The sequence below is a fragment of the Aquabacterium sp. genome, assembly GCF_036279675.1.
GTDB lineage: Bacteria > Pseudomonadota > Gammaproteobacteria > Burkholderiales > Burkholderiaceae_C > Aquabacterium.
In genome coordinates, this window is sequence record NZ_DASUIS010000058.1 from 1 (window position 1) to 44,168 (window position 44,168).

At 64.0% G+C, this 44,168-nt stretch carries 41 protein-coding genes and 1 pseudogene; 22 read left to right on the forward strand and 20 right to left on the reverse strand.

Going from position 1 to position 44,168, the window contains the following annotated elements; all coding sequences use genetic code 11:
- Both obgE and proB read left to right on the forward strand, forming a co-directional pair.
- A pseudogene (gene obgE, locus VFW93_RS06975) lies at nucleotides 1–208 on the forward strand (GTPase ObgE); the annotation flags it as partial.
- Nucleotides 201–1,319, forward strand: coding sequence for a glutamate 5-kinase (gene proB, locus VFW93_RS06980; RefSeq protein ID WP_329693268.1), 1,119 nt, complete (start codon nucleotides 201–203; stop codon nucleotides 1,317–1,319). The pseudogene obgE and the gene proB, both read left to right, overlap by 8 nt.
- Nucleotides 1,320–1,363: 44 nt before the next feature.
- Here proB and VFW93_RS06985 read toward each other — a convergent pair whose 3' ends face one another.
- Nucleotides 1,364–2,008 carry a PEP-CTERM sorting domain-containing protein gene (locus VFW93_RS06985; RefSeq protein WP_329693269.1) on the reverse strand — a complete coding sequence of 215 codons (645 nt, stop codon included), beginning with the start codon at nucleotides 2,006–2,008 and terminating at the stop codon, nucleotides 1,364–1,366.
- A gap of 356 nt (nucleotides 2,009–2,364) precedes the next feature.
- On the opposite strand from VFW93_RS06985, the gene VFW93_RS06990 reads away from it, so the two are divergent.
- A complete protein-coding gene (locus VFW93_RS06990; protein ID WP_329693270.1) occupies nucleotides 2,365–3,426 on the forward strand; it encodes a putative solute-binding protein in 1,062 nt (353 codons plus the stop codon).
- A 77-nt stretch (nucleotides 3,427–3,503) separates the two neighbouring features.
- Here VFW93_RS06990 and VFW93_RS06995 read toward each other — a convergent pair whose 3' ends face one another.
- Nucleotides 3,504–4,121: an RNA pyrophosphohydrolase gene (locus VFW93_RS06995; RefSeq protein WP_329693271.1), complete on the reverse strand. Its 618-nt coding sequence runs from the start codon at nucleotides 4,119–4,121 to the stop codon at nucleotides 3,504–3,506.
- A 104-nt stretch (nucleotides 4,122–4,225) separates the two neighbouring features.
- On the opposite strand from VFW93_RS06995, the gene VFW93_RS07000 reads away from it, so the two are divergent.
- Together VFW93_RS07000 and VFW93_RS07005 are read left to right on the forward strand one after the other, a co-directional pair.
- Nucleotides 4,226–5,974, forward strand: a complete 1,749-nt coding sequence (locus VFW93_RS07000; RefSeq protein WP_329693272.1) for a proline--tRNA ligase — start codon at nucleotides 4,226–4,228, stop codon at nucleotides 5,972–5,974.
- Nucleotides 5,975–6,009: 35 nt separating this feature from the next.
- Nucleotides 6,010–6,687, forward strand: coding sequence for a lytic transglycosylase domain-containing protein (locus VFW93_RS07005; protein ID WP_329693303.1), 678 nt, complete (start codon nucleotides 6,010–6,012; stop codon nucleotides 6,685–6,687).
- Between the two features lie 36 nt (nucleotides 6,688–6,723).
- Here VFW93_RS07005 and VFW93_RS07010 read toward each other — a convergent pair whose 3' ends face one another.
- From VFW93_RS07010 to hemA, 6 genes are all read right to left on the reverse strand, one after another.
- The gene (locus VFW93_RS07010) at nucleotides 6,724–7,311 is read right to left on the reverse strand and encodes a UbiX family flavin prenyltransferase (protein ID WP_290676622.1); all 588 of its coding nucleotides are present in this window, start codon (nucleotides 7,309–7,311) and stop codon (nucleotides 6,724–6,726) included.
- A 7-nt stretch (nucleotides 7,312–7,318) separates the two neighbouring features.
- Nucleotides 7,319–7,633, reverse strand: coding sequence for a Grx4 family monothiol glutaredoxin (gene grxD / locus VFW93_RS07015; RefSeq protein WP_329693273.1), 315 nt, complete (start codon nucleotides 7,631–7,633; stop codon nucleotides 7,319–7,321).
- Between the two features lie 66 nt (nucleotides 7,634–7,699).
- Nucleotides 7,700–8,464, reverse strand: a complete 765-nt coding sequence (locus VFW93_RS07020; RefSeq protein ID WP_329693274.1) for a hypothetical protein — start codon at nucleotides 8,462–8,464, stop codon at nucleotides 7,700–7,702.
- Between the two features lie 147 nt (nucleotides 8,465–8,611).
- Nucleotides 8,612–9,448 carry a peptide chain release factor N(5)-glutamine methyltransferase gene (gene prmC, locus VFW93_RS07025; RefSeq protein WP_329693304.1) on the reverse strand — a complete coding sequence of 279 codons (837 nt, stop codon included), beginning with the start codon at nucleotides 9,446–9,448 and terminating at the stop codon, nucleotides 8,612–8,614.
- Nucleotides 9,449–9,470: 22 nt separating this feature from the next.
- Nucleotides 9,471–10,571 carry a peptide chain release factor 1 gene (prfA, locus tag VFW93_RS07030; protein ID WP_329693305.1) on the reverse strand — a complete coding sequence of 367 codons (1,101 nt, stop codon included), beginning with the start codon at nucleotides 10,569–10,571 and terminating at the stop codon, nucleotides 9,471–9,473.
- An 8-nt stretch (nucleotides 10,572–10,579) separates the two neighbouring features.
- A complete protein-coding gene (gene hemA / locus VFW93_RS07035; protein ID WP_329693275.1) occupies nucleotides 10,580–11,944 on the reverse strand; it encodes a glutamyl-tRNA reductase in 1,365 nt (454 codons plus the stop codon).
- Between the two features lie 154 nt (nucleotides 11,945–12,098).
- Here hemA and VFW93_RS07040 point away from each other — a divergent pair, with 154 nt between their 5' ends.
- Genes VFW93_RS07040 through bioD form a run of 5 tightly spaced genes read left to right on the forward strand, consistent with a single transcriptional unit; the run spans nucleotide 12,099 to nucleotide 15,634 of the window.
- Entirely contained in the window at nucleotides 12,099–12,368 is a 270-nt protein-coding gene (locus VFW93_RS07040) for a hypothetical protein (RefSeq protein WP_329693276.1), read from the forward strand.
- 17 nt (nucleotides 12,369–12,385) lie between these two features.
- Nucleotides 12,386–13,048: a 7-carboxy-7-deazaguanine synthase gene (queE, locus tag VFW93_RS07045; RefSeq protein ID WP_329693277.1), complete on the forward strand. Its 663-nt coding sequence runs from the start codon at nucleotides 12,386–12,388 to the stop codon at nucleotides 13,046–13,048.
- Nucleotides 13,049–13,095: 47 nt separating this feature from the next.
- Entirely contained in the window at nucleotides 13,096–13,467 is a 372-nt protein-coding gene (locus VFW93_RS07050; protein WP_329693278.1) for a 6-carboxytetrahydropterin synthase, read from the forward strand.
- Nucleotides 13,468–13,503: 36 nt separating this feature from the next.
- Complete coding sequence (gene bioA / locus VFW93_RS07055) at nucleotides 13,504–14,919, forward strand: adenosylmethionine--8-amino-7-oxononanoate transaminase (RefSeq protein ID WP_329693279.1); 1,416 nt, start codon at nucleotides 13,504–13,506, stop codon at nucleotides 14,917–14,919.
- Nucleotides 14,920–14,935: 16 nt separating this feature from the next.
- Nucleotides 14,936–15,634 carry a dethiobiotin synthase gene (gene bioD, locus VFW93_RS07060; protein WP_329693280.1) on the forward strand — a complete coding sequence of 233 codons (699 nt, stop codon included), beginning with the start codon at nucleotides 14,936–14,938 and terminating at the stop codon, nucleotides 15,632–15,634.
- A gap of 33 nt (nucleotides 15,635–15,667) precedes the next feature.
- Here the strand turns inward: bioD and VFW93_RS07065 are convergent, their stop codons facing one another.
- Together VFW93_RS07065 and VFW93_RS07070 are read right to left on the reverse strand one after the other, a co-directional pair.
- On the reverse strand, nucleotides 15,668–16,135 hold the full coding sequence (locus tag VFW93_RS07065) for an OsmC family protein (RefSeq protein ID WP_329693281.1): 468 nt from the start codon (nucleotides 16,133–16,135) through the stop codon (nucleotides 15,668–15,670).
- A 39-nt stretch (nucleotides 16,136–16,174) separates the two neighbouring features.
- Nucleotides 16,175–16,870, reverse strand: coding sequence for a pyridoxamine 5'-phosphate oxidase family protein (locus VFW93_RS07070; protein ID WP_329693282.1), 696 nt, complete (start codon nucleotides 16,868–16,870; stop codon nucleotides 16,175–16,177).
- A 107-nt stretch (nucleotides 16,871–16,977) separates the two neighbouring features.
- On the opposite strand from VFW93_RS07070, the gene VFW93_RS07075 reads away from it, so the two are divergent.
- On the forward strand, nucleotides 16,978–18,468 hold the full coding sequence (locus VFW93_RS07075; RefSeq protein WP_329693283.1) for a PLP-dependent aminotransferase family protein: 1,491 nt from the start codon (nucleotides 16,978–16,980) through the stop codon (nucleotides 18,466–18,468).
- Here VFW93_RS07075 and VFW93_RS07080 read toward each other — a convergent pair.
- Nucleotides 18,459–19,715 (reverse strand): sugar ABC transporter substrate-binding protein, encoded by a 1,257-nt coding sequence (locus VFW93_RS07080; RefSeq protein WP_329693306.1) that lies wholly within the window; start codon nucleotides 19,713–19,715, stop codon nucleotides 18,459–18,461. The genes VFW93_RS07075 and VFW93_RS07080 overlap by 10 nt on opposite strands.
- 204 nt (nucleotides 19,716–19,919) lie before the next feature.
- Between VFW93_RS07080 and VFW93_RS07085 the strand changes: the two genes are divergently transcribed.
- Nucleotides 19,920–22,346 (forward strand): ATP-binding protein, encoded by a 2,427-nt coding sequence (locus VFW93_RS07085; RefSeq protein ID WP_329693284.1) that lies wholly within the window; start codon nucleotides 19,920–19,922, stop codon nucleotides 22,344–22,346.
- Here VFW93_RS07085 and VFW93_RS07090 read toward each other — a convergent pair whose 3' ends face one another.
- On the reverse strand, nucleotides 22,347–23,993 hold the full coding sequence (locus VFW93_RS07090) for a GMC oxidoreductase (protein WP_329693285.1): 1,647 nt from the start codon (nucleotides 23,991–23,993) through the stop codon (nucleotides 22,347–22,349).
- 235 nt (nucleotides 23,994–24,228) lie between these two features.
- On the opposite strand from VFW93_RS07090, the gene VFW93_RS07095 reads away from it, so the two are divergent.
- A complete protein-coding gene (locus VFW93_RS07095) occupies nucleotides 24,229–25,275 on the forward strand; it encodes a nitronate monooxygenase (RefSeq protein ID WP_329693286.1) in 1,047 nt (348 codons plus the stop codon).
- A gap of 7 nt (nucleotides 25,276–25,282) precedes the next feature.
- Here VFW93_RS07095 and VFW93_RS07100 read toward each other — a convergent pair whose 3' ends face one another.
- Both VFW93_RS07100 and VFW93_RS07105 read right to left on the reverse strand, forming a co-directional pair.
- A complete protein-coding gene (locus VFW93_RS07100; RefSeq protein WP_349256605.1) occupies nucleotides 25,283–25,939 on the reverse strand; it encodes a Bax inhibitor-1/YccA family protein in 657 nt (218 codons plus the stop codon).
- 79 nt (nucleotides 25,940–26,018) lie between these two features.
- Entirely contained in the window at nucleotides 26,019–26,423 is a 405-nt protein-coding gene (locus VFW93_RS07105; RefSeq protein WP_329693288.1) for a hypothetical protein, read from the reverse strand.
- Between the two features lie 101 nt (nucleotides 26,424–26,524).
- On the opposite strand from VFW93_RS07105, the gene nhaR reads away from it, so the two are divergent.
- Complete coding sequence (gene nhaR, locus VFW93_RS07110; protein WP_329693289.1) at nucleotides 26,525–27,430, forward strand: transcriptional activator NhaR; 906 nt, start codon at nucleotides 26,525–26,527, stop codon at nucleotides 27,428–27,430.
- A gap of 19 nt (nucleotides 27,431–27,449) precedes the next feature.
- On the opposite strand, the gene VFW93_RS07115 is transcribed toward nhaR, so the two are convergent.
- Together VFW93_RS07115 and VFW93_RS07120 are read right to left on the reverse strand one after the other, a co-directional pair.
- Nucleotides 27,450–29,192 (reverse strand): hypothetical protein, encoded by a 1,743-nt coding sequence (locus VFW93_RS07115; RefSeq protein WP_329693290.1) that lies wholly within the window; start codon nucleotides 29,190–29,192, stop codon nucleotides 27,450–27,452.
- A 167-nt stretch (nucleotides 29,193–29,359) separates the two neighbouring features.
- Nucleotides 29,360–30,778, reverse strand: coding sequence for a PLP-dependent aminotransferase family protein (locus VFW93_RS07120; RefSeq protein WP_329693291.1), 1,419 nt, complete (start codon nucleotides 30,776–30,778; stop codon nucleotides 29,360–29,362).
- Nucleotides 30,779–30,903: 125 nt separating this feature from the next.
- On the opposite strand from VFW93_RS07120, the gene VFW93_RS07125 reads away from it, so the two are divergent.
- From VFW93_RS07125 to bioF, 3 genes are read left to right on the forward strand one after another with little or no spacing between them, the layout of a single operon-like run.
- Nucleotides 30,904–31,896: a DMT family transporter gene (locus VFW93_RS07125; RefSeq protein ID WP_329693292.1), complete on the forward strand. Its 993-nt coding sequence runs from the start codon at nucleotides 30,904–30,906 to the stop codon at nucleotides 31,894–31,896.
- The gene (locus VFW93_RS07130; protein WP_329693293.1) at nucleotides 31,893–33,113 is read left to right on the forward strand and encodes a PLP-dependent aminotransferase family protein; all 1,221 of its coding nucleotides are present in this window, start codon (nucleotides 31,893–31,895) and stop codon (nucleotides 33,111–33,113) included. Before VFW93_RS07125 ends, VFW93_RS07130 begins: the two co-directional genes overlap by 4 nt.
- A 9-nt stretch (nucleotides 33,114–33,122) precedes the next feature.
- Entirely contained in the window at nucleotides 33,123–34,355 is a 1,233-nt protein-coding gene (bioF, locus tag VFW93_RS07135) for an 8-amino-7-oxononanoate synthase (RefSeq protein WP_329693294.1), read from the forward strand.
- Here bioF and VFW93_RS07140 read toward each other — a convergent pair.
- The 3 genes from VFW93_RS07140 to VFW93_RS07150 all read right to left on the reverse strand — a co-directional run bounded on the left by VFW93_RS07140 (nucleotide 34,340) and on the right by VFW93_RS07150 (nucleotide 37,513).
- Nucleotides 34,340–35,458 carry an HD-GYP domain-containing protein gene (locus VFW93_RS07140; RefSeq protein WP_329693295.1) on the reverse strand — a complete coding sequence of 373 codons (1,119 nt, stop codon included), beginning with the start codon at nucleotides 35,456–35,458 and terminating at the stop codon, nucleotides 34,340–34,342. The two genes, bioF and VFW93_RS07140, sit on opposite strands and share 16 nt — an antisense overlap.
- A 134-nt stretch (nucleotides 35,459–35,592) precedes the next feature.
- On the reverse strand, nucleotides 35,593–37,008 hold the full coding sequence (gene miaB, locus VFW93_RS07145; RefSeq protein ID WP_329693296.1) for a tRNA (N6-isopentenyl adenosine(37)-C2)-methylthiotransferase MiaB: 1,416 nt from the start codon (nucleotides 37,006–37,008) through the stop codon (nucleotides 35,593–35,595).
- 34 nt (nucleotides 37,009–37,042) lie between these two features.
- Nucleotides 37,043–37,513, reverse strand: a complete 471-nt coding sequence (locus VFW93_RS07150) for a hypothetical protein (protein ID WP_329693297.1) — start codon at nucleotides 37,511–37,513, stop codon at nucleotides 37,043–37,045.
- Between the two features lie 118 nt (nucleotides 37,514–37,631).
- Between VFW93_RS07150 and VFW93_RS07155 the strand changes: the two genes are divergently transcribed.
- The 5 genes from VFW93_RS07155 to VFW93_RS07175 are packed head-to-tail and all read left to right on the forward strand — an operon-like array spanning nucleotide 37,632 to nucleotide 43,795.
- Entirely contained in the window at nucleotides 37,632–38,663 is a 1,032-nt protein-coding gene (locus tag VFW93_RS07155) for an SPFH domain-containing protein (RefSeq protein ID WP_329693298.1), read from the forward strand.
- Nucleotides 38,664–38,679: 16 nt separating this feature from the next.
- Nucleotides 38,680–40,269 (forward strand): DUF4178 domain-containing protein, encoded by a 1,590-nt coding sequence (locus VFW93_RS07160; protein WP_329693299.1) that lies wholly within the window; start codon nucleotides 38,680–38,682, stop codon nucleotides 40,267–40,269.
- Between the two features lie 19 nt (nucleotides 40,270–40,288).
- A complete protein-coding gene (locus tag VFW93_RS07165) occupies nucleotides 40,289–40,510 on the forward strand; it encodes a DUF350 domain-containing protein (RefSeq protein WP_329693307.1) in 222 nt (73 codons plus the stop codon).
- On the forward strand, nucleotides 40,503–42,077 hold the full coding sequence (locus VFW93_RS07170; protein ID WP_329693300.1) for a polyamine aminopropyltransferase: 1,575 nt from the start codon (nucleotides 40,503–40,505) through the stop codon (nucleotides 42,075–42,077). The genes VFW93_RS07165 and VFW93_RS07170 overlap by 8 nt, the downstream gene beginning before the upstream one ends.
- Nucleotides 42,074–43,795: an FAD-dependent oxidoreductase gene (locus VFW93_RS07175; protein WP_329693301.1), complete on the forward strand. Its 1,722-nt coding sequence runs from the start codon at nucleotides 42,074–42,076 to the stop codon at nucleotides 43,793–43,795. Before VFW93_RS07170 ends, VFW93_RS07175 begins: the two co-directional genes overlap by 4 nt.
- On the opposite strand, the gene speD is transcribed toward VFW93_RS07175, so the two are convergent.
- On the reverse strand, nucleotides 43,753–44,166 hold the full coding sequence (gene speD, locus VFW93_RS07180) for an adenosylmethionine decarboxylase (RefSeq protein WP_329693302.1): 414 nt from the start codon (nucleotides 44,164–44,166) through the stop codon (nucleotides 43,753–43,755). The two genes, VFW93_RS07175 and speD, sit on opposite strands and share 43 nt — an antisense overlap.
- Nucleotides 44,167–44,168: the final 2 nt, after the last annotated feature.

Consider the following 44,168-nt stretch of genomic DNA (forward strand, 5'->3'; position numbering starts at 1 on the left):
CGAGGGCGAGCGCGCCGCCCGGGTCAAGGATTTCGTCAAGCGCTACAAGTGGAAGGGGCCGGTGTTCGAGATCTCGGCCCTGGCGCGCGAAGGTCTGCAGCCGCTGCTTCATGCCATCTGGGACCACGTGGCGGCCCAGCAGGAGCTCCCGCCGCCCGAGCGTGATCCGCGTTTTGACGAGGCGCCCGGCGAGGCCGGTCATGAGTGAGGCCCTGCGCCAGGCCCGGCGCATCGTCGTCAAGGTGGGCTCCAGTCTGGTGACCAACGAGGGCCGGGGCGTGGACGCCGAAGCCATCGGCAACTGGTGCCGCCAGATGGCTGCGCTGGCCCACCAGGGACTGGAGGTGGTCATGGTCTCCAGTGGCGCGATTGCCGAAGGCATGAAGCGCCTGGGCTGGACCAGCCGCCCGACCGAACTTTCCGAGCTGCAGGCTGCCGCAGCCGTGGGGCAGATGGGCCTGGCCCAGATGTACGAGAGCCAGCTGTCCCGCCATGGCATGGGCAGCGCCCAGGTGCTGCTCACGCACGCCGATCTGGCCGACCGCGAACGTTACCTGAACGCCCGCTCCACCTTGTTGACCCTGTTGTCGCACAAGGTGGTGCCGGTCATCAACGAGAACGACACCGTGGTCACCGATGAGATCAAGTTCGGTGACAACGACACCCTGGGTGCGCTGGTGGCCAACCTGGTCGAAGCCGATGCCCTGGTCATCCTGACCGATCAGAAGGGCTTGTACAGCGCCGACCCGCGCAAGGACCCCAATGCCCGCTTCATCGATGTGTGCACCGCTGGTGACCCCTCTCTGGAGCAGATGGCGGGTGGCGCAGGCTCACGTGTGGGCACGGGCGGCATGATCACCAAGGTGCTGGCTGCCAAGCGCGCTGCGGGCAGCGGTGCGTCTACCGTGATCGCCTGGGGGCGTGAGCCTGACGTGCTGGTGCGCCTCACGCAGGGCGAAGCCATTGGTTCGCTGTTTGTGGCAGCCACTGCCAAGCAGACTGCACGCAAGCAGTGGATGGCCGATCACCTGCAGCTGCGCGGTGCCGTGATCATTGATGACGGTGCCGTGGCCAAATTGCGCGACGAAGGCAAGAGCCTGCTGCCCATTGGCATGACCGAGGTGGTAGGTGAGTTCCACCGCGGCGACGTGATCGCCGTGCGCAACCAGGCGGGGCAGGACGTGGCCCGTGGTCTGGCCAATTACGCCAGCAGTGAGGCGCGCCTGATCGCGCGCAAGGCCTCGACCGAAATCGAAGGCGTGCTGGGTTTCACCAGCGAGCCAGAGATGATCCACCGCGACAACCTCGTGCTGGCCTGATTGCCAGCACGCTGCATTGCCGCGGTAGAAGGATCAACGAGGGATCAGCGAGCGCGGCGGCGGCGCGCTACGGTGGCGACGATGGCCAGGCCACCCAGCGCCATGGCTACGCTGCCGGCTTCAGGCACGGCCGTGGCCTTGATGCTGTCGATCGCCGCAGCGTTGTAGACGCCGAAGCCTGTCACAGGGCGGAAGTTGCTGTCAGCCAGCAGCACTTCGTCGAAGCCGCCGCCGGAGAAGCCCAGCCAGTGCAGGGTGGTCTGATGGTTCAGCGAGCCGCTTTGAACCACCGCGCCGTTCAGGTGCAGTTCGTAGTACAGGCCCAGATTGCCGTTGTCACCGAAACCGCTGCCGACCAGGAAGCTGACATCCTGGAAGTCGTTGCCGTTGGTCAGGCTGATGGAGGTATAACCATTGTCGCCACCATTGGGGTACCAGCCGTAGCCTGAGCCGCCGTTGTACGTGGTGTAGGTGGTCCAGATGTCGGCGCCGTCACCATTGATCTGGCGCACGGTGATGCCACCTTCGCTGTGAACGGGGGCGTGACTGTTGGCGTCGCCAATGGTGTCAAAACCATTGAAATAGGTCGGCGATGCGATGAAGTCAGTGGTCTGGACTGTGGCTGCTTGAGCAGCGGTGGTCAGTGCAATCAGGGTTGCCGACAAAGTGACACGGGCAAGCTTTTGCATGGAGAGTTCTCCCTCGATGGAAAGGTTTTGGATGCAGATCGAAACGCTTGTTGCATAACAAGCGACGATAGTCTACGAGCCGCCAAAGTTCTGTGCGTGCCTTTGCGGACATTTCCCCCGATTCTGGTGGTCGGCCCCATCACGAAAGTTGCCTTCGAAAAGTGGCAACCGGTTTCATTCAGGTAAGTGATGTCAGGGAAATTTCGCTTACCGGAACCGGTGCGCCCGTTTTCACCCCCCTCTTTGCTCGTGACCAAGGGTTCGTACTGTCCTTGAGGTGGTGGCGTTTTACGTTAAAAACGTGACCCTTGTTTCCTTTTCTTTCTGATTCCTCCGAGGAGGTCTTGATGGCTCTGATGAATAACACCCTTGCTCGTTTTTCTTCTATCTCGCTGGCTGCCGCCGCCGTTCTGGGTGGCACCCTGGGTGTGGTCTCCGCAGCTCAGGCCAAAAGCCTGATGTGCGTCTGGGACGTCGCGGGCAAGACAGGTGATGTGTACGCTGCAGCGACGGACTACGCCGTGGCCATGCAGAAGAATGGTGCCGACATCGAGCTCAAGAGCTATGTCGACGAGCGCGTGGCCATTGAAGATTTCCGCGCAGGTCAGTGTGACGGCGTGATCGCCACGGCCTTCCGTACCCGCCAGTTCAACATGGTGGCCGGTTCGCTCGACAGCATCGGTTCGACCACCGTGATCAAGAACGGCAAGGTCGATATCGACGCCAGCTACGAAGTCGTGCGCAAGGTCATCCAGGTGTTCTCGGACCCCAAGGCCGGCAAGCTGATGGTCGAAGGCAACTACGAAATCGGCGGCATTTTCCCGCTGGGCGCTGCCTATCCCATCGTGCGTGATCGCCGCATCAACTCGGTGGAGGCCCTGTCCGGCAAGAAGATCGCCGCCTTCGACTACGACAAGGCTCAGGGCGTGATGATCCAGCGCATCGGCGCCCAACCCGTGTCCGTGGACATCACCAACATCGGCCCGAAGTTCAACAATGGCTTCGTCGACATGGTGACCCTGCCTGCCGTGGCCTTCAAGCCGTTCGAGCTGTACAAGGGCATTGGCAAGGCGGGTGGCATTGGCCGCTTCCCCATCATGATCCCTACCGTGCAGGTGGTCGTGAACAGGTCCAAGTTCCCCGAGGGCTTCGGTGAGAAGTCCCGCGTCTACTGGTTGTCTCAGTTCGATCGCGCCATGGGCATCGTTCAGGCCGCTGAAAAGGGTATTCCGGCCGCCATGTGGGACGAACTGCCTGCAGAGCACATTCCCAAGTACGTGCTGATGTTCCGTGAGTCCCGCATCGAGATCGCCAAGCAAGGTCTCTACAACAAGCAGGGCCTCAACATCATCAAGCGCGCCCGTTGCAGCATCAACCCGACGGATGCCGAGTGCGCTACCAAGATCGAGATCGAATGATCGGGCGATGCGCTGACCGCATGTGAAAAGGGCTCCCTCGGGAGCCCTTTCGTTTGGCGCGTTGCCTGACGAAGAGGTCAGGACTGTTTGATGTCGATCTCCACCTGGATCAATTGCTCGCTGGTGGTTTCTATCTGGATGTCTGCGTCTTCGTGGCCATCTGCTCGTCTGCCATTGCTGCCGCGCATGTTGCCGCGCAGGTAGCGGTTCTGGTGGCCTTGCGGCTTGGGTAGAAAGCGGGCCAACTCATTGAGCGCCATCTCGTAGACCCCGCGCTTGAACTCGATCACGGCTTCCAGTGGCACCCAGTACTCGTGCCAACGCCAGGCATCGAACTCGGGGTGGTTGGTGGCGCGCAGGTTCATGTCGCTGTCACGCCCTGTCAATTGCAACAGGAACCAGATTTGTTTCTGGCCCTTGTAATGCCCTCTGGCGTCCTTGCGGATGAAGTGCTGTGGCACCTCATAACGCAGCCAATCGCGGGTGCGGGCGATGATGCGGACGTGGTCGGGCAGCAAGCCCACTTCTTCGTGGAGCTCGCGGAACATCGCCTGCTCTGGCGACTCACCATGCTTGATGCCGCCTTGCGGGAACTGCCAGGAATGGGTGCGGATACGTTTGCCCCAAAATACCTGGTTCCGGTGATTGAGCAGGATGATGCCGACGTTAGGCCGAAAGCCTTCCCGGTCGAGCATAATCAACTCCGAATTTTTCAACTAGTTTCATTATTGCACCGCAATGGCTTGACGGCTAGTAGGCTTTGTCAATGCCTCATTTGCGCGGTGTATTTTTTACGCATATGAAAGCCTCCCAGTTCTTCATTTCGACCCTCAAGGAAGCCCCTGCCGACGCTGAAATCGTGAGCCACAAGCTCATGACGCGGGCAGGCTTCATCAAGAAGCTGGGCGCGGGCCTGTACAACTACATGCCCATGGGCTTGCGCACCATCCGCAAGGTCGAAGCCATCATCCGTGACGAGCTGAACAAGGCTGGTGCGGTCGAGCTGGTGATGCCCGTGGTGCAGCCTGCCGAGCTGTGGCAGGAGACCGGTCGTTTCGATAAGATGGGCGATGAGCTGCTGCGCTTCAAGGACCGCCATCAGCGCGACTTCGTGATCCAGCCCACCGCCGAAGAAGTGGTGACCGACGTCGCCCGTCAGGAGCTGCGCAGCTACCGTCAGTTGCCCAAGAACTTCTATCAGATCCAGACCAAGTTCCGCGACGAGCGTCGCCCTCGTTTCGGCATCATGCGTGGCCGCGAGTTCACCATGAAGGATGCTTATTCCTTCGACCGCGATGTGGAAGGCGCAGGCAAGACCTATGACGCCATGTTCGCGGCCTACACGCGCATCTTCGAGCGCCTGGGTCTGCAGTTCCGCGCGGTGGCAGCTGATACCGGCGCCATCGGTGGTGATCGTTCGCACGAATTCCAGGTGATCGCTGATACGGGTGAAGATGCCATCGTCTACTGCCCCACGAGCGACTACGCGGCCAACATCGAGCTGGCCGAAGGCGTGGCCCTGATCGGGCAACGTGGCGCGGCCACCGTGGCTTTCGAGAAGGTGGCCACCCCTGGCAAGAGCACCTGCCCCGACGTGGCCGAGTTGCTGGGCCTGCCGTTGAGCCAGACCGTGAAGTCTCTGGTGCTGGCGACCGACGAGCTCAACGAGCATGGCGAGATCGCCAGGTCCACCGTGTGGCTGCTGCTGGTGCGTGGTGATCACGAGCTCAACGAAGTCAAGGCGGGCAAGGTGGATGGCCTGAAGGCGGGCTTCCGTTTCGCCACCGAGAAGGAAATCGTCGAGCACTTTGGTTGCAAGCCCGGTTATCTGGGCCCGGTCAAGCTGCTCAAGCCCGTGAAGGTCATCGCCGACCGCACCGTGGCCAACATGGCTGATTTCGTGTGCGGCGCCAATGAAGAAGGCTTCCACATCCAGGGCGTGAACTGGGGCCGTGATCTGCCCGAGCCCGATCTGGTCGCCGACATCCGCAATGTGGTGGAGGGCGATCCTTCACCTGACGGCAAGGGTGTGCTGGCCATCCAGCGCGGCATCGAAGTCGGCCACGTCTTCTACCTGGGTACCAAGTACTCCAAGGCCATGAACGCGACCTTCCTGGACGTGGACGGCAAGCCCAAGCATTTCGAGATGGGCTGCTACGGCATTGGCGTGACCCGCATCCTGGGCGCGGCCATCGAGCAGAAGCACGACGAGCGCGGCATCATCTGGCCGGACGCCATCGCGCCGTTCACGGTGGTGATCTGCCCCGTGGGCTATGACCGTTCGGAAGACGTCAAGGCGGCGGCAGACAAGCTGCATGGCGAACTGCTTGCCAAGGGTGTGGACGTGATCCTGGACGATCGCGGCGAGCGCCCTGGTGCCATGTTCGCCGACTGGGAGCTGATCGGTGTGCCGCACCGCGTGGTGCTGGGCGACAAGGGCCTCAAGGAAGGCCTGGCCGAGTACCAGGGCCGCCAGGATGCCGCCGCCAGCAAGATTGCCGTGACGGAAGTCCTGAATCACGTGCTGTCGCGCGTGCAAATCGGCTGACCACAAGGGCACCGATTGGTTTATCTTTGATGTTCATGTTGTCGCGACGCTGGCTTTCTTCTCTGACGGGTGCGCTGGCAGGCCTGGGCCTGCTGGCGGGCTTGTGCTCACCCCTGGTGGCGCATGCCGGTGCCCAGGTGGAGGAGCCCCTGGCTGATGCCGTGCGCACGGCCTTGTCTGCTGCCGTGGGCAACGGGGCGCCGCCTCAACTGGTGTTTGCCGACGCGGGTCAGCGTCAGCAGTGCGAATCCTGGGCGGCTGCGCTGGAGGCCAAGCTGGCCAAACGCAAGCCCGAAGAGCTGGTGCGCCGCGAGTTTCTGCAGACGGTGTGCTACGAGTCCAAGCGGGCCGGGCTGGATCCTTCGCTGGTGATGGGCCTGATCCAGGTGGAAAGCGGTTTCCGCAAGTACGCCATGTCGCCGGTTGGCGCGCGTGGCTACATGCAGGTGATGCCCTTCTGGTCGCGCACCATCGGCAATGGCGAAGCCAGCAGCCTGTTCCACATGCAGACCAATCTGCGCTTTGGCTGCGTGATCCTGCGCCACTATCTGGACGTCGAGAAGGGCAACCTCTACATGGCCCTGGGGCGCTACAACGGCAGCCGCGGCAAGCCGGAATACCCGAACATGGTCACGGCGGCACGTCGCGGCTGGCAGTTGAGTGATGGGGCAGGTGCCCAGATGGCGGACGCCGGCTTGACGCTGCGTCGCTGAGGGGCGCCCTGAGTCAGCGCCCGGTTGTGGGTGGCTTCACAGCCCTCGCCATTCCTGTGGCTGCGCCTGCTCGATGTGCAGCAGGGCCAGCACGCGTTCCACGGTGTCGTTGACCAGTTCGTCGATCGACTGCGGGCGGTGATAGAAGGCGGGCAGAGGCGGGAAGATGATGCCGCCCATTTCGGTGACGGCCGTCATGTTGCGCAGGTGGGCCAGGTTGAAGGGCGTTTCGCGCACCATCAACACCAGACGCCGGCGCTCTTTGAGCGTGACATCGGCTGCGCGTGTCAGCAGGTTGTCACCCATGCCATGGGCCACGGCAGCCAGCGTCTTCATGGTGCAGGGGGCAATGACCATGGCATCCGTCATGAAGCTGCCGCTGGCAATGCAGGCGCCCACATCACCCGGTGCGTGAGCCTGGGTCGCGAGCGCTTCCAGCGCCGTGCGGTCCAGGCCCAGTTCGTGGTGCACATTGAGGATGCCGGCAGGCGTGGCCACCAGATGGGTCTGCACGCCCAGGGCGCGCGCACGCTCCAGCAAGCGCACGCCATAGATGGCGCCGCTGGCGCCGGTGATGCCGACGATCAGGCGGCGTGGCCTGGTGCTGCCCACAGGCTCCTGCATGTGCGGCTTACTTGGCGGCCAGGGTCTGTTGCAGCTCACCTGCCTGGTACATCTCCATCATGATGTCCGAGCCACCAACGAATTCACCGTTGATATAGAGCTGGGGAATGGTCGGCCAGTTGGCGTATTCCTTGATGCCCTGACGGATTTCTTCGTCGTCCAGCACGTTGACGGTCTTGAGATCGGTCACGCCGCAGGCCTTGAGGATCTGCACGGCGCGGCCCGAGAAGCCGCATTGTGGAAACTGGGCATTGCCCTTCATGAACAGGACGACGGGGTGACCCTTGACCAGATCGTCGATGCGTTTTTGAACGTCGCTCATATGCAAACCAAGTCGTAAATGAAAACAGGCCCGGTTATATCAGGCCTGTGGCTGGTCTGCAGTAGCTCAGAAGGAATAGCCGACAGATACCTTGACTACAGGACGCAGACGCATTTCGCGCACGAGTTCGTCCAGTGTGCGATCACCCTGGAAAACCTGACCCAGGTGGTTGTTGGTGTTGATGCTGACCAGGCCCAGGTCGGCATTGAAACGCCAGGCGCTGGGGGTGCCGTTGAGCGTCAGGGTGTTGCTGTAGCCAGCACCGAAGTAGGGTGTGGTCTGCTGGTCCAGGGACGTGTTGCCGTTCATCAGGTTGAGGCTGTCCAGGCGTTGCAGGCTGAGGTTGAGCCCGCCGCCATTGCCCTCACTGGTCCACCAGCTCTGGCCGGTGTCACCACGCAGCAGGCCGGCTGTGGCGCGGAAGCCGCCCTCCAGATAATAGTCTGACAGGATGTGCATGCTGCGGATGCGCAGGCCGCTGCCCATGTTGGGTTGAGCCAGCACGAAGCTGTCCTTCAGGGGGTTGACGGGGCGGTCGACGACCACGCCGATACGGCCTTCCCAGTGGGGCCAGAACCCCTTGCCACGTAGGGTCAGGCCGCGGCCCTGGGTGTCGTCCGAGTCGTTCTGGTTGAGGCTGATGCGCACACTGGTGTAGTTGGCGCTGCCGGTGTTCTGGTGCAGAGCGTGGCCGGCGTAAGGCACCATCTGTGCCTGGGCTGCCCCCACGGTCAGCAAGCCGCAAAAAGCGGCGGCCACGGCCCACTTGCCTGTGGCCAGGCTGCACTTGCTGGGGGACGTGTGCGACGCGGTGGTGGCGGTGTGGGGCATGGCAATCTCCTGACGAACGAATTCATGCTACGCCTCGGTCTTGCGCTTGTGCGACAGAGATGTGAGCGTTCGTCAAACCATTTTCGCCCGGTGGAATCGACTTGGGAGGGGGTTTGCACCCTCTTGCATCGCCATGGCGTGGTGGCGTCAGGCAGGGCGTTGACCGCCCGTGCAGCGTGCTTGCCCGCCCAGATCGAAGCGGGTACTTACATTTGAAAATCCGTGGTCGCGCAGGAGTTGCGCGACGGCGACAGCCTGGTCGTAACCGTGTTCCAGCAGCAACCAGCCGCCCGGCTGCAGGTTGGCGGGGGCGGTGGCGATGATCTGGCGCAGGTCCTCAAGGCCGTCCGGGCCGGAAGTCAGTGCCTGCTTCGGTTCGAAGCCCAGTGCGGCCATGTGCGGGTCGCCCTCGGCGATGTAGGGCGGGTTGCTGACGATGAGGTCGAAGCGCTCTCCGGCTACCGGCGCCAGCCAACTGCCGAGCCGGAAGCGGACGGGCAGGCTCCATACCCGAGCGTTGTTCTGGGCTATCTGCAGGGCGGGCTCGGAGGCGTCCACGGCGGTGACCTGAGCCTTCGGGCGGGCGTGCTGGATGGCCAGGGCGATGGCGCCGCTGCCGGTGCCCAGATCCAGCACGGTGGTGGCGGTTTGGTCGGGGATCAGCGACAGCGCCCATTCGACCAGGGTCTCGGTGTCAGGGCGGGGCACGAGCACGTCGCGCGACACCTGCAGCGTCAGGCCGAAGAACTCCTTTTCGCCCACGATATAGGCCAGGGGCTCGCCGGCGGCACGGCGTTGCAGTTCGCTCAGGTAGCGGGTTTGCTGCGGTGGGGTCAACGTGTCGGTGTCGTGCGCGAGCAGCCAGGCGCGGCCTTGTTGCAAGGCTTCGCACAGCAGCAGTTGGGCGTCCAGCCGGTCCACGCCAAGCTGGCGGGCGTGTTGCTGTGCCTGCGCGATGGTCAGCGGCGTGCGCATGGCATCCATCGTGAGCGACTGGTCTTGATCGTCAGACACCGGTGGCGGCTTCCAGTTCGGCCAGTTGATCGGCGGCTTGGGCGGTCAGCAGGGCGGCGATCACGTCGTCGAGTTCGCCTTCCATGATGCTCAGCAGCTTGTAGAGCGTCAGGTTGATGCGGTGATCGGTCAGGCGGCCCTGGGGGAAGTTGTAGGTGCGGATGCGGTCGGAGCGGTCGCCACTGCCCACCAGGCTCTTGCGCAGGGCGGCTTCCTTGGCGGCGCGCTCGCTGCGCTCCTTTTCCTGGATGCGGGCTTGCAGCACCTGCAGGGCCTTGGCCTTGTTGCTGTGCTGGCTGCGGCCATCCTGGCATTCGGCCACGATGCCGGTGGGCAAGTGCACCACGCGCACGGCCGAGTCGGTCTTGTTGATGTGCTGGCCGCCGGCGCCGCTGGCGCGGAAGGTGTCGATGCGCAGGTCGGCCGGGTTGAGCTTGATGGCCTCGGTTTCGTCCGGCTCGGGCATCACGGCCACCGTGCAGGCACTGGTGTGGATGCGGCCCTGGGTTTCGGTGACAGGCACGCGCTGCACGCGGTGGCCGCCGGACTCGAACTTGAGCTGGCCGTAAACGTTGGCGCCTTCAATGCGCAGCACCACTTCCTTGTAGCCGCCCAGATCGGATTCGCTGGACGTCAGGATTTCGGTGCGCCAGCCTTGCCGTTCGGCATAGCGGGTGTACATGCGGGCCAGATCGCCCGCAAACAGCGTGGATTCATCGCCACCTGTGCCGGCGCGGATTTCCACGAAGGCGTTGCGGGCGTCGTCGGGATCCTTGGGCAGCAAGGCGGTCTGCAACTGGGTTTCGAGCTGGGTCAGATCGGCTTCGGCCTGGGCGATTTCTTCCTGGGCCATGGCGCGCATCTCGGCATCGTCGCCGGCTTCTTCCAGCATCTGGCGAGCGCCGTCCAGATCCTGCTGTCGGCGCGTATGGCGCTGGGCCAGGTCGCACACGCTGCTGACTTCGGCGTGCTCGCGCGACAGATCACGGAAGCGCTTGTTGTCGGCCGCGATGACGGGATCGGACAAGGCTGCATCCAGCTCTTCCAGCCGGCGAGCCAGGCGTTCGAGCGATGATGCAAGCGAGGGCGCCAGACCGGCGCTCACGCTTTGTCCCCCGATGGGTCATGCCGACCGGGCACGGATTTGTCAGGTGGGCTGCTGGCCGTGAGGTTGCGGCCGGGCACCAGTTCGCCGCGCAGGAACAGCCTGGACAGCGCGGCGGCCACTTGCGGGCGCTGGCTGGCATCGGCGCTGTGCAGTTCGGCCATGGCGCCGTGCAGCATCTTTTGCGTGAGGCCGCGCGACATGGCCTCCAGCACGGCCTCGATGTCTTCGCCCTTGGCGATCAGCTTGCGGGCGCGCGCCATCTCGGCGGCACGCCAGGCATCGGCCTGGGTGTGCAGGGCCTGGATCAGGGGCACGGTGGTGCGCTGGTCCAGCCAGTGCACGAAGCCTTGCACGCCGCTTTCGATGATGGCTTCAGCCTGGGCGACGGCAGCCTGGCGTTTTTCGCCGGCGGTCTGCACCATGGTGGACAGGTCATCGACCGTGTAGAGGTAGACGTCGTCGAGGCGGGCGACTTCGGGTTCGATGTCGCGCGGCACGGCCAGGTCGACCATGAAGATGGGGCGGCGGCGGCGTGCCTTCAGCGCACGCTCGACGGCACCCAGGCCGATGATGGGCAGGGTGCTGGCCGTGCAGGACACGACGATGTCGAATTCATGCAGGCGTTCAGGCAGGTCGGCCAGGCGCATGGCCTGGGCGCCCAGGTGGGTGGCGAGTTTTTCGCCACGCTCCAGCGTGCGGTTGGCCACGGCCATGGTGCGCGGGTTGCGGGCGGCGAAGTGCGTGGCGGTGAGTTCGATCATCTCGCCAGCGCCCACGAACAGCACCTTGGTGCGGCCCAGGTCTTCGAACAACTGAGAAGCCAGGCGCACGGCCGCGGCGGCCATGCTGATGGAGTGCGCGCCGATCTCGGTGGAGGTACGCACCTCCTTGGCCACGGCAAAGCTGCGCTGGAAGAGCTGGTGCAGGGTGGTGCCCAGCGTGCCGGCGGTATCGGCTTCGCGCACCGCCTGTTTCATCTGGCCCAGGATCTGGGGCTCGCCCAGCACCATGGAATCCAGCCCGCTGGCGACGCGGAAGGCGTGGCGCGCCGCCGGGCCGCCTTCGAGCACATAGGTGTGGCGCATCAGCTCTTCATGGCTGACGCCGCCGATGCCGGAGAGCCAGTCCACCGCAGCATGCTTGAGTGCGTGCACGGGGCCGCCCAGGCCGCCCGCTGCACAGTAAAGCTCGGTGCGGTTGCAGGTGGAAAGCAAGGCCACTTCAGCGTGCGGGGCCCCCGTCAGACGCTGGTGCAAGGTCTTGAGTGTGGGGGCCAGTTGGTCCACGGCGAACGCGAATCGACCACGCAGGTCAACAGCGGCTGTGGTGTGGTTCAGGCCCAGGGTCAAGACAGTCATAAGACGAGATTATAAAATCCTACCCTTTGCCTGGGATGAGGCTGGATGAACTAGTTCGTCCGAACAACGGGGATTTGGCCCCGTAGCCCCCAGGAACCTTCGCCCGATTTGATGCAGCGCAATTTCCGAAACGGCGCTGCGCCCGAGGAGCCCCATGGGTTTTCTGGACGCCTTGAACCACGCTTTGAACTTCTTTTTGCCCGCGCTCGGCATGGCTTTGCTGGTGCCCAGCCTCGCCCGCCTGGTGTGGTGGAAGGCGCTCAACAGCGCGGGTTGGTTGCGCCAGGTGAAATGGGCTGCCTTGATCAACGCTGCGGTGCTGATCGTCGGTTTGTTGTTGACCGGCCGCGATGGCGCCATGCTGACCTACACAGGTCTGGTGCTGGCGTCGGCCCTGACCGTCTGGTGGACGGGATTGCGTTGATAGAGAGCATTGGGACCATGACATACAGCGTCAAAGAGATTTTCTACACCCTGCAGGGTGAGGGCACGCATGCAGGGCGTCCGGCCGTGTTTTGCCGCTTTGCCGGCTGCAATCTGTGGACGGGCCGGGAGGCCGATCGTGCCAGTGCCGTGTGCCAGTTCTGCGATACCGATTTCGTGGGTACCGATGGCCTGGGTGGCGGCAAGTTCGACACGGCGCAAGCCCTGGCCGAGCGCATTGCCTCGTTCTGGCCAGCCACGGAGGCCGGCGCACAAGGCCAGCGCTTTGTGGTGATGACCGGCGGTGAGCCCTTGTTGCAGGTGGATCCGGCCCTGATCGATGCGCTGCATGCGCAAGGGTTCGAGCTGGCGGTCGAAACCAACGGCACGATCGCTGCGCCCGCAGGCCTGGACTGGATCTGCGTGAGCCCCAAGGCCGGATCGACCCTGGTGCAGACATCCGGGCACGAATTGAAGGTGGTGGTGCCGCAAGCCGGCTTCACGCAAACCGATCTGCTGGCCTTTGAAAAGCTGGATTTCAAGCAGATGCGTGTGCAAGCGATGGACAGCGCACAGCCCCAGGACCGTAAAAAAGCCATGGAATGGGCGGTTCAATGGTGCCTGGACCACCCGCGCTGGTTGCTCAGCGTGCAGACCCATAAGACACTGGGCATTCGATAAACGTTCGATAAATAAAAAGCCAGCGCTGAAGAAGAAAGTCAGATCAGATGTTCGAGTTGAGTCAGTCGTTTTCCTTCGATGCCGCCCACACGCTCAAGCGCAAGGTGTCGGCCGAAGAGGCCGCGGGCAGCCGCCGCATCCACGGCCACACCTACACGGCCGAAATCTTCGTGCGTGGGGAGCGCCAGCCCGAATCCGGCATGGTGGTGGATCTGGCCGTGGTGCGCGAGGTGATCGCCGGCATCCGCAACCAGCTCGATCACCACTTTCTGGACGAAGTGGCCGGCCTGGGCGCGCCCACGCTGGAAAACCTCTGCGTGTTCATCTATGCGCAAGCCAGGTTGCACATCCCGCAGGTATCGAGCGTGGCCGTGTCCCGCGCCGCAGGCGATCGCTGCGTCTACCGCCCCACGGCCTGATTCCCCCGGCCTGGACTGGCGGCATACTGCGCGCCTATGACTTCTTCCCCCTTGGCTTCCTCCGAGGCCGCCAACCTGGCCGAGCGCAGCCGGCAGGCCGTCTGGCATCCCTGCACGCAGATGAAGGTGCACGAGCACTTTCCGCCGCGTGCCATCGTGGCCGCCGAGGGCCCCTGGCTGATTGACGACCAGGGGCAGCGCATTCTGGATGCCGTGTCTTCGTGGTGGGTCAACCTGTTTGGCCACAACTTCGGCCCGATCCGTGACGCGATCACCGATCAGTTGGGCAAGCTCGATCACATCATGCTGGCGGGGCTCACGCACCCACCGGTGGTCGAGTTGTCCGAGCGCCTGGCCGCCTTGACCGGCCTGGGCCATGCTTTCTACGCCAGTGATGGCGCCAGCGCCACCGAAATCGCGTTGAAGATGAGTGCGCACAGCTGGCGCAACCGTGGCCAGGCGCAGAAGAACCAGTTCATCGGCCTGCAAGGCGGCTACCACGGCGAAACGGCTGGCGCCTTGTCGGTGACGGACATCCCCTTGTTCCGCGAGGCCTACGCGCCCTTGCTGCGCTTGAGCGCCACCTTGCCTTCGCCTGATCCGCGGCATGCGGGGCCGGGTGTGTCGGCTCAGGCGCATCTGCAATCGGCCATTGATGCTCTCGCGGCGTACCTGGCCGAGCACCATGAACACACGGCCGCGCTGATCCTGGAGCCCCTGGTGCAAGGCGCGGCGGGCATGGCCATGTATGACCCCGCGTACCTGCTGGCCGTGCGCCGCTTGTGTGACCAGTACCACGTGCACTGGATCGCCGACGAGATTGCCGTGGGCTTTGGCCGTACCGGCACGATGTTCGCGCACCAGCAGGCCTTGCTGCCCGATGGCAGCCATGTGAAGCCTGATTTCATCTGCCTGAGCAAGGGCCTGACCGGTGGCGTGATGCCCTTGTCAGCGGTGCTCACGACGGACGACGTGTACGCCGCCTTCTGGGATGACCGCGTGGTGCATGGCTTCCTGCACTCGCACTCGTACACCGGCAACCCCTTGGCCTGCCGTGCGGCGCTGGCGGTGCTCGATACCTTTGCCGCGCGTGACGAACAAGGCCAGGACGTGCTGGCCCGCAACCGCGTGTCTGCCGCGCGCTTCACGGCGATGACCGAGCCTTTGCGTCAGCACCCGCGCATCGAGGCCACGCGCCACATCGGCATGATCTGGGCCTGGGACGTGGACACGACCGAGCCCACCTTTGCATCGCGATACCACCGTGCTGCCATGGACGCCGGCTTGCTGCTGCGCCCGATTGGTTCTACCCTGTATGTGATGCCACCCTATGTGCTGAGCGAGGCTGATCAGCGCTTCCTGGCTGATGGCATGCTGCGCGTGCTGGATCAGGTGCTGGCCGACATCGAAGGCCTGCCTGCCTCACCCGCTCCCGTGGTGCCCGTGCCTTGATGGCTGCCTGATTGACATGACCGCTTACTTCATCACCGGAACCGACACGGGCGTGGGCAAGACCCGCACCAGCGCCGCCTTGATCCATGCCTTGCGCAACGCCGGGCATGCGCGCGTGGTCGGCATGAAGCCTGTGGCAGCGGGTTGCGATTGGGTCGATGGCGTTGACGGGCACCCTGGCCAATGGCTCAACGAGGATGTGGTGGCCTTGCGCGCGGCCTCCAGCCTGCACGTGCCCTCGTCGTTCGACAACCCGTACGCCTTGCCCCTGGCTGCGTCGCCTCATATTGCCGCCAGGCAGGCCGGCACCGAGATCGATCTGGCCCACATCGAGGCCAGCTTCCACGCCTTGCAGCAACACGCCGATGCGGTGGTGGTGGAAGGGGCCGGGGGCTTCATCGTGCCCCTGTGTGAAAAGCCCGGGTGCTTCGAGACCAGCGCCGATCTGGCGCAGCGCCTGTGGCTGCCCGTGATCATGGTGGTAGGGGTGCGCCTGGGCTGCCTGAATCATGCCTTGCTGACGCAGGAAGCCATCCTGGCGCGTGGCCTGACGCTGGTGGGCTGGGTGGCCAATGTGGTGGAGCCCCAGATGGCCGAGCAGGCCGCCAACCTGGCGACCCTGAAGGCGCATCTGCAGGCTCCCATGCTGGCGCATTGGGACTGGGATCCGCAGGCTGATCCGGCCGAACTGGCGCAGTCCATGCGCCTGCCCTGATCGGGAGCTGGCCAGCGCCAGCGCGCGCAGGCTTCAGGCGCGTGGCTCGACCACGATCTCGCTTTTCACCGAGTTGGCGATGAAGCAGGCTTCATGGGCCTCGTGGTGCATCGTCATCACCGCATCGGCGTCGGGCTGAGTCGCCTCGGCAAACACGATGCGCGGTCGCAGTGTCACGTGGGTCACGGCCATGCGGCCTTGTTCATTGCGCGTCATCACCCCTTCGGCCGCGTCGTGATACGAGTCGACCACCAGGCCGCGCTGGCAGGCGATCGACAGGAACCACAGCATGTGGCAACTGGAGATGGCCGACACAAAGGCCTCTTCCGGATCCACGGCGGCTTCAATGGACATGGGCAGAGGGACGGACAGCGGCGAGGACGAGCCCGGCACCTCGATGCCGCCGTCAAAGCGCAGCAGGTGAGCGCGGCTGTAGCGTTTGTCGGTGAAGGGCTGATCGCCCCGGTGCCAGATGGTCTCGGCGGTGTAGCGGTGGGCCATGCGGTTTCTTCCTGTTTGGTTGGTGTGCAAGCTTTGATCTCAGATCATGCCGGGTGGCTGTGCCTGGGTCAGCCAGTCCGCAATGTAGCCCGGTACGGGCGAGCGGCTGTCAGCGTGCGTGACGGCGGGCAGGCGTTGGGTCATCAAGGGCAGCACGCCGGCCCAGTGCGGCAGGTTCAGGTCTTCTTCGTTGTCGCGCGGGCCCCAGTTGCGGATCTTGGCGGCCGATTCATGCAGGGGGATGCCCAGCACGGTGGTGGCTTTCAGCTCATTGGCATCCGGTGCGCGGCTGTCATGGCCGCGGCCTGGCGCGATGTGCTCCATGAGCGCGTGCAGCACGGCAGGTTTGTCTTCGTCCGCCACCACTTCAAAAGCGCCATGAACCACCACCGAGCGGTAGTTCATCGAGTGCGAAAAGGCCGAGCGGGCCATCACCAGGCCATCCAGGTGCGTGATGGTGACGCAGGCGGGCGCACCACTGGCCAGGTGCTTCATCATGCGGCTGCCGTTGGAGCCGTGGATGTAGAGCATGTCGTCCACGCGCCAGCAGGTGGTGGGCAGGCACAACACGTCAGGGCAGGCGAAGGCCACATGGCAGAGCCAGGCGTCGTCCACGATGGCGTGCACGGTTGGCGCATCGTAGTGAGCCCGTTCTGCCGCGCGCCTGACGCGTGTCCGGTTGCTGGGTGGCACAGCTTGAGGCGGTTCTGAATCAGACGTGTGGTTGGCTTGCATGACGGTGTCCCTTACAGGTCTTGTGTGTGATCGGTGCGTGAACGATAGAGAAGTTCTGGCACCATGCAAAGAACCACGATCAACCCATTTCATGGAGCCACGACAACATGGCCGATCTGCACTTGCTGCTGGACGGGAAGCGCCTCAAAGCCCAGGCCATCAAGAAGCGACAGGCGCTGCAGCGCGTGCTGTACGAAGCCTTGCGCGACGCGATTGCCCAGGGCCGGCTGCAGGCAGGCGCCGTGCTGCCTTCCAGCCGGGATCTGGCGCGGGACCTGGCCATGGGTCGCAATGGCGTGATCCACGCCTACGAACAACTGGCCGCAGAAGGCTATGTGCAACCCAGTCGACAAGGCACGGTGGTGGCGGCGTTTTCTGCGGTGTCGGCATCGGGGAAGCGCGCGCCGGCCTTGCCTGACGCCACCGCCTTGGTGTCGCAGCGTGTGAGCCAGTGTGACCGTCGCCGCCTGCCTGAGGATGACTTGCGGCCCTTCATGCCGGGCATGCCTGCGCTGGATGCCTTTCCCTTGCCCACATGGCAGCGTTTGTGCGACCGTGCCATGCGGCAGGGCAGCACGCTGGATCTGGGCTATCGCCACGCGGTGGGCGAGCCGGACCTGCGCCAGGCCATCGCCACCTATTTGCGTGCGGCGCGTGGGGTGCGCTGCCATGCCGATCAGGTCACCATCACCGATGGCACCCAGCACAGCATGGAACTGTGCGCGCACATCCTGGCTGATGTGGGTGACACGGTGTGGATCGAGCACCCTGGCTACGGCGGCGCCCGGACCGCGTTCGTGCAGGCGGGATTGAACGTGGTGCCCGTGACGGTGGACGCCGATGGCATCGCGCCACCTGAGGCCTGGTGGCACGACAAGCCGCCGCGCATGATCTACACAACGCCCTCGCATCAGTACCCTTTGGGCGCCGTGCTGACCTTGCCACGGCGCCTGCGCCTGATCGAACAAGCGCGTCAGGCGGGTGCCTGGATCCTGGAGGACGACTACGACAGCGAGTTCCGGCACGACGGCCCGCCGCTGGCCGCCATGCAGGGCCAGGTGGATGATGCCCCTGTGGTCTATCTCGGCACTTTCAGCAAATCCATGTTCCCCGCTTTGCGTCTGGGCTTCATCGTGTGGCCGCAGGCGCTGGCTGACCGCGCTGCTGGCGTGGTGGGGGAGTTGGTGCGACGTGGTCGGCCGTTCGAGCAACGTGCGCTGGCGGCCTTCATCGATGAAGGGCACTTCACCCGTCATCTGCGCAAGATGCGCAAGCTGTACGCAGAACGACAGGCTGCCCTGCGCGAAGCGCTGGCGCGCCAGTGGCCTTTGCCAGGACAGGTGCTGGGCGGGCAGGCTGGCATGCACCTGGTGTTGAGCCTGCCTTCGGAGGGGGCCGATGCGGTGCTGGATACAAACCTGGCACACGCTTCGTATGCGCTGGGGCTCAGTCCGCGTCCTCTGGCCATGTATGGCACGGGTGGCGTGTCAGGCTTCAACGGCCTGGTCATGGGCTATGCCAACACGCCACAAGCCCGGATGGAAGGGGCCGTCAAGCGCCTGGTAGAGGCGCTGGCGGTGGCACGTCTTCAGCGGTAGTAGCCCGCTGCGCGCATCTTGCGGTCGGCGATCTGCTGCGACTTGCTCAGCACCTCATCCACGCTGACGGGGTCTTGCAGCAGGTCGCTGATTTCCTGGCCTACTGCCGTGCCGATGGCCTGGAACTCCGGTATGGACGCCCACTGAATGCCTGTGTAGGGCGAGCGAGGCAAGGTGGCATCCTGCGGATTGGCGGTGGAGATGGCCTGCTGCTCGACCAGGGCATGTGGGTTGGCGCGTCTGAACTGGGGTGAGGCATAGGTGGATTGCCTGGTGCCGGAAGGCACGGCGTCCCAACCCTCGCGCTCCGCAACCAGCCGGATGTAGTCCCTGGACGTGGCCCACTCCATGAAGCTTTGCGCTGCTTGTGCCTTGCCGGACGATGTCGGGATGGCCAGGGCCCATGTCCAGACCCAGTGCGCGCCTTTCGGGGTCACGGCCACTGGCGCCTGCAGGAAAGCCACCTTGCCCGCCACCTTCGAGCTGCCTGCGCGGTTGACAAAGGAGCCTGCCACCGTGGCATCGACCCAGATGGCACAACGGCCGTCCATGAACAGGGCCAGGTTCTCGTTATAGCCGTTGGCGGCAGCGCCAGGCGGGCCGAACTGGTTGAGCAGATCGGCGTAGAGCGTCAATGCATTGCGCCATGCAGGCGTCTGGAGCTGGGGTTGCCAGTTCATGTTGAACCACTGCCCGCCAAAGGTGTTGACCATGGTCGTGATCAGTGACATGTTTTCGCCCCAGCCTGGCTTGCCTCGCAGGCAGATGCCGTAGACCCCTTTGTCCGGGGCGTGCAACTTGTCTGCGGCGTCACGAATCTGGGCCCAGGTCGGGGTGGGGCCCAGCTTGATGCCCGCAGCCTTGAGCAGGTCGGTGCGCACCATGGTCATGGAGCTTTCCCCATAAAAGGGCAGGGCATAGAGCTGGCCCTCGACGCTCAGCGATTGGCGGATGGGGGGCAGCAAGTCGGCCACATCGTAACGGGGGGAAGGCGTCAGCGGCCTGATCCAGCCTTTTTTGGCCCAGATGGGGGCTTCGTAGGCCCCGATGGTCATCACGTCGAACTGACCGGCTTTTGTCGTCACATCCCGGGTGACTTGTTGGCGCAGTTGCCCTTCTTCCAGCGTGATCCATTTGAGCTGGATGTCCGGGTGTGTGCGCTCGAATTCGCCAGACAACTTCTGCAGGGTGATCATGTGCCCGTTGTTGACCGTGGCGATCACCAGCTCCGTGGCGCTCGCCATCATGGGCGTGATCAAGATCACACCTGCTAACAAGGTCGACAGACGACCATCAGCCATGAACCTGCTCCGTGTGTTTATGATGGACCTCAAGGGCCTTGTTGCTGGGTTGTACTACAAGGCATTCTGTGATCCAGGATCGTCGGTGTTTCTTGCGTCACCACGTCCTTGCATCCGCCACGACAGCATAACGGACGACCACCCGGCATCATGACCACGCTGGACAGATTGCATCCCTACCTGCCGCACCGCAGCGTGCGCGCACGGTTCGCCTGGGTGACCGGCCTCAGCGGTGTCTTTTTTGCTGTATTGCTGTCGTTCTGGCTGGCCCAGGATCAACGCCAGCAACTGCAGCAGGCGGTCAGCGAGGCAGCGCGCCGGGAAGCCAGTGTGCTGGGCCAGATGGTCTCATGGGCCTTGGCCGAGCGTCAGAGGGATATCACGCAACTGGCTCAGCGGCCCGAGGTCGCCAGCGGCCTGCTTGACGCCGGTGACATGCGCCTGGCGCTGGAGCGCGTCAAGGCCAGTCGCCCTGAATTTGAATGGCTGGCTTTGACCGATGCCAAGGGCGTGGTCGTGACCGCCACGGGCGCGCGGCTGGAAGGTCAGGATTTTTCTGGCCAAGCCTGGTTTGTGTCGGGCATGCTGGCGCCCTGGCTGGGCAAACCCCAGACCGCCGGGCCACTGGCTGCTTACCTGCCACTGGATGTGGATGGCCGGCCCGCGCAATTGATCGACATGGCCGTGCCCGTGCTGGATTACGAAGGGCGCAAGATAGGTGTGATCGTGGGCATGCTCAACTGGCGCTGGGTGCGGGACATGCACAGTGCCATGGTGGAGCAGGACGACAGCCTGGCTCACACCCTGTTGCTGACGCCGGAGGGGGATGTGACCGTGGGGCCGCTACCCTTGCTGGGCAAGAAACTCAATCCCACAGGGTTGGATGAAGTCAAGCGCCATGCCGTGGCAAGGGTGATCAACTGGCCCGATATCGGCGAGCAACTGACGGCGGTGGCGCCTGTGCGCTGGACAGCGCGCGAGGGCAAGCCGCCTTTGATGATGGTGCTGCGTCAGAACCCCGATCTGGTCTATGGCCCGGCCACCAAACTCTGGCAGCGCATGTTGGTGTTGGGCTTGTTGGGCTCTGGCCTGTTCATGCTGATCAGCTGGTGGCTCGCCGGGCGCATCACCCGCCCGCTGGACGCCCTGGCGAAAGCGGCCACCAATTTGCGTGAAGGCGAACCAGCGCAGTTCGATCTCGGCACCGGCCAGTCCGATGAGATCGAGGCCTTGTCCAAGGCCTTGCATGACATGCATGCCCGCCTCGAGGCTCGCATGAGCGAGCTGTCCACCTACCGGGATCACCTGGAAGAAACCGTGGCGCAACGCACCGAGCAGTTGCAGTCGGCACGTGACAAGGCCGAGGCCGCCACGCGCGCCAAGAGTGCGTTCATTGCCAACATGAGCCACGAGATCCGCACGCCCATGAATGCCATCATGGGCGTGACCTACCTGATGCAGCAAGGGCCCATGCTGCAGGGGCAGGCCGAACGTCTGCAGACGGTGCATGAAGCAGCCGAGCACCTGCTGGACATCATCAACAACATCCTGGATCTGTCGAAGATCGAGGCTGGCATGTTCAACCTGACTCAGGAAGACTTTGACCTGATCGAGTTGATGGACAAGGCCGTGGCCATGGTGTCGGACAAGGCCCGCGAAAAGAAGCTGTCCTTGCTGGTCAGCTCGGATGGCTGCCCTCAGCGCGTGCGTGGCGATGCCGTGCGCCTGTCTCAAGTGCTGATCAATCTGCTGAGCAACGCCGTGAAGTTCACCGAGCGGGGGCAGGTGACGCTGTTGGTCAAACCGGAGCCCTCGACCGACGACGAGGTCAACCTCTTGATCGAGGTGCAGGACACCGGTGTGGGCATCTCTGCCGAACATGCCAGCAAGCTGTTCAACGCCTTCGTGCAGGCCGACGAGTCCACCACGCGTCGGTTTGGTGGTACCGGTCTGGGTCTGGCCATCACGCGCAGCCTGGTCGAGCTCATGGATGGGCGCATCGGTGTGCGCAGTCAGGTCGGGCAGGGCAGCGTGTTCTGGTGTCGCGTCAGGCTGCATGTGGCGCACGCACCTTCGGTCACGGATGCCGATGAGGCTTGCGCCCCTCTGTCCGCCGACGAGTCGATCAGCCTGCTGAAGCAGAACCACGCGGGGGCACGCGTGCTGCTGGCAGAGGACAACCCCATCAACAGCGCGCTGGCCATGGAGTTGCTGGCCATGGCCGGTGTGGACGTGACGCCTGCCCGCAATGGGGTGGAAGCCCTGTCGCTGCTGCAGCAGCAGGCCTTTGACCTGGTGTTGATGGACATGCACATGCCCGAGATGGATGGCTTGCAGGCGACCCGCGCCATCCGCTTGCTGCCGGATCACCGCACGCTGCCCATTGTTGCGATGACCGCCAGCGTTCTGCAGGAGGAAAAAGACGCCTGCATGGCAGCAGGCATGAATGGCCATTTGTCCAAGCCCATCGACACGCAGGCGCTCTACCAGACCTTGTTGCACTGGTTCGCCCTGCGCGGGGCCGGGCAACGCCACAGCGCCGAGGTGATCAGGCTGCCCAGATCCGGTGAGGCTTGATCACACGAAGTCCTGGGCCAGCACGCGTTCGATATTGCGTTCGGCCAGGGCCGTGATCGTCACGAAGGGGTTCACGCCGATGCTGCCCGGGATCAGTGCACTGTCGGTCACATACAGGTTCTGATAGCCTTTCACCCGGCCGACGTTGTCGGTGGCGATGTCCAGCACGCAGCCTCCGAGCGGGTGGTAGCAGAAGTCATCGGCGAAGGCCTTGCCGCCACCGAACAGGTCGGTACGGTAGATGGTGCCTTGCTTGCTGTTGATCTTGTCGAACATCTGCCTGGCCGAGTTGACCGTGACCGCGTTCTGAGCGCGCGTCCAGCGCAGGCGGGCCGTGTCGGTGGTCGCGTCGTACTGGAAGTAGCCGCGCTCGGGGTTGCGGGTGATGGCCAGGTACATGCTGACCCAGTTTTCGAAGCCCGTTGGCAGCGGCGTGATTTCGGCAAACACCGGATTGCTCGGGTTGGACCAATCGTTGATGCCCATGGCCGGCATGGTCGATTGCACCGCACCTGTGGGGTTCCAGATATGGTTGGCGCGCGCCGTCATCACGTTGCCGTTGTGGCCCCAGCCTTGACCCACTTGCGTGCCCAGCTTGGGCAGTGTGCCGGTGTCACGCGCCCGTACCAGCAGCTCGGTTGTGCCCAGGCTGCCGGCGCCCAGGAAGAGCTTGCCGCAGCTGATCTGATGCGTGCCCAGCACATTGCCCAGTTCGTCGATCTGGCGCACGGTGAGCAGGTAGTCGCCATTGGCCTGCTGCTCGATGCGGCGCACTTCGCTGAGTGTGTAGATGGTGACACGGCCCGTGCCCACGGCGTCGGCCAGATAGGTCTTGTCCAGGCTGAGCTTGCCGTTGTTGTTGCCGTAGATCACCTCCTGCGCCAGCGCAGAGCGGGGCACCTTGTTGGCCAGTTCGGCTTCCATGTATTTGGCGTCGTACACGCTGGGCACGAACACGGTCTTGTAGCCCGATTGCTCGGCTGCGGCGCGCGACACCCGGGCGTAGCGGTAACAGGCGGCGGTCTCGAACCAGGCCGGGTCCACCTGGTTGACACCCAACTGTGCATTGGCGCGAGGGAAGTAGGTGCCGTACATGTCGTTGGCATCCACGCCAGGCAGCATCTGCTCGAAGTACCAGCGGGGTGGCGTCACGGCCATGGCGCCGTTGACCAGGGAACCACCGCCCACGCCGCGGCCCACGTACACCGACATCTCGTCGTAGTTGACGCGATCGAGCACGCCGGCATAACGCGGGATCTTCTTGTTGATGACGTCCAGGCCGAGAAAGGTCTTGAGCGGCGCTTCGGTCTTGTCCTTGAACCACATGGCGCGGCCGTCGGGCGAGAGCGTTTTGGTGAAGACCTTGCCATCGCTGCCGGGTTGCGTCCACAGGCGGCCCATCTCCAGCATGACGACGGGCACACCGGCCTCGGCCAGGCGCAGGGCCGTGACGGCGCCGCCGTATCCCGTGCCGATCACCAGGGCTGGTACGCGTCCCAATTGGCTCAAGCCCTTCCTGGGCGCGGCCATGGCGTCATTGAAACTGCGTGCGGTGGAAGCGCGGCCTGGCAATGAGATGCAAGACAGGCCCAATGCAGCAGCAGATTGCAAAGCGGCGGTACCCAGGAAACGGCGGCGGGACAGCATGAGGTCAGAAACTCCGTGACAAGATGAATGAATGGTATTGAACGTGACGAGTTCATCGTGGTTTGGTATTCCCTGTGCCACCCCTCAAGCGAGGGCCAGTCGGGTGTCGTTCAGCTGACAATTGTCGCCGTGCCACCTGAGGGTTGCCCCCTTGGGATGAGCGTGTGACCGGGGGCGGCGGTGATAGAGTCCCGCCGACTTCGCCATCCGGCTTGCCCTATTTGCTGCTATCGCCATGAAAACACGCCTGACCCGGATGCTGGGCATCCAGCACCCCATCGTGCTGCCCGGCATGACCTACATCGCCGTACCGTCGCTGGTGGCCGCCGTGTGCAATGCGGGTGGCCTGGGGATCCTGGCGTCCGGAGCCTTGTCGCCTGAAGAGTGCCGCGAAGCGATTCGCGAAATCCGCCGCCTGACAGACAAACCCTTCGGTGTGGGGTGCAGCCTCATGCTGCCGGGCGCAGCCGAGTGCGCCAAGGTGGCGCTCGAAGAACAGGTGCCCGTGATCAATGTGTCCATGGGCAAAGGCGAATGGGTGATCGAAGGCGTCAAGGCCTATGGGGGCAAGGTGATCGCCACCATCTCCAACGAGAAGCACGCGCGCTCGGCCATTGACTCCGGTGTGGATGGCCTGATCGTGACGGGTCATGAAGCGGCTGCGCATGGCGGCAAGGTGACATCCATGGTGCTGATCCCCGCTGTGCGCGACATGACGGATCTGCCCATCATCGCGGCCGGTGGTTTTGCCGATGGCCGCGGCCTGGTGGCGGCCTTGTCACTGGGCGCGGATGCGGTGGCCATGGGTACACGCTTTGCCAGCTCCATGGAAAGCCCGGTGCACGCCGATACCAAACGGCTCATCCTGGACAAGGAAGCCGAAGAGACCATCTATTCCAGCAACTTCGATACCTTCCCCTGCCGCGTGATGCGCACGCCTGGTGGCCGCAGATACACGGCGCGCAAGCTCAGCCCGCCTGTGGCCATCGGCCGTTCGCTGGCCGCCGCGCGTGAGCTCAACACACCGCTCACGGCGCTGGCCAAGGACGCGATGGGTCAAGGCCTGGTGGGGGCCGTGAAGGTGGCCTACTTCGGGGCGGCCACCCTGGCCATGAGAAAAGCCATCCACGAGGGCAATCACGTGGATGGCGTGCAATTGATCGGCCAGTCTCAAGGCCTGGTCCACGATGTGGCCAGCGTGGCCGAGATCGTGGACCGTGTGATGTCGCAGGCGCGGACCGTGGTGTCCAACGTGTCCAGCCTGATCAACCCGGCAGACTGACGCCTGCTTATTCGTCGCGGCTACCGATACCGAACAGCATCAGCAGGCTGGTGAACAGGTTGTAGATCGAGACGAACAGGCTCACCGTGGCCATCAGGTAGTTGGTCTCGCCACCGTTGACGATGCGGCTGGTCTCGAACAGGATCATGCCGCTCATCAACAGGACCACCATCGCCGACACCGCCAGGCTCAAGGCAGGCACCTCAAAGAACACGGCACCCAGACCCAGCACCATCGCGATCAGCGTGCCCACGAACAAGGTCTTGCCCATGAAGCTGAAGTCCTTCTTCGTGGTGAGCGACACGGCGGACAAACCGATGAAGGCAACTGCCGTGGCGCCCAGCGCGTTGGTGATCACCGCGCCACCGTTGGGCATCTGCAGGACCGCGTTGAGCAGCGGGCCCAGGGTGTAGCCCATGAAGCCCGTGAGGCCGAACACGGCGGCCACGCCCCAGGCGCTGTTCGAGAGTTTGTGCACCAGAAAGAACAGACCATAAAAGCCCACGAGCGTCAGCAGCATGCCGGGTGACGGCAGGTTCAGGCTCATGGCGGTGCCCGCCACGGCGGCGCTGAACGCCAGCGTCATGCCCAACAGGGCGTAGGTGTTGCGCAGCACGCGCCGACTGGTGTCGACGTCGACCACGGTGCCCATGTTCACGGGCATGCGAATGGCCTGGGCTGTGGAATGACTGTCGCGGTTCATGATGTGTTCCTTCTTGGTTGCAATGTGAAAACGAGTGGGATCAGGTCAGGTCCGGCATGGGACTCAAGCCGTTGAACGCGCGCTCCATGCGGCGGTTGCGGCCTGGTGTTCTGCCTTTGCCCAGATGCGGGGCACGCAGGGGGCGATCACGGATGCGCTCTACCTGCTTGCTCAGTGCATGCGAGGCGCGATGCAGTGCGCGATCGACCATCGCGCGGATCTGGTGGCCGCGGTCGCGCACCACGGTGGTGGTGTCTTCGAGTTCGATCACCAGTTGGCAATCCTTGTCTTCGCCACCTCGCGGGCCGTTGATGTCCTTGAGGTGCAGGGTGGCGCCAATGGCCTTGTCTCCGAAGCGGCCCAGCAGTTGACGCAGACGTTGGCGGATGTGCTCGCTGTCTTCGCGAGACAGGATCAGGCCTTGGGTCTGGATGAACACGCGCATGATGAGGTCCTTGCTTGTGAGTGGATGACAGACTCAATGTACGAAAACCTATACTTCGCGTAAATTCGAAATTCTGATTCGAACAGTTCGAGAAAACCGCAATGAACTACAAGCACCTGCAGTATTTCTGGGCCGTGGCGAGGCTGGGTGGCGTGGTCAAGGCCAGCGAGCACCTGCATGTGACGCCTCAGACGGTCAGCGGGCAGATTCAGCTGCTGGAAGATCACTTCGGGCGGCCACTCTTTCAGAAGAAGGGGCGCAAGCTGGAGCTGACCGAGACGGGCGAGCTGGCTTACAGCTATGCCCGTGACATTTTTCACCTGGGTGAGGAACTGGACCAGGTGGTGCGCCAGCCGCGGGGCACACCCAGGCCGCTGGAGCTGCGCGTGGGCATTGCGGATGCGGTGCCCAAGCTGGTGGCCTGCCGCCTGCTGGAGCCGGCCTTGCAGCACCAGCAGCCCTTCAAGGTGATCTGCAGGGAGTGGAAGCTCGACAGCCTGCTGGCCGAGCTGGCCGTGCACAGGCTGGATCTGGTGCTGTCAGATCGACCCTTGCCGGCTGACATGAGCGTGCACGCGTTCAATCACAGGTTGGGGGGCTCCACCGTGGGCTTTTATGCCAGCAAGGCCTTGGCGAGCAAGCTCAAGAAGGGCTTTCCGGCCTGTCTGGACGGCGCACCGCTGCTCGCGCCGGCATCGGACTCGGCCTTGGGCATGCGCCTGGGCCAGTGGCTGGGCGGGCACAAGCTCAAGCCGCACATGGTGGGTGAGTTCGATGACAGCGCCATGCCCATGGCCCTGGGGCATCTCGGACATGGTGTGTTCATGGCGCCCATGGTGCTGGATGAGGCCATGCAGGCGCAATACGGTGTCAAGCGCCTGGGCGAGGCACCCGATCTGATCGAGTCCTACTACGTGATCACGGTGGAGCGTCGGTTGACGCACCCTGGTGTGGTGGCCATCACCCAGGCTGCCCGCGAAGGTTTGTTCGCAGCCTGGAGCCGATGACCGATATGGGCGTCAGACCTCAGAACAGGCTGGGCTTGACATAGCCCTGGCTGCTCAGCTCGTCTGCCACCGTGGCATTGCTGCCCGTCAAGCCTGGCAGGTCATGCGTCACGTTCTGACCCTCGCCTGCGCCAATGCCACTCAGGGTGTCGACGTCAAAGGTCATGGTGCCACTCGAGTTGCAACTGACAGTGGGCGCGTAAGTGATGTGGGATGCAGTCCGGCTCCAGATGCTGGCGCTTGAGGTCAGCGTGGCTTGCTGATACTGGAAATGGTTCAGTGGCGTGTGGCTGTTGCCTGGGCCGGCCCAGTTGCAGATCATGCCTTGCAGATCGCCGTTGGTCAGGTGGATGGCCTGTGCGTAGGCATACCAGGCATCCAGCGTACGTGTTTCGGTGCTACTGTTGTAGGCGCTGTGTACGGCAAAGGCGCGCGACTTGTCGTCCATAGGGCCGGCCTGCCAGAGGTAGGTGAAGTCACCTGCCTGTGTCGTGGTGTCCATGGTGGCGCCGAAGCGGCTGGCATTGCCGCGCCAGCCCTTGACACTGCTTCTGCTGCCGCCGTTGATGTGAACGGACAGGTCCAGCATGCCATTGACATCCAGCGTGGCGATGTCGTCGATGTAGCTGGTGGACGATGGGGCGGGCGCGCCGCAATAACTCGCCGTGCGCGCGCCGACGTCCAGGGCTGTGCCGTTCTTGTCATAGCGGATGGTGCTGACCGTGGCGACCTTGTAGCGGGATGTGCCGCTGTCGATTTCGTCGTTGCAGCCAAAGGCGCCATCGTTGCCGAGTTGGGCTGCCGTGATCTGCAGGACGCCGGAGAACTGCGTGGCGCTGGCACCAGGTGTGTGTTGAATGACGATCTCGCCTTGTTTGGCGCTGGCACCGCTGCCTGTGCTCAGCACGAGGCGGTAGGTGTAGACGGTTCCCACATTGTTGAGGGCCACGGTGGCCGCATCCACGTTCACGCCGGGTGCCGCTGTGGCCAAGGCGGTGGCCAGTTCACTTTGCACATCGGTGGTGGCGTTGGCGGCGGGCATGGTGAGGCTGCCGCTGGCCGCGATCAGGCGGCGAATGCCAGCCATCAGCAGCATGGCCTGGCGCACTTGCTTCCTGGTGCCATCCAACTGGTCGTTGAGCTTGGCCGTTGCGCAAGGTTGCGTGCCGTTCGAGTCGGTGTTGTCAGCCAGCCAGAGGCCCAGGTCGCCTGAAGGCAGGGTGCCATTCTGGCCCGGACCAGATACGTAATCGTCGTGGTTGGCGTACTGGATGCTGGGGCCGAAACACTGGGTGTTGGTCGTGCTCATGTTGAACAGATGGTTCAAGTTCAGCAGACCGCCGTGCGACAGGGGCAGCGTACCCTTGGCGACGGCTTCGATTTCGCTCGCCACCACGGCGCCTTCGGGCATCTTGCTGGGTGTCGCCCAGGCGGTGGACATTGGCAGCAGATGGGCCAGCAATGAGCCCGCCGTGTGGGTGTCGCCAGTGCGAAGCGCCTGCCACATGGTGCGCCCCCAATCGCTGGCGCGGATCGTCCAGGGTATGGCTGGCAGGGCACTGGCCACCACGTTGCTTGAACTGTCCAGCGCGGCAGGTGAGCTCACCGTCACGCCGGTGGGGAAAGCTGTGACGGATGAGGCACTGCTGTTGGTGGTCGTGCTGGTGTTCGAGCCAGATCCGCCGCAGGCTGCGAGGATGGTCAGTGAAAGGGTGCCAGCAACCAGGCGCCATGAGGGTTGCTTGGAGGTGTGTGTGAGCATGATGCGGCCCGCCTTATCCAGTGTTGATCGGATGGTTGGGCGACCACTGCTTCAGCCGCGCGAGGGCCGGCCGCCAGGGTTGAACTTTGACCTTGGTGGCGTCAGGGTAATGGCCTGTCTAGCCCCCCTTTTCAGGCGCAGTTTCTGGTTTTGCGGACACGGGTGCATCAGGTGCGCCGTTGTGCCTGAATGGCGCGCCAGAACCTGGCGTCCTGCGAAGAGGCGAAGTTGATGCGCATGAGCGTGGACGGGCGGCGCTGCGCGTAAAACAGGGCGCCCGGTGCGATCAACCAACCCGCGTCCAGCATGGGAATGGTCAGCCGCTCGGTGTCCATGCCTGTATCGACCCAGCCGAACAGGCCTTGTGGCTCCGAGGCAAAGTGGCAACCCGCCTGGCGAGCCAGCTGGACCGTGCGTGCGCGTGCGGCATCGAGCTGTTGGATGACCCGTTCGCTGAATCGCCGCAACTGGCCTTGCTCCAGACACAGGGCGATGGCCTGTTCGAGCATGGGTGGGGTGGTCAACGAGGTCAGCAGCTTGGTGTTGGTGATGCGCTCTACCAGGTGCGTGGGCGCGGCGATGTAGCCCACGCGCCAGCTGGGCGTGAGGATCTTGGAGAAGCTGCCCACCATGATGACGCGCTGCAGTTTGTCCAGCACGCTCAGCCGGGTGGCGTGGACGGGTGCAAGGAAGCCGTAGATATCGTCCTCCAGGATGTGGAAGCCGTGGGTCTCTGCCAGGCGCAGCACCTGGTGAGCGTGGCCGGGCGAAAGCATGGCGCTGGTGGGGTTGTGCAGCACGGACACGGTCACGTACAGCTTGGGTTGATGCGCCTGGGCGAGCTTGTGCATCACATCGAGATCGGGCCCTTCTGCGCCTCGGGGTACGGGCAGCACGCGCAGGCCCAGTTGCGCCAGGCGCGCGAATTCAACGGGCCAGGCGGGCTCGTCGACCAGCACGGCGTCGCCCGGTTGAAGCAAGGTGCGGGTGACGAGATCCAGTGCCTGTGTGGCGCCCAGGGTGGTGATGATCTGGTCGGCATCGACCTGGAGCTGGTATTCGGTCAGGCGCATGCTCATGGCGCGCCGAAAGCGGGCGTCACCGGCGGGTTCTCCATAGTGCAGGGTCAGTGGCAGCAGCTTGTCGCCCTGCGTGACGCGGCGCAGCGCCGAGCCCAGCATGCCGGCGTCCAGCCAGGCCGGTGGCAGTGTGCCCAGCCCAGGCATGGGGCGTGCGCCGGGCTCGTGGAAGAGGCCGCGGATCAGGGTGGTGGCGTCCAGCGGGGTGCTGGGCTGGAAGGGGTGAGGCTTGGTATCGCCCGGCGTGGGCTCGGCCACCGCACGCGGTGTCTGCCGGACGAAATAGCCGCGCTGGCTGCGGGCCTCGATCAGGCCTTGTGCCAGGAGCTGGTCGTAAGCGGCCACGACCGTGTAGGTGCTCACATCATGTGTTCTGGCGCATTCGCGCACCGATGGCAGCTTGCTTCCCGGGGCGAGCCAGTGCTGGCGGATGCGGTCGGCAAATCGCTGCGCCAGTTGCTCGGTGAGGGTCTGGTCGCTGTCGCGGGTCAGGGGGGGGCTGCTCATGGTGTATCGGCTGGATGGGCACGCTGTGTTGGTGGTGTGGCCAGTACAGTGTGTTGGCTGATGTGCTGATCTGTATTGGTTCTGTATTGGTGTTGGTGTCTACATTGCCATACATGAACACCACCATGCAAGTGACATTTGCGTTTCAAGGCCGCCACTGGTGGCCCAGGGCGCTGGGCCTCATGGCCGTCTTGTTGTTCGCCATGACCTTGCCCATGACCCGTCTGGCCAATGGCTCAGTGAGCGATCCGCAATGGCCACCGCTGTTTGTGGCCAGTGCCCGAGCGGCACTGGCGGGCGTGCTGGCGATGTTGCACCTGCTGTGGGCCAGGGCGAGCTGGCCTGACCGCTCGCACCGGCCCTGGTTGCTGGGCATCGTGCTGGGTGGGGTGATGGGCTTTCCGCTGGGCATGGGCTGGGCAGTGCGTATCGTGCCGGCCTCTCATGCGGCGGTGATCACCGGGCTCTTGCCACTGTGCACGGCGGCGCTGGCGGCCTGGTGGCTGGGGCACAGGCCGCGCCTGGGCTTCTGGCTGGCCAGCATGGCGGGGGCCATGGTGATGGGCGTGTTCGCCTGGACATCTTCAGGCGGTCAGTCCACCTCGGCCCACCTCACGCTGCTGGCCGATGGTGCGCTGGTGCTGGGCATGATGGGCGCGTCGGTGGCCTATGTGGCTGGCGCCCGCCTGGCCAGGCAGATGCCTTCGGCGCAGGTGATGTCGTGGTCGCTGGTGCTGGCCTGGCCCTTGACGGCGACGCTGGCGGTGTACTGGTGGCCGTCCGACATCCACAGCCTTGCCCAGGCGGGTGATCAGATCCAGTTGTCGGCCTGGTTGGGGCTGGCCTATGTGGCCGTGTGCTCCACCTGGCTGGGCTTCTTCCTCTGGTATGCGGCACTGGCCCGAGACGCCATGCGCGTGAGCCAGTTGCAGTTGCTGCAGCCTTTGCTGGCAATGTTGATCTCGGCCGGCGTGCTGGGTGAGGCTGTACCCATGAATGCCTGGTTGTTTGCCGCATCGGTGCTGGTGATCGTGCTGGTGGGGCAGCGTCTGGCCGCATCCGGATCCTCTTCACCTTCCTCTTCGTCTTACGCTTCTTCTCCAACGAGTGCCTCATGAGCCTGACCCTGGCTGCCCGTACGCAGCACATGACTTCGTCCGCGATCCGTGAAATCCTCAAACTGACCGAGCGCCCGGGCGTGTTGTCGCTGGCCGGTGGTTTGCCATCGCCCGACAGCTTTCCGCTGGATGCCCTGGCTCAAGCGAGCGAGCGTGTGTGGCGCACCCAGGGTGCACAGGCCATGCAGTACGCCAACAGTGAAGGGCTGATGCCCTTGCGTGATTGGATCGCGCGGCGGGTGAGCCTGCCGCACTGGCAGGTAGAGCCCGAGCAGGTGCTGGTGACCACGGGCTCTCAGCAGGGGCTGGATCTGCTGGGCAAGGTCTTGCTGGATCCAGGCAGCGAGGTGCTGGTCGAGCAGCCGACCTATCTGGGCGCCTTGCAGGCCTTCTCAGCTTATGAGCCGGCTTACAGGCCCTGGCTGGCGGATGCGCAAGGCCCGGATCCTCAAGCCCTGCAGCCTCGGAATGCGATGAACGAGTCGGTGCGCGCGGCTTATCTGGTCCCGAGCTTTCAGAACCCCACAGGCCACGCCATCGATGCTGACAGGCGTGCGGCCATTGCCGCTGCATTGCGGGCCCATCGCGTCACGCTCATCGAAGACAACCCATACGGCGAGCTTTGGTACGACGCGCCACCGCCTGCGCCCATCGCGGCCAGTGCGCCGCATCAGACGGTGTACCTGGGCTCCTTGTCCAAGGTGCTGGCGCCAGGCTTGCGCATCGGCTACGTGGTGACGCCACCGGATGAGGCGCCGGGTGCCCTGGCGTTGCGTGCGCGCCTGTTGCAGGCCAAGCAAGCCAGCGATCTGCATACACCAGGCTTCAATCAGCGCCTGGTGTTGCAGTTGCTGGCCGATGGCTTTGATCTGGATGCCCATGTGGTATCCGTGCGCCAGCGCTACAAAGCCCAGCGTGATGCCATGGCGCAGGCCCTGACGCGTCATTTGCCTGAAGGCTGCATCTGGCAGATCCCCCAAGGCGGCATGTTCTTCTGGGTGCAAGGCCCAGATGGTTTCGATGCGGCGGCTTCCTTGCCTGACGCCGTTGAGCAAGGCGTGGCCTATGTGCCGGGTTCAGCGTTCTACGTTGACGCGACGCTGGCATCGCGTCAGCAGATGCGGCTGTCTTTCGTGACGCTGTCTGTGGCGCAGATTCACGATGCGGTGGTTCGCCTGGCCGAACACTTGCGTCGCGAAGGCCGGAGGTCCTGTTAACCTTGCAGGATGACTGCATTGTTCGAACAGGAGCTGGCTCGCCTGCAGGCGGCGCATCTCCAGCGTAAACGCCGGCAGGTCGCGCCTTGCGTGGCGCCTGCCGAGCTGGCCCCATCTGATGAAGCCTTGCGTGGCACCACCTATCTGATCGATGGGCAGCAGCGCCTGTCCTTTGGCAGCAATGACTATCTGGGCCTGTCACAGCATCCCGCGCTGATTGCCGCGGCACAGCAGGCGGCTGCGCGTTACGGCGTGGGGGCCACGGCTTCACCGCTGGTGTGCGGGCACAGCCCGGCACATGAGGCGCTGGAGCAGGAACTGGCCGCCATGGTGGGGTTGCCGCGTGCCTTGTATTTCTATGCAGGCTACGCGGCCAATGTGGGCGCCATCCCCGCCCTGGTGGGCAAGGGCGATGCGGTGTTTTCCGATGCGCTCAACCACGCCTGCCTGATCGATGGCATTCGCCTGTCGCGTGCAGAGTCGCATGTGTTGCCGCATGCCGATATGGGCGCACTGGAAGCTGCCTTGAAAGCGTCCACTGCGCGCCGCAAGCTGGTGGTGACGGATGCGGTGTTCAGCATGGATGGCAATGTGGCCGATGTGCCGGCCTTGCTGGCCTTGTGTGAACGCTACGACGCCTGGTTGATGATCGACGATGCCCATGGGTTCGGCGTGCTGGGCGAACAGGGTGAAGGCACCTTGTCGTATCACGGGATCGCAGGCGTCAACGGTGCGGCACCTGCCTGGCAAGGGCGGCTGGATCGCCTGATCTACATGGCCACGCTGGGCAAGGCTGCCGGCGTGGCAGGAGCGTTTGTGGCGGGTGAACCCAGCCTGGTCGAGTGGATCATGCAGAAGGCGCGCACCTATATGTTCGCCACGGCGGCGCCGGCCATGATTGCCGAGTCGCTGCGCGCGGCCTTGACGGTGATGCGTGATGAGCCCCAGCGGCGTGCGCATCTGCGCGCCTTGCAGCAACGCCTGCAGTCGGGCGTGAAGGCGGCGAACCTGCCCTGGACCTTGTTGCCATCCGATACCGCGATTCAACCGCTGATCATCGGCAGCAATGAGGCGGCCCTGGCCGTGATGGCCCAGCTCGATCGCCAGGGGGTATGGGTGCCGGCCATCCGGCCGCCCACGGTGCCCGAAGGCACGGCACGCCTGCGTATTTCGCTGTCAGCGGCGCACACGTTCGAGCAGGTTGACCGCTTGTGTGAGGCGCTGGCTCAGGCCGTGGCGTAACCGAACAGCTTCTGGCGGTTGAGCCGCATCATCACGTTGCCTCGGGGCACGGCGGCCACGACCTTGAACTCAGGCTTGGCCGTGTCGCGTGGTTTGGTGTCGGGGAACACCCAGCCGTCCGAACTGATGAGGCTGTGCACCTGCGGTGTGTTGGCTGTCTCGCCCGGGCGCAGCACCACGGCCGTGTCACCGTTGGCCAGCTTCACGAAGGAGCCGGGCGGGAAGATGCCCATCTCCTTGATGATGGCCGCCGCGTAGGGGTTGTCGGCGCCGCCTGACTTCAGATACAGCTCGCGTGCCGCCACGTTGACGGCAATGGCCGGGCGATTTGCCCGTGGGCTGAGCTTGGCCAGGTACACGTCGGTGTAGTGGACCATGCAGGCCAGCTGGCTGAAGTCCTTGCGGTCCTGCGGCAGGCCGCGCCCGTCGGTGGTGACGTGGTGATCCTCCACCGTTCGGAGCCAGTCCTGGCAGCTCACGTTGGCCGATTCGAGGATCAGCCTGCCCTTGCGCGGGTGGGCGTTGATCTCGGCACGTTGTTGGGGCGTCAAGGGCGTGGTCTGCTGGGTGAGCGCGTTCTGCATGTCCAGCATGGCGATGTTCATCGTGAGCGCCGCACGGATCAGGGTGGCGCGGTCATTTTCCGTCCAGCCGAAGCGCTCTGCGGCCAAGGCAGCCACAAAAGCCGTCTGCAAGGAGTGCGATACCGAGTAGCCCGTCGGATCGCCATAGACCATCTCGAAGGTGCCGGCGTTGACGTCTTCCTTCATGGCACCCTGGATCTGGGTGGAGAGGTCGCCCAGCTCTTTCGCGAACAGGGGGTTGTCCTTGTGGTTGCGCAGCAGGTGGCCCGTGCGCTTGAGGATGTTGGCCCACAGTATGAAGGGGTCCTTGCGGGCCTGTGCTGCCTTCAATTCGCGTTGATGGGCCTCGTACTCGTCCTGGTCGACAAAGACGCCGCGCTCCATGAGCGAGTCGATCTGAGCCTGGTCAGTCAGCAAAAAGCCTTTGCCCAGCAGCAGGTGGCCGGGTTCATTGCGCACGTTCCATGGCAGGGGCTCGTTGAGGCGAACCTGATGAGCGCACAGGCGCAGGAGCTTCATGTCGGTCCGATCACAAGTGACAGTGGTGCTTCGAATTTCGGCCACAAAGTCAAAAAGTGAAAGAACTTAAACCCTTGCTTTAAGGCGGTCTCGCCAATTACGTCACGGTATGTCTTGGCGAAACCCCTTCAGATTCAGCTTTTCAGGTTCAGCTCAGCCCGCAGCGAGTGCGGGAAGGCCTTGGTGATGTTCACCTCGATCAACTGGCCGATCAGTCGTTCGCGCAGTGCCTGTGTGGGGCCTGCCGCGAAGTTGACGATGCGGTTGCACTCGGTGCGGCCCATCAGTTCGCTGGGGTCCTTGCGGCTGGGGCCTTCGACCAGGATCTTCTGCGTCTTGCCCACCAGCTCTTCGCTGTAGCGCTGCACGTTGCCGTCCAGATAGGCCTGCAGGGTTTGCAGACGCTTGAGCTTGACCTCGTGCGGTGTCGTGTCTTCGAGGGCCGCAGCGGGCGTACCGGGGCGGGCGCTGAAGATGAAGCTGAAGGAGGCGTCGAACTCGATGTCGGTGGCGAGTTTCATCAGCTTGTCGAAGTCTTCATCGGTTTCACCGGGGAAGCCGACGATGAAGTCGGTCGACAGGCGGATGTCAGGTCGCACGGCGCGCAGCTTGCGGATGGTGCTCTTGTATTCGAGCGTGGTGTAGCCGCGCTTCATGGCCATGAGGATGCGGTCGGAGCCATGTTGCACGGGCAGGTGCACATGGTTCACGAGCTTGTCGGTCTTGCCGTACACATCGATCAGGCGCTGGCCGAACTCGTTGGGATGGCTGGTCGTGAAGCGGATGCGCTCCAGGCCCGGCATCTCGGCAACGTACTCGACCAGGGTGGCGAAGTCGGCGATCTCGGCCGTGTCACCCATCTTGCCGCGGTAGCCATTCACGTTCTGGCCCAGCAGGGTGATTTCCTTGACGCCCTGGTCGACCAGATCGGCCACCTCGGTCAGCACGTCGTCAAACGGGCGCGAGACTTCTTCGCCACGCGTGTAAGGCACCACGCAGTAGCTGCAGTACTTGGAGCAGCCTTCCATGATGGACACGAAGGCCGAAGCGCCTTCCTTGCGAGGCGGCGGCAGGTGGTCGAACTTCTCGATTTCGGGGAAGCTGATGTCCACCTGGGGGCGCCTGGAGCTCTGGCGCTTTTCCAGCATGGCGGGCAGGCGATGCAGTGTTTGCGGGCCGAACACCACGTCCACATAAGGCGCGCGCTCAATGATGGAGGCGCCTTCCTGGCTGGCCACGCAACCGCCCACGCCGATCATCACGCCCTTGGCCTTCAGGTGCTTGACGCGGCCCAGGTCGCTGAACACTTTTTCTTGTGCCTTCTCGCGGATGGAGCAGGTGTTGAACAGGATCAGGTCGGCTTCTTCGGGGTTGTCGGTGGGCGTGTAGCCCTTGGCTGCGTTCATGACGTCGGACATCTTGTCCGAGTCGTACTCGTTCATCTGGCAACCATAGGTCTTGATATAGACCTTCTTGCCGGTGGTTGCGGCAGCAGTGGACGTGTCAGCGGCCTGATCTGTGGGCGTGTTGGAGGCGGGCAGGGAACTCATGGCGAACTTCTTCTTCGATGCGGGCGGATCAGGATCAGGGCTTGGTCCAGGTGTGCGAGACAGGGTCGTATGACCAGGTGGCCGCTTCTTGCGCGTTGGTGGGCCACAGCCGGCTGGCTTCGGCTGCCGTCAGCAACCAGACGTTCATCAACAGGCCGTAGGTGTCGACCGTGTAGTTGACCTTGTAGCGTTGGCCGACGAGGTTGCCGGAGAGCACCAGCAGGTTGTTGAGATCGCGGATGCGGGCGCCTGGGGCCAGTCTGGCCACGCTGCCGTTGAGTGACACCTCGGGGGGCTGGCCGAAAATGATGTCGCCACGCAGTGATTGCATCGGGATGGCGATGGCGCGGCCCTGCAGGGTATCCGGGTTGGCGATGGGCGGGCCTTTGTCGCTGCTGGTGCTGGTGCTTGTGGTGGAGGCACTCAGCACGGCGCTTTGGGCCAGCGCCAGAGCAGGGGCAGCCAGGGCCAGGGTGGCCAGGACCGTCTTGAGACAGCGGGGCATGGTGTAGATCCAGGGGCTGTTGATCGGAGTGGCGATTCTACGGCAGCCGGGCTGGAGATGTGGGTAATATGCGGTCTGCCGGGCGCCCAAAGGAGGCGCGGCGATTCGGGAGAAACACATGGGTTTGGTCGATTTCATCAAGAAGCAGTTCATTGATGTCATCGAGTGGATGGAGTCCACCGATGGCGTGCTGGCATGGCGCTACCCTTTCGAGGATCGCGAAATCCAGAACGGTGCCACGCTGGTGGTGCGCGAATCGCAGATGGCACTGTTCGTCAACGAAGGCAAGGTGGCCGATCTGTTCGGCCCGGGCACGCACAAGCTGAGCACCCAGACCCTGCCCATCCTGACCAACCTCAAGAACTGGGACAAGCTGTTCGCTTCCCCGTTCAAGAGTGATGTGTACTTCTTCAGCACGCGTCAGCAACTGGACATGCGCTGGGGTACCAGCCAGCCCATCACCTTGCGCGACAAGGACTTCGGCGCCGTGCGCCTGCGTGCGTTTGGCAACTACGCCGTGCGCATGGCCGATCCGCGCAAGTTCCACACCGAGGTGTCCGGCACGCGTGAGTCTTACACCCTGGCCGATCTCGACGGTCAACTGCGTGGCCTGCTGCTGCAGCATCTGAGTGATGCCGTGGCGCAAAGTGGCATCCCCTTCCTGGATCTGGCCGCCAACCAGATCGAGTTTGCCAAGGCCTTGTCCGAGGCCGTGGCGCCCTCGTTCGAGGCACTGGGCCTGAAGATCGAAGGCCTGACCGTGCAGAACGTGTCCTTTCCTGAAGAGCTGCAGAAGATCCTGGACCAGAAGATCGGCATGGGTATGGTGGGCCAGAACATGGGCCAGTTCGTGCAGTACCAGGCCGCTCAGGCCTTGCCGACGATCGCAGCCGCTTCGGGGCAGGGCAGCGGTGTGGCTGGCGATGCCGCCGGTCTGGGCGCAGGCCTGGCGCTGGGGCAGGTGATGGCGCAGTCCATCCAGCAAGGGCTGCAAGGGGCCTCGGCCGTCACGGGTGCGGCACCTGGCGGCCTCAAGCCCGACGAGATCATGGCCACCATCGAAAAACTGGCCGATCTCAAGGCCAAGGGCATCCTGACGGAAGACGAGTTCAGCGCCAAGAAGGCCGAGCTGCTCAAGAAACTCGTCTGAACGGCGGGTTGTTGACATGAGTGATCAAGGCCCAGGTCAGCGCGCCTGGCGGGCAAGCTGTACCTTTTGCGGTGCGCCGGTCGAGTTTCGATCGGCGGCATCGCCCATGGCGGTCTGCAGCTTTTGCAAAAGCACGCTGGTGCGTGACGGCGAATCACTGCGCCGTATCGGCCAGAGCGCAGAGCTGTTCGATGACCACAGCCCGCTGGCATTGGGCGCACGCGGCCAGTACCAGGGTGAGTCCTTCACGCTGATCGGCCGCGTTCAACTGGCCTACCAGGACGACGATGGCCTGGAAGGCCGCTGGACCGAATGGCACGCGCTGTTTGACAATGGCCGCAGCGGCAGCCTGAGCGAAGACAACGGCGCCTATGTCTTCGGCTTTGGCCTGCCACCCCCGGCGCCCACTTTGCCTGACTTGCTGCAGCCTGCTGTCGGCACGGCACTGCTTGTGGCGCAGCGGCCCTGGGTGCTGTCGTCGCGTGTCCAGGTGCATGTGCATGCGGCGCAGGGCGAGCTGGCCGAGGCGCCTGATCTCCAGGCCACGTATCCGGTGGTCGAGTTGCGCAACTCCGGCGGCGAGGTGCTGTCTGTCGAACTGCTGCCTGCGGGGGCTGTGCTGAGCGTGGGGCGCTCCGTGCAGCTGGCTGAGCTGAAGCTGTCGGGCTTGCCGGATGGCAAGCAGCCTTCAGAAGCAAAGCTCCAGGCCAAAGGCATCGAGTGCCCGAGTTGCGGCAGTTCGCTCACGCCCACGCTCGACAGCACCAGATCCATCGTCTGCGGCAGCTGCAAGGCCGTGGTGGACATCAGCAAGGGCCTGGGGGGCGACCTCAAGTTCTACCGCCAGGACAACACGCTGGAGCCCTTGATTCCCTTGGGGCGCACAGGCCGTCTGACCGTCGGGGGCACCAGCCTGGCCTGGCAGGTCGTGGGCTATCAGGAACGCTGCGACGAACCCACCGAAGAAGGCGAAGAACAGACGTTCTGGCGCGAGTACCTGCTGTACAACCGCACGGCCGGATTCGCGTTTCTGGTGGATGCCGAGGATGGCTGGAGCGTGGTGCGCACGGTCACCGGCGTGCCATCGACCAGGGGCGACAAGCTCAGCTATCAAGGCGTGGACTACAAGAAGCGCTACACCTACACCGCCAAGACCACCTATGTGCTGGGCGAGTTCTACTGGCCTGTTCGCAAGAACCAGCGCACACTGAACACGGACTTCACAGGCAGCAGCGGCAAGGTTGACCTGAAGCTCAATCGCGAGAAGACAGGCAACGAAGTCACCTGGTCTGCGGGCGAATCCATCAGCGCCCAGGACGTGATGACGGCGTTCAAGATTTCGCCTGATCAGCTCAGTGCTTTCAAGCGCGAGGCCAGCCTGCTGTCCAGCATTGAGCTGGGTGAGTGGGGCAGCAACCTGTTCTGGATCCTGGTCATGGTGATCCTGATCTTGATCCTGTCTCGATGCTCGGATGATTGCAGTGATGTGCGCGAGACCTATGGCGAATACAGCGCCGAGTATCAGCAATGCCGCTCGTATCACAGCAGCGGCAGCAGTCACGGCGGATCCTACGGCGGCTACAGCAGTGGCGGCTCACACAAATAGCGTTTAGGAGAAACACATGATCGACATCGAATGGCTCAAGCCCGGCGTGTTCCTGGGTTCCATGGCATTTGCCTTGATGGGCGTGCTCATGTTCTGGGTGTGCTTCATCATCGTCGACAAGCTCACCCCGTATGACCTGTGGGGCGAGATCGTCGAGAAGAAGAACGTGGCCCTGGCCATCGTGGTGGGCTCGATGTGCCTGGCCATCGGGCAGATCGTGGCCGCAGCCGTGCATGGTTGAAGAAGCGGTTTCGTCAGACGGCGCGCGCGCGCGCATGGCACCGGCCGAGGTGGCCTTGCTGGCCTCGGTGTTTGTGGTGGCGGCCTGCGGGCTGGTCTATGAGCTGGCGGCTGGCGCCCTGGCCAGCTACCTGCTGGGGGATTCCATCCTCCAGTTCTCCACCGTCATTGGCACCTATCTGTTTGCCATGGGCGTGGGCTCATGGTTGTCGCGCTATCTGGAGCGCCAGCTGGTCGCGCACTTTCTGCGCATCGAGTTGCTCGTCGGGCTCATTGGTGGCCTGATGCCCGCTGCCTTGTTCGTGGCCAACAGCCTGTTGCCGGCCTGGGCCACATCGCCGTTCAGGGCCTTGCTCTACGGCATGGTCATGCTGATTGGCGTGCTGGTAGGGCTGGAGATCCCGCTGGTGATGCGCATCCTCAAGCGCCACTTTGCGCGGCGCTACGCGCTCAAGGATCTGGTCTCCGAGGTGCTCACCTTCGATTACCTGGGCGCACTGGCGGTCTCCTTGGCGTTTCCGCTCTTGCTGGTGCCGCATCTGGGTGTGGTGCGAACCGGCGTGTTGTTCGGCTTGCTCAACGTGCTGGTGGCCGCATGGACCCTGTGGCTGTTCAAGGCCGAATTGCGCAGCTGGCGCTCGCATGCCGCGGCCTGCCTCGCCGTGACACTCGTGCTGGCCGCGGCCATGGTGGGCGCACCACCCCTGACCACCTGGGCCGAAGACCGCTTCTATGGCGAAGGCGTCGTGCTGCGGCAGGACACGCCTTACCAGCGCATCGTCATCACACAAGGGCATGGCGGCACGCGGCTGTTCCTCAATGGCAACCTGCAGTTCGCCTCGCGTGACGAGTACCGCTATCACGAAGCGCTGGTCCACCCGGCCATGAGCGCACAGGGCGCACCGCGACGTGTGCTCGTGCTGGGCGGTGGTGATGGCATGGCCGTGCGCGAGATCCTGAAGTACCCCAGCGTGCAGCAGGTGACCCTGGTCGAGCTGGACCCGGCCATGACCACGCTGTTTCGCCAGGATCCGCGCCTGACTGCCTTGAACAGGAACGCGCTCAATGCACCCCGTGTGAAGGTGGTCAATGCCGATGCCTTCACCTGGCTGGGCACGCATGACGAGGTGTATGACGTCATCGTGGTGGACTTCCCCGATCCCACCAACCACGCCATCGGCAAGCTCTACACCACCACCTTTTATGCGCTGCTGGATCAGCACCTGTCTGCCAGCGGCTATGCCGTGATCCAGACCACGTCGCCCTTGATTGCACGGCAAAGCTTCTGGACGGTGGCCAGCACGCTGGAGGCTGTGGGCCTGCAGACCACGCCGTATCACGCGCACGTGCCGAGCTTTGGCGAGTGGGGCTTCATCCTGGCGCACCACCGCCCGTGGCGCATGCCAACTTCGCTGCCGCAAGGCATGCGTTTCCTGAGCCTGGCGGGCCTGCCCGCGCTGTTTGATTTCCCGCCTGACATGGCCCGCGTGCCCGCCGAGCCCAATCGCCTGAGCAACCAGGTGCTTGTGCAGACCTTCGAGGCCGAGTGGGGCCGTGTGCACCAATGAGCCCGACACGGCGCGAGTGGCTGGGCGGTGCGAGCGCGGTGGCAGCGTCCATGGTCGTGCCCGCCTTGAGTGGCTTGAGCGCTTGCTCCGGCAGTCGCGCTAACAAGGGCTTGCGCACTGATCTGCAAGGTGGATGGGTAGGGGCCCATGTGGACCGTGCACATGCCTGGCGTGATGGCCACACACCCAAAGCGCTGTGCGGCGAGACCCGCCGTGTGCACACGCTGATCATCGGTGCGGGCGTCGCGGGTTTGTCTGCCGCCCACACCCTGATGCGTGCCGAGCTGGATGACCTGGCCGTGCTGGATCTGGACGATCAGGCCGGTGGCAACGCGCGTGGGCATCTGGTGCAGAACCTGCCTTGTCCACTGGGTGCGCACTACCTGCCCATGCCTGGGGCCGATGCCATCGAAGTGGCCCAATGGCTGGAGGAGATCGGCCTGATACGCCTCGAGCATGGGCGCTGGGTGGCCGACGAGCGCCACCTGTGTCACAGCCCTCAGGAGCGCCTGTTTGTGCCCGATGCCCGGCAGGATCAGCCTGCCTTCTGGCGTGGCCAGTGGCACGACGGCCTGTTGCCGCAGCATGGCCTGGCTGCCGATGACCTCGCGCAATACCGTCGCTTTGCGCTGGAGGTGAGCACCGCTGCACGCGAACTGGGCTTCGCCATGCCCAGCACCAAGCGACCCTGGCACGCCGGCCTCGATGCGCTGGACCAGCTCACCTTCGCGCAGTGGCTGGATCAGCGTGGCTACAGCTCGCGACCTCTGCGATGGCTGCTGGATTACGCCTGCCGAGACGACTATGGCGCCGGCCTGGGGCGTGTGTCGGCCTGGGCCGGCCTGCACTATTTCGCCAGCCGCCATGGCTTTGATGTGCCGGGACAGGGTGAAGCCCATGATGCGGTGCTGACCTGGCCGCAAGGCAATGGCTGGCTGACCCAGCACCTCGCGCAAGAGCTGGGGACTCGCTGGCATGCCGGTCAGGTGGCTTTGAGTGTCGATGCCGGGCGTGACGAAGTGCGTGTGCAGGCCTGGCACAGCCAGCAGCAATGTGTGCAGACCTGGGTTGCCAGACAGGTGGTGTTGGCCGTGCCGCTGTTTGTGGCGCAGCGCCTGTTGAAGCAAGCTTTGCCTGCCTTGCAGTCTGTGGTGCCGCGCATGGCGTATGCGCCCTGGCTGGTCAGCAACATCCTGCTGGACAAGCCCTTCTTTGATCGCCCCGGTGCCCCCCTGGCCTGGGACAATGTGCCCTACACCGCAGATGGCGTGAACGGCGTGCCCGTGCCTTCGTTGGGCTATGTCGACGCGCGCCATCAAAGCCTGGCGCCGGTGACCGGCCCCATGCTGCTTACTCATTACTGGGCACTCGGTGGCCAGGATGCGGCGCAAGGTCAGGCCTTGCGGCAAGCCTTGCTCAAGGATGACTGGTCCGTGTGGGCGGGCAGGGTGGCGGCTGACCTGGCTCGCGTTCACCCCGACTTGCCGGGCCTGGTCAGGCAGATGGACCTCATGCGTTATGGCCACGCCATGAGCATCCCCGTGCCTGGCGTGCGTGGCCATGCGGCACTGGCCGCGCTGCGCGAACCGCAGGGGCGCCTGCAATTCGCACACAGTGATCTGTCAGGCTATTCGGTGTTCGAAGAAGCCTTCACCCATGGCGTGCGTGCAGCCGATCAGGTGCTGCGGGCATCAGGCAAGGCGCGCAGCAAGGTGTGACGCGACTGGCGCTCAGGCTCGAAGCCCGCCACCAGCCGATCCAGCAACTGCTGTGCACGTGCCGCGTTGTCGCTCAGCAGATTGCACACGAACACATCCAGCGTGACCACGCCCAGTTCGGGCCAGGTGTGAACCGCCAGATGCGATTCGGCCAGCAGCACCACGCCGGTGACGCCAGCTGTCTGGTGCCCCATGGCAGGCTCAAAACCGTGAAAGCGCTCCCCCACGGCCTGCAGGCCCGCTTCAGCCACCGCCAGCAGGCAGGCCTGGCGCAAGGCCTCTGGCTGGGTCATCCAGGGATGGGCGGCATGGCAGCCTGCCAGATCAGCCGTGAGGTGCGTGCCCTGCGGCCGCGTTGTCAGGTGGGGCATGG

Excerpts from the sequence above, each read along its gene's own strand:
- proB (WP_329693268.1), top strand. The coding sequence starts at position 201 with ATGAGTGAGGCCCTGCGCCAGGCCCGGCGCATCGTCGTCAAGGTGGGC.
- VFW93_RS06985 (WP_329693269.1), bottom strand. The coding sequence starts at position 2,008 with ATGCAAAAGCTTGCCCGTGTCACTTTGTCGGCAACCCTGATTGCACTG.
- VFW93_RS06990 (WP_329693270.1), top strand. The coding sequence starts at position 2,365 with ATGAATAACACCCTTGCTCGTTTTTCTTCTATCTCGCTGGCTGCCGCC.
- VFW93_RS06995 (WP_329693271.1), bottom strand. The coding sequence starts at position 4,121 with ATGCTCGACCGGGAAGGCTTTCGGCCTAACGTCGGCATCATCCTGCTC.
- VFW93_RS07000 (WP_329693272.1), top strand. The coding sequence starts at position 4,226 with ATGAAAGCCTCCCAGTTCTTCATTTCGACCCTCAAGGAAGCCCCTGCC.
- VFW93_RS07005 (WP_329693303.1), top strand. The coding sequence starts at position 6,010 with ATGTTGTCGCGACGCTGGCTTTCTTCTCTGACGGGTGCGCTGGCAGGC.
- VFW93_RS07010 (WP_290676622.1), bottom strand. The coding sequence starts at position 7,311 with ATGCAGGAGCCTGTGGGCAGCACCAGGCCACGCCGCCTGATCGTCGGC.
- grxD (WP_329693273.1), bottom strand. The coding sequence starts at position 7,633 with ATGAGCGACGTTCAAAAACGCATCGACGATCTGGTCAAGGGTCACCCC.
- VFW93_RS07020 (WP_329693274.1), bottom strand. The coding sequence starts at position 8,464 with ATGCCCCACACCGCCACCACCGCGTCGCACACGTCCCCCAGCAAGTGC.
- prmC (WP_329693304.1), bottom strand. The coding sequence starts at position 9,448 with ATGGATGCCATGCGCACGCCGCTGACCATCGCGCAGGCACAGCAACAC.
- hemA (WP_329693275.1), bottom strand. The coding sequence starts at position 11,944 with ATGACTGTCTTGACCCTGGGCCTGAACCACACCACAGCCGCTGTTGAC.
- VFW93_RS07040 (WP_329693276.1), top strand. The coding sequence starts at position 12,099 with ATGGGTTTTCTGGACGCCTTGAACCACGCTTTGAACTTCTTTTTGCCC.
- queE (WP_329693277.1), top strand. The coding sequence starts at position 12,386 with ATGACATACAGCGTCAAAGAGATTTTCTACACCCTGCAGGGTGAGGGC.
- VFW93_RS07050 (WP_329693278.1), top strand. The coding sequence starts at position 13,096 with ATGTTCGAGTTGAGTCAGTCGTTTTCCTTCGATGCCGCCCACACGCTC.
- bioA (WP_329693279.1), top strand. The coding sequence starts at position 13,504 with ATGACTTCTTCCCCCTTGGCTTCCTCCGAGGCCGCCAACCTGGCCGAG.
- bioD (WP_329693280.1), top strand. The coding sequence starts at position 14,936 with ATGACCGCTTACTTCATCACCGGAACCGACACGGGCGTGGGCAAGACC.
- VFW93_RS07065 (WP_329693281.1), bottom strand. The coding sequence starts at position 16,135 with ATGGCCCACCGCTACACCGCCGAGACCATCTGGCACCGGGGCGATCAG.
- VFW93_RS07070 (WP_329693282.1), bottom strand. The coding sequence starts at position 16,870 with ATGCAAGCCAACCACACGTCTGATTCAGAACCGCCTCAAGCTGTGCCA.
- VFW93_RS07075 (WP_329693283.1), top strand. The coding sequence starts at position 16,978 with ATGGCCGATCTGCACTTGCTGCTGGACGGGAAGCGCCTCAAAGCCCAG.
- VFW93_RS07080 (WP_329693306.1), bottom strand. The coding sequence starts at position 19,715 with ATGATGGCGAGCGCCACGGAGCTGGTGATCGCCACGGTCAACAACGGG.
- VFW93_RS07085 (WP_329693284.1), top strand. The coding sequence starts at position 19,920 with ATGACCACGCTGGACAGATTGCATCCCTACCTGCCGCACCGCAGCGTG.
- VFW93_RS07090 (WP_329693285.1), bottom strand. The coding sequence starts at position 23,993 with ATGCTGTCCCGCCGCCGTTTCCTGGGTACCGCCGCTTTGCAATCTGCT.
- VFW93_RS07095 (WP_329693286.1), top strand. The coding sequence starts at position 24,229 with ATGAAAACACGCCTGACCCGGATGCTGGGCATCCAGCACCCCATCGTG.
- VFW93_RS07100 (WP_349256605.1), bottom strand. The coding sequence starts at position 25,939 with ATGCCCGTGAACATGGGCACCGTGGTCGACGTCGACACCAGTCGGCGC.
- VFW93_RS07105 (WP_329693288.1), bottom strand. The coding sequence starts at position 26,423 with ATGCGCGTGTTCATCCAGACCCAAGGCCTGATCCTGTCTCGCGAAGAC.
- nhaR (WP_329693289.1), top strand. The coding sequence starts at position 26,525 with ATGAACTACAAGCACCTGCAGTATTTCTGGGCCGTGGCGAGGCTGGGT.
- VFW93_RS07115 (WP_329693290.1), bottom strand. The coding sequence starts at position 29,192 with ATGCTCACACACACCTCCAAGCAACCCTCATGGCGCCTGGTTGCTGGC.
- VFW93_RS07120 (WP_329693291.1), bottom strand. The coding sequence starts at position 30,778 with ATGAGCAGCCCCCCCCTGACCCGCGACAGCGACCAGACCCTCACCGAG.
- VFW93_RS07125 (WP_329693292.1), top strand. The coding sequence starts at position 30,904 with ATGCAAGTGACATTTGCGTTTCAAGGCCGCCACTGGTGGCCCAGGGCG.
- VFW93_RS07130 (WP_329693293.1), top strand. The coding sequence starts at position 31,893 with ATGAGCCTGACCCTGGCTGCCCGTACGCAGCACATGACTTCGTCCGCG.
- bioF (WP_329693294.1), top strand. The coding sequence starts at position 33,123 with ATGACTGCATTGTTCGAACAGGAGCTGGCTCGCCTGCAGGCGGCGCAT.
- VFW93_RS07140 (WP_329693295.1), bottom strand. The coding sequence starts at position 35,458 with ATGAAGCTCCTGCGCCTGTGCGCTCATCAGGTTCGCCTCAACGAGCCC.
- miaB (WP_329693296.1), bottom strand. The coding sequence starts at position 37,008 with ATGAGTTCCCTGCCCGCCTCCAACACGCCCACAGATCAGGCCGCTGAC.
- VFW93_RS07150 (WP_329693297.1), bottom strand. The coding sequence starts at position 37,513 with ATGCCCCGCTGTCTCAAGACGGTCCTGGCCACCCTGGCCCTGGCTGCC.
- VFW93_RS07155 (WP_329693298.1), top strand. The coding sequence starts at position 37,632 with ATGGGTTTGGTCGATTTCATCAAGAAGCAGTTCATTGATGTCATCGAG.
- VFW93_RS07160 (WP_329693299.1), top strand. The coding sequence starts at position 38,680 with ATGAGTGATCAAGGCCCAGGTCAGCGCGCCTGGCGGGCAAGCTGTACC.
- VFW93_RS07170 (WP_329693300.1), top strand. The coding sequence starts at position 40,503 with ATGGTTGAAGAAGCGGTTTCGTCAGACGGCGCGCGCGCGCGCATGGCA.
- VFW93_RS07175 (WP_329693301.1), top strand. The coding sequence starts at position 42,074 with ATGAGCCCGACACGGCGCGAGTGGCTGGGCGGTGCGAGCGCGGTGGCA.
- speD (WP_329693302.1), bottom strand. The coding sequence starts at position 44,166 with ATGCCCCACCTGACAACGCGGCCGCAGGGCACGCACCTCACGGCTGAT.